A 42565-nucleotide genomic window follows, 5' to 3' on the forward strand; every position below is an offset into this window, starting at 1 on the left:
GTCTAGACTGCGCTGCATGTCACCACGCCGTCGAAGCTACGACCAGTACTGCGCCTCGGCCCGCGCCCTGGACGCGGTCGGGGACCGCTGGACCCTGCTGATCGTCCGGGAGCTGCTGGCCGGACCACGCCGGTACACCGACCTTCACGCCGATCTCCCCGGCGTCTCCACGGACGTGCTCGCCGCACGGCTCAAGGACATGGAGGCGCAGGGGCTCGCGACGCGCCGCAAGCTGCCGCCGCCCGGGGTCGCGATGGTGTACGAACTGACTCCGCACGGGGCCGGGTTGCTCCCGGTGCTCGCTGCGCTCGCCGAGTGGGGGGCGTCCGACCTCGGCGAGCGCCGGCCCACCGACGCGCTGCGTGCGCACTGGTTCGCCCTGCCCCTCATGCGCCGCCTGCCGGCGGGCGAGGTCCCGGCCGTCGTCGAAGTCGCTCTGGACGAGGGCGTGTTCCACGTCCGCCTCGGGGGTACCGGGCCGGCGTACGGCGACGGGCCCGCGGAAGCACCGGACGCCCGCCTCGCACTCGATGCCGAAACGTGCCGCGCGGTCGGCGCGGGGGTGCTCACTGTGGAGCAGGGCGTCAGGGCGGGCCTGATCGACGTACTCGGTGACGGGCCGGTCGCGACCGCGCTGCGCGGCGACTGATCCCGACGAAATGCAGCTCCGAGGGCCGCGGAACGAGCTTGCGTGCGATACCCGCCGCGGAGAGGATTTCGCGGGACCACTGCTTGCGGATCGCGAATCCGCACCCTGCAGATGAGCAACAGGCAAACCGATCGGGGCACTTCAATGGCTGCCGACCGCCCCTCTACTGCGGGCAGGCCGAGGTTATCCGTACCTGCCGTCGTCGGAGCATTTCGCACTCCGATCTGTTGTTCCGGAATATATTCCATGAATACAAATGCGGGAGATTTTACTCAACCGAGATATTGAAAGGCGTGTCCGATGGGCACGAGTTCGCGGTTATCGGGGAAAACTGGTCCGCCATCGAGAGCCAATGCACAAGTCACCGACGCAGAACCACCCGGAACTGTTTCAGCAACGCAATGCGGAGGTATCACGATTGAGCCACACCGGGACGGACAACCGAAAACCTTCCATCGGCCACCCGACGGCGCGCCGCACCGTCACATCCCTCTCGTTCTTCCTCATAATCTCCCTGGCCAGCTTCACCGGGCCCGTCGCCCAAGCCCAGGCAGCCTCGCCGTACGGTGCCAAGGCTGTCGCCATTGCCGCATCCAAACGGGGCGCGCCCTATGTCTACGGGGCAACGGGGCCGCGGGAATTCGACTGCTCCGGTCTCACCCTCTATGCCTTCCGAGCGGCCGGCCGGACACTCCCCCGCACCGCCGATGAACAATACGCACACACTCACCACATCCGACGCGTTCAACGTGCACCGGGTGACCTTGTCTTCTTCCCCGCAGGCGCAACCATAGGACATGTGGGCATCTATGCCGGTCATGACAAAATCTGGCACGCCCCACGGCCGGGCACACGGGTACGGCTCGAGCGCATCTGGAGCGGAAACGTCCGCTATACCCGCGCCACCTGAGCACCCATGACGAGGTGAAACACGGGGATTTCCCTGAGCCCCCGGCCCACAAGAACGCCCCCTCTTCCGAATTGGCCGACTTCTCGATCACGGCCGTCGGCGGCCGACTCCTGCCCGCCCTGCAGCCCGGTCGGCTCGTGGGGAGGCGCACCCGGTCGTACGGTGGAAGGAGCAGGAGGCGCACCTCCGCACGACTCGGCGGCGGTGTACGTCTCGCCACAGGCCACGAACCGCCCTGCGGCCGCCCCCGGGTGCGGCCGCCCCGGGGCGGGTGCCGTGAGTGGCTCCCCCAGCACCCTGACGAGCGGGAACTGGCGTGTACGCCAAGAACAGGCGGATGCGCCGTGCATGCGCTGCCGCCTGTACGGCCCCGCGGCTCATGCAGGCCGCCGTCGAGTTCTTCGCCGTCATGTCGAGGTAGCCGCACGGCTGCTCCGTGCCGGAACAGGGGAGAGCCCGGACCGCGCGACGATCCAGGGAAGCAGGCATATCCCATGCACACTTCAACCCGTACGGCCGCCGCCCTCACCGGCCTGGTCCTCGCCCTCGGCGGCGCAGCCCTCGCCGCCCCCGCCGCCCGGGCGGACATCCCCGCGTGCACGCAAATGGCCGCGCAGGCGGGTGCCTCCGTCACCGACGCCGTGACGTCGGCGTGCCACCGCGGCGTCTCCGGCGACCTGCAGGGCTGCGTGAGCGGGTTGACCGAGGCCGGAGTGCCGGGTGGCGCGGCGAACGGCGCCTGCCGGGCGGCGGCCCTCGAACCGCGGTAGGCCCGCACGGCTCCGATTCGCGATGGAGCGGACCCGCGGTGATCAGGAGGAATCGGCATGCCCGTGGCAGACGCCGAGGTGGCGGTATTGATCGTCGGGGGTGGGCCGGTCGGGCTCACCGCCCGGGCGCTGCTGGAACGCTGGGGCGTATCGGCCCTGCTGGTCGAGAAGCACGTCGAGCTGTCGCCCTTCCCCCGGTCCCGGCTGGTCAACATTCGCTCGATGGAGATCTTCCGCCGGCTCGGGGTGGACACCCGGATCACGGCCGCCGCGTTCGCGCCGGAGTACGGCCGCATCCGCTTCCGCGACACCCTGTGCGATCACGACTTCGCCACGGCGGCGATGGTCGGGGTCAACGCGCCCGTGCCGGAAAGCCCCGTGACCGGCGTGGTGACCTCGCAGGACCGGCTCGAACCCACCCTGCTCGCCGCAGCAGACGCACCCGTGCGGTTCGGGGTCGAGCTCATCGACCTGACGGAGGAATCCGATGGTGTCGTGGCCTTGCTCGTCGACCGCCGGCGCGGTGAAGAGACCCGCGTCCGTGCCCGCTACGTCATCGCTGCCGACGGCGCGAACTCCACGGTCCGGCAGCGGCTGGCCGTCGACACGACCGGGCCCGGGGCGCTGGGGGACTTCACCACGGTCGTGTTCGACGCCGACCTCGACCGCTGGCGCGCCCGGCAGCCGGCCGGGGTCTACTTCACGGCGCACGGAGGGTTCGGCCCGCTCTACCCCGAAGGCGGCTGGTCCTGGTTCGGCCCCACACCCGAAGACGCCGCGCGCGCCGACTGGCCCGACCTCGTCTCGCGCGCCCTCGGGCCCGGCGCCGGCGTACGGGCCGAGGTGGTGCGGGTTCAGCACTGGGCCCTGAACGCCTTCGTCGCCGAACGCTTCTGCCACGGACGGATCCTGCTCGCCGGCGATGCCGCGCACGCGGTCCCCCCGATCGGCGGCCTGGGCATGAACACCGGGATCGCCGATGTGCACAACCTGTGCTGGAAGCTGGCGGGCGTTCTCCACGGTTGGGCCGGCAGCGGCCTGTTGGCGACCTACGGGGCGGAACGGGAACCCGTCGCCCACCTGACCCTCCGCCAAGCCGTCGCCAACACCCGGCTCATGGTCGAGGTGATGAACCGGCGCCGCGACCAGCTCCGGACGGGCGAAGCAGCATCGGCCGAACTCGAACTGCCCTGGTCGGAAGGGTATTTTGCCCAACTCGGCCTCGTGCTCGGCGTCGCCTACCGCTCCGGCGCCGTCCTCACCGGCGGCGGCGCCCCGCCCGAGCCGTCCCCCGGGAGCACGGACTACGTCCCCACCACGGAGCCGGGGCACCGCATGCCGCACCTTTGGCTCACCCGCAACCGCTCCACGCTCGACGCCGTAGGCGAGTGGTTCACGCTGCTCACCCCGGACCCCGCGCACTGGGACCAGCAGGCGACCGCACCGTGGCCCGTGCGCGTCGAGACCCTGCCCGAGGAGCACACGGACTTCTGCGACCTCGGCCCGGACGGGGCGCTCCTCGTCCGGCCCGACGGCCACATCGGCGCCCGTTGGCGCGAGCGCCCCCCGAGCGGCTCCGCCCTCCGCCACGCCGTCGCCGCCGTCACGGGATCCGCATCCCCCTGATCGGCACCCTGTGCCATCCAGCCGTGGCGCCGCCGTTTCGCCATATGCCGAATGGTTGCGGAGCCTTGGACCACCGTCTCTTCTGCGCCACACGGCAGGCTTCAGCGAGAAAATTCTTGATGGCGCACTAGACTGGCTGGTTGCGTGCCGCCGGACCGGAACAACCCGGGCAGACCCGGGCTCCGCCGGCGACCCGGAGGGTTCCGGGACCGAAACGCGAGGGCCGATGGCAGCCACACCTGAGCGCGGTGAACTGACCCTGCTCGACAACGAGGACGCACGCGGGGACTCCGGCAAATCCGCCCGGTTCTCCGCCGGGCCCGCCGCCCCGACGCGCACCCTCGTGGACATCTTCGAGGCGTCCGTACGGGCGTACCCCGACGAGCCGGCCCTCGACGACGGCACCACCCGGCTGACGTACCGGGCGCTGGCCGCCGAGGTCGAGCGCCGCAGGCGCACCCTGGAGGCCGCCGGGGTGGGTCTCGGCGACCGGGTCGGCGTACGGGTCCCGTCCGGCACCAATGACCTGTACGCGGCCATCCTGGCCGTGCTCTCGGCGGGTGCCGCCTACGTGCCCGTCGACGCCGAGGACCCGGACGAGCGGGCCGAGCTGGTCTTCGGCGAGGCCGGGGTCCGGGCGGTGCTGGGCGCCGGTCAGCGCATCGACGTCAGCGGCCCGGCGGAGGTTCCCGTGTCCGCGGCGCGTCCCGGCCCCGAGCACGACGCATGGATCATCTTCACCTCCGGTTCCACCGGCAGGCCCAAGGGCGTCGCCGTCAGCCATCGCAGCGCCGCCGCGTTCGTGGACGCCGAGGCCGCGCTGTTCCTCGCCGAGGAGCCGATCGGCCCCGGGGACCGGGTCATGGCTGGGCTGTCCGTGGCCTTCGACGCCTCCTGCGAGGAGATGTGGCTGGCCTGGCGCTACGGCGCCTGCCTCGTGCCCGTCCCCCGCTCCCAGGTACGCAGCGGCGCCGACCTCGGCCCCTGGCTGGTGGAGCAGGAGATCACCGTGGTCTCCACGGTGCCGACCCTGGCCGCGCTCTGGGAGCCCGAGGCCCTCGACGAGGTCCGGCTGCTGATCTTCGGCGGCGAGGCCTGCCCGCCCGAGCTGGCCCAGCGCCTGGTCACCGAGGGGCGCGAGGTCTGGAACACGTACGGCCCTACCGAGGCCACCGTCGTGGCCTGCGCCTCGCTGCTGACCGGCGAGGAGCCGATCCGGATCGGCCTCCCGCTCAGCGGCTGGGAACTGGCCGTGGTCGACGAGGCCGGCGAGCCGGTGCCGATGGGCGGCAGCGGCCAGCTCGTCATCGGCGGCGTCGGCCTGGCCCGCTACCTCGACCCGGACAAGGACGCCGAGAAGTACGCCCCGCTGGAATCCCTCGGCTGGCAGCGCGCCTATCGCAGCGGCGACCTCGTACGAGCGGAACCCGAAGGGCTGGTCTTCCTCGGCCGCGGCGACGAGCAGATCAAGCTCGGCGGTCGCCGGATCGAGCTGGGGGAGGTGGACGCCGCGCTGCAGGCCCTGCCCGGCGTCGCCGGGGCGGCCGCGGCCGTGCGCACGGCGCGCAGCGGCAACCAGCTGCTCGTCGGCTACCTGGTCGCCCAGGAGGGCTGGGACCACGCGGCGGCCGTCGAGCGGCTGCGTGCCGAGCTGCCCGCGGCCCTCGTGCCGCTGCTCGCGCCGGTCGACGAACTGCCGACCCGTACCTCCGGCAAGGTGGACCGAGACGCGCTGCCGTGGCCTCTCCCAGCCACCGCTGGAAGGGGCCCCCAGCCCGGACTGGAGACCACGGGCCCCGCCGAACAGCTGTACGGCACCGAGGCCTGGCTCGCCGAGCAGTGGAGCGAGACCCTCGGAGTGGCCGTCACCGGAGCCGCCGACGACTTCTTCGCGATCGGCGGGAACAGCCTCGCCGCCGCCCAGCTCACCACCCGGCTGCGCACCCGCTACCCGCGAGCGGCCGTCCTCGACATCTACCAGCAGCCAGCCCTGCGCAAGCTGGCCCGGCGGCTGGAGAAGTCCGTACGCGACGACGAGGCGGCGCGGGTCGTCAAGCCCGTTCCGCTCCGGTCCAAGGTGGCGCAGTCGCTCCTGCTGCTTCCGCTGTTCACCCTGGTGGGACTGCGCTGGGCGGTGGCGCTGCTTGCGCTGGGCAACGTACTGCACCGGCTCGGGCCCTATCCGTGGGCGCCGACCGCCTCGTGGTGGCTGGTCGCCGCCGGTGCCGTGCTGCTCTTCAGCCCGCCGGGCCGCCTCGTGCTCGCGGCCGGCGGCGCGCGCCTGCTGCTGCGCGGCGTGAAGGCGGGACGCCACCCGCGCGGCGGAAGCGTGCACCTGAGGCTCTGGACGGCCGAGCGGCTGGCCGAGTACGCCGGTGCGACGTCACTGACCGGTTCCTGGCTGGAGCGGTACGCACGGGCTCTGGGAGCCAAGGTGGGCCCCGAGGTGGACCTTCACTCACTGCCTCCGGTGACGGGCATGCTGAAGCTCGGGCGCGGCTGCGCCGTGGAGTCCGAGGTGGACCTCTGCGGGCACTGGCTGGACGGCGACCGGCTGGAGATCGGCCCGGTCAAGGTCGGCGCGGGCGCGGTGGTCGGCACCCGCAGCATGCTCTTCCCCGGTGCTCGCGTCGGCAAGCGGGCCGAGGTGGCGCCCGGCTCGGCCGTGGTCGGGCAGATTCCGACCGGCCAGCGCTGGGCCGGGGCGCCCGCCGTCAAGCTCGGCAAGGCCAAGCACAACTGGCCCAAGGAACGTCCGCCGCGCGGGCTGCCCTGGCGGGCCGCGTACGGGGCGGCCGGCTTCGGGCTCACGGCGCTGCCCGTGCTCGCCACCGTGCCCGCGCTGCTCGTGCTGAGCCGGTTCGTGCCCGCCGGCGCCGGGTTCGCCGAGGCGCTGCGCGGAGCCCTGCTCGCCGTGGTGCCCGGGGCGCTCGCCTACGGGTTCGCGTACGCGCTGCTGCTGCTGGTCTCCGTACGTCTGCTCAGCCTCGGGCTGCGTACCGGAACGCATCCGACGCACAGCCGGGTCGGCTGGCAGGCCTGGACGGTCACCCAGCTGATGGACCTGTCCCGGGAGACGCTCTTCCCGCTGTACGCCGGGCTGATCACGCCGGTGTGGCTGCGGCTGCTCGGCATGAAGATCGGCCGGGGTGCGGAGGTGTCCACGGTGCTCGCGCTGCCCAGTCTCACCACTGTGGGCGAAGGCGCGTTCCTCGCCGACGACACCCTGACCGCCCCCTACGAGCTGGGCGGCGGCTGGATGCGGATCGGCCACTCCGAGATCGGCCGCCGGGCGTTCCTCGGCAACTCCGGCATGACCGCGCCCGGCCGCACCGTGCCGGACGGCGGGCTGGTCGGCGTGCTGTCGGCGACGCCGAAGAAGGCCAAGAAGGGCAGCTCGTACCTGGGCCTGCCGCCGGTCCGGCTGCCCCGGTCCGCCGAATCCTCCGACCAGAGCCGGACGTACGATCCGCCCGCGCGGCTGCTGTGGGCGCGCGGCCTGGTGGAGCTGTGCCGCCTCGTCCCGGTGTTCTGCTCGGCAGCCCTGGCCGTCCTGACGGTGGCGGCGCTCTGCGCGCTGAGCGCGGAGGACGGGTTCGGGGTCCGGGGAGCCGTGCTGCTGTCCGGAGCGGTGCTGCTCACCGCCGGGGTGGCGGCGTGTGCGGTCTCGGTGGCCGCGAAGTGGCTGCTGGTGGGCCGGCACCGGGCGGGAGAGCACCCGCTGTGGAGCGGCTTCGTGTGGCGCAACGAGCTGGCCGACACCTTCGTCGAGGTACTGGCCGTGCCGTGGCTGGCCGGATCGGTGCCCGGTACGCCGCTGCTGGCCCTGTGGCTGCGCGGGCTCGGGGGCCGGATCGGGCGGGGTGTGTGGTGCGAGAGCTACTGGCTGCCGGAGACGGACCTGGTGGTGCTGGGCGACGCGGTCAGTGTGAACCGCGGCTGCGTGTTGCAGACGCACCTCTTCCACGACCGGATCTTGAGGACGGATACTGTGGTTCTCCGCGAGGGCGCCACCCTGGGTCCGGGCGGCATCGTCCTGCCCGGGAGTACGGTCGGGGCCCACAGCACACTGGGGCCCGCCTCTCTCGTGATGGCCGGGGAATCCGTCCCCGCCGGCACCCGGTGGCTGGGCAATCCGATCGAGGCATGGCGGACCTGACAGGGCCCGAGCACAGCGCAGGGAGCGGAAGCGGCGAAATGAACGGCCAGAAGACAGCGGTATCGGACCCGTACTTTCCGGCCAACGGCGATTCCCGTTACCGCGTGCACCGGTACGAACTCGCTCTGGAGTACCGTCCCGGTCCCAACCGGCTGGCCGGGACGGCCCGGCTCAGTGCGATCGCCGGGCGGGCGCCGCTCACGGAGTTCCACCTGAACCTGGCCGAGTTCAAAATAGGCCGGGTCATGGTGAACGGCCGGGCCCCGCACTACACCCACCGGGGCGGCAAGCTCCGTATCCGGCCGGCCAAGCCGCTGCCCGCCGGCGCCGCGTTCACGGTGGAGGTGCACTGGGCGGGCAACCCCAAGCCGGTCCGCAGCCCCTGGGGCGGTCTCGGCTGGGAGGAGCTGACCGACGGCGCGCTGGTGGCCAGCCAGCCGGTCGGCGCACCCTCCTGGTACCCGTGCAACGACCGGCCCGCCGACAAGGCCTCGTACCAGATCTCGGTGAACACGCCGTCCGCCTACACGGTGGTGGCCGGCGGCCGGCTGCTCACCCGGACGACCAAGGCCAGCACGACGACCTGGGTGTACGAACAGCCGGCGCCGACGTCAAGCTACCTGGTCGGCCTGTCCATCGGCCTGTACCAGACGGTGCTGCTCGGCGACCCCGGCCTCGGCGGCGTGCCGCAGAGCGCCCACGTGCCGGCGCACCTGCTGTCGCGGTTCTCCCGTGACTTCGCCCGGCAACCCGCCATGATGCAGCTGTTCGAGGAGCTGTTCGGGCCCTATCCATTCGCGGAATACGCGGTGGTCGTCGCCGACGAGGAGCTGGACGTCCCGGTGGAGGCCCAGGGTCTCTCCCTGTTCGGCGCCAACCACGTCGACGGGGGACGCGGATCGGAGCGCCTCATCGCCCATGAGCTCGCGCACCAGTGGTTCGGCAACAGCGTGACCATCGCCGACTGGCGGCACATCTGGCTGAACGAGGGCTTCGCGAAGTACGCCGAATGGCTCTGGTCGGAGCGCTCCGGCGGCCGCACCGCACACGAGCTGGCGGCCGCCGCACACCGGCTGCTGGCCTCGCAGGCACAGGATCTGCGGCTGGTCGACCCGGGGCGCAAGCTGATGTTCGACGACCGCCTGTACCAGCGCGGGGGTCTCGCCATGCACGCGATCCGCTGCACGCTGGGCGACGACGCCTTCTTCCGCATGCTCCGCGACTGGGCCACCGTGCACCGCCACGGTGTGGTGACCACCGCGGGCTTCCTCACCCATGTGGCCCGCTACGCGGCCGAACCGGTGGACGACCTGTTCTCGGTCTGGCTGTACGAGCCGTCCCTGCCGCCGCTGCCGGTACCGCCGGCGCCGGCCCGGCCCGGATACCCGCCCACGAACGGCCGGCCCGCGGGCCAGGGCCGGACCTCCGCCTGACCGGCCGGTCGGGGTCACCCCGATTCCTCCGCGGTTTCGGCGGCACCGAGCTCGTACGAGAGGTGGTGCGGAGCCAGCGAGCCCAGGAAGCTGTGCGCGTCGAAGATCTCGCCGGGCGCGGCGACCCCGGCGGTCTTGACCTGCCCTGCGAGGACCCGGCCCACCGCCTCGACGACGAGCGGCGCGGTGACGGCGTAGATGTCCTGGCCGCGGGCCACCGCACGACGCCGGGTGCCGCCCGCGCGGACGGTGACGTCGACGAGGAAGGTCTGCGCCGACCGCCCCCGCTCGTCGACCGGCTCGGGCGGTGCGGTGTCCGGGGCCAGGACGTCCTTGACGGCCTCGGCCGTCATGAAGGTGTGGATGTCCGGGGCGGACAGGTGGCGCGGGATGGTCACGCTGTCCGCGGTGGTGAACTCGCCGACCACGGCCCGGTTTCCGACCGGAGCGGGGAAGGACCACCGGCTGGAGGGCGCTTCGTCCGTACGCAGCTCCAGCCGCCCCTTCGCGTAGACGAGCCGCCGGCCCTCACGCCGGCCCCGCGAGACCTTGCCGGACCCGCGGGTCCCGGCCGTGGGCTGCCAGCTGCTGAGGGCGTACGCGATGTGCACCTCGTCGGCCGCCACGGCGTCGCCCAGTGCGGCGGTGGCGAGCAGGTCGCCGAGGCCGCCGTAGAACGCCATCGCGGGCACGACCACGATCCCGGCGTCGCGGGCCCGGTCCGCGAAGTGGGCGAACGTGTCGGCGACGGCCTCCACTTCGGCCGCGACGTCCAGGTAGGCGATCCGTGCGCGCAGCGCCGCCTCGATGACCGGTGCCGACGTCGCGGCGAACGGCCCGGCGCAGTTGACCACGGCTGCCGCGCCGGCCAGGGCGCGGTCGAGCGAGGCCGGGTCGTCGGCCGGTGCCGGCCGGACGTCGAGTCCGGGAAAATCGCCGGCCAGCGCGCGGAGCTTGCCGGCGTCGCGGCCTGACAGGATCGGGGTCAGCCCCCGGTCCAGCAGTTCGGCCACGACGAAGCGCCCGGTGTGCCCGTAGGCGCCGAACACCGTTACCGCCGCCGCCCCTTGACTCGATCCCATGAGGTCCCCCGTTTCGCACGCGAATGATCAACGGCTGCCATCCTGCCCGCGCCGGGCGACGGCCGGGAGTGGCGGCAATGACATGCCCCGTACACTTTCGGACATGACCCTTGTCGCACTGGCCGTCACTCCGGGGGTCCTGCACTTCGAACTCGCCGCGGCGTGCGATGTGTTCGGCGTCGACCGGTCCGATCTCGTCGACCCCTGGTACGAGTTCGCGGTCTGCGGGCCGGACACCGTGCCGGTCGGCGGCCGCTTCCGGCTCGAATCCGACGCGGGACTGGACCGGCTCGTGGACGCGGACACCGTGATCGTCCCGGCGTGCGCCGATCCGGACGCGGACCCGCCCGCCGAACTGGTCGATGCCGTGCGCGCCGCACACGATGCGGGAGCCCGGGTGGCCTCCCTGTGTACGGGCGCGTTCGTGCTGGCCGCCGCGGGTCTGCTGGACGGGCGCCGCGCCACCACCCACTGGCTGCACGCCGCGGCGCTGGCCGCCAAGTACCCCCGGGTGAAGGTGGATCCGGACGTGCTCTACATCGACCACGGCAGCGTGCTCACCTCGGCCGGCAAGGCCGCCGCGATGGACCTGTGCCTTCACCTGGTCCGGATCGACCACGGCTCGGCCGTCGCCAACCAGGTGGCGCGCCGCCTGGTCGTGCCGCCCCACCGGGCCGGGGGCCAGGCCCAGTTCGTCGCCACCCCGGTTCCCGAACCCCGCGACCACCCCCTCGGGGCGCTGCTGGCCTGGGCGGTGGAGCGGCTCGACCAGCCGCTCACCGTGGAGGACCTGGCCCGGCGGGCGAACATGAGCTCACGTCACCTGGCGCGCGTGTTCACCGACATCACGGGCACCACTCCCCTGCGCTGGCTGCTCACCCAGCGCGTCCACCGTGCGCAGGAACTCCTCGAAACCACCGACAACACCATCGGCGCGATCGCCACGGCCACCGGCATGGGCAGCGACACCACGCTGCGGCGCCACTTCAACCGCGCCGTCGGCGTACCCCCGGAGGCCTACCGGCGCACCTTCCGCAGCAGCGCGGCCCACGCCGGCCGGTAACCGTCCTCATTCCGTCGCCGCCTCCCGGTACGGGCGGAAGAACGCGCGCAGCTCCTGCGCGTACAGCTCGGGCTCCTCGAACGGCGCGAAGTGACCGCCCCGCGCGGGCTCGGTCACCCGCACGACGTTCGCCGTGCGTTCGAGCCACGCCCGCGGCGGACGGAGGACGTCGCCCTGGAAGAGCGAGAAGCCGGACGGCACCTCGACCCGGCGGGCATGCTGGGCGGGCGGGATCGCGGCGTTCGCGCGGTACATGCGCATCGACGAGCCGATCGTCCCCGTGAGCCAGTAGAGCGTGACGTCCGTGAGGATCTCGTCCTTCGTGAACCGCCGTTCGACGTCTCCGTCGCAGTCGCTCCACGCCCGGAGCTTCTCGACGATCCACGCGGCGAGGCCGGCCGGCGAATCGGTGAGCCCGAACGCAGCGGTCTGGGGTTTCGTACGGTGCACGGCGGCGTAGGCGCCCTCGGCCGCACCCCAGGCCGCGGCGCGGTCGAGCCAGGCGCGTTCCTCGGGCGCGACGTCGGCCGGGTCCCCGCTGAACAGCGGCAGCCCGGCGTCGGTGCGGTGGACGGCCACCACCCGGTCGGGGTGGTCGAGTGCGAGGTAGCGGCTCACGTGGCTGCCGATGTCCCCGCCCGCCGCACCGAACCGGGCGTAGCCGAGGATCCCCATGAGCTCGGCCCACAGGCCGGCGACGGCAATGGAGTCGAGGGGCGCGCCGCCGGGGCGGTCGGAGTACCCGTAGCCCGGCAGGTCGGGCACCACGACGTCGAACGCGTCGGCGGGATCGGCGCCGTGCGCCCCGGGGTCGGTGAGGAGCGGGATGACCTTCGAGTAGCGCCAGAACGAGTCCGGCCAGCCGTGACTGAGGACCAGCGGAAGGACGGGCCCGGCCGGCGCGGCGGCCCGGGCGTGCACGAAGTGGATGCCGAGGCCGCCCAGGAGCACCCGGAAGTGGGGGAGCCGGGCGAGCGCCACCTCCTGCGCCGGCCAGTCGAACCCGTCCGCCCAGTAGGCCACGAGCTCGCGCAGGTAGCCGCGGTCGGTCCCGAGCGACCAGCCGGCGTCCTCGGGCATGTCCGGCCACCGTGTCGCGCGCAGCCGCGCGCGCAGGTCGTCGAGCGCCGCGGGGGCGGTCTGCGGGGTGAACGGCTCGGGGCGGGGGGAGACGTCCGGCATGGCACACATCCCAGGCCCTGCCGTCCGGGTGGGCCCGGTGTGTCAGCAGCGGGTCGACGGGCCGCTCTGGCGGGTGAGGTTGTCGTTGGACATCCAGCCGGAGGCGTCCGTGTCGGCGACGCGGACGAAGGTCCACTTGTTGCCGTACGCGTTGACGACGTAGCACTGGTACAGGAGTTTCGTGCCGGACTTGGCCATCGTCACGGAAGGACAGGTCTGATAGGGCCCGGTGGTGATGTGGAAGTTGCCCGACATGTAGCCGTAGGTTCCGGGGTTGCGGTCCTGATGGCTCCAACCGGTGCAGCCCGTCGACACGGGAGCGGGATCGGTCGACGGGGAGACCGAGGTCTGCGGCGCCGGGCCGCCGCCCTTGCCGCCCGGCGTCGGCGACTTGCCGGGCTTGCCGCCCTCCTTGGCCGGTTTCGGAGACCGGGAGGTTTCAGGCGCGGAAGGGTTGTGGGGGGCCTGGGAAGCAGCGGCTTGTGCCTGTTGACCGGCCTTGCCGCCGTGCTTGCCCGCCATGGCATACGTGAGACCGCCCGCGGCGAGTACGACGGCGACCGCGGCCGCGATGACGAGGGGTCCGCGAACCGTTCTTCCGGTGCCCGGGTCGTGGGAGGCGGTCGGCACGCCCCTCTGCGCGACGGCGTCCGGCCGGCCGGGGGGCGGGGTGCCGGTATGGGGCTGCGGGAAGGGCCGGGAGTACGGGACCGGAGCGGGGCCGTAGCCGGGCGGCGGCGCCGGGACGCCTGCGGGCACGGCCGCGGGTGCGGGCGCCGATGTCGCGGGTGGGCCGGGCACAGGCGCCGCCCCGATCGCACTCCGGCCCTCGGCCACCGACGCCAGCATCTCGCGTGCCCGGCCGGCGGTGGGCCGGTGCTGTGGTTCCTTGGCCATGAGCGCCTGCAGTACGGGCGCCAGTGCTCCGGCCCGGCGGGCCTCCGGCAGCGGCTCGGTGACGATCGCCGACAGCGTGGACCACGCGGACGTACGGCGGAACGGCGACGTGCCCTCCACGGCGGCGTAGAGCGTCATGCCGAGCGACCAGATGTCCGATGCGGGTCCGGGCTCCGTGCCCTGTGCGCGCTCCGGCGGGAGGTAGTCGAGGGAGCCGATGATGTCGCCGCTGCGGGTCAGCTTGGCCATGTCCTCGTCGCCCGGGGCCTGCAGCGTGGCGATGCCGAAGTCGGTGAGTACGACCCGCCCGTCGCGCTCCAGCAGTACGTTGGCCGGTTTGACGTCGCGGTGCAGGACGCCGGCCCGGTGTGCGGCGTCGAGCGCGTCCATCAGTTCGGCGCCGATCGCGGCGGCCTCGCGGGGATCGAGCGGGCCGCGCTTCTCCAGTACGTCGTCGAGGGAGGGCCCGTCGACGAGCTCCATCACGATGACCGGCAGCCCCTCCTCCTCGGTCACGTCGTGCACGGTGACCACACCGGCGTGGCGGATGCGGGCAGCGGCCTGTGCTTCCCGCTGCATCCGGGTGCGCAGATCGGCCAGTTCGGCCGCGGACGCGTCGGTGTAGGCCCGCATGACCTTGACGGCGACTTCCCTGCCGAGCAGTTCGTCGACCGCGCGGGCGACCACTCCCATGCCGCCGCGTCCGATCACCGCGGTCACCCGGTACCGCCCGCCGAGCATCCTGCCGACCAGCTCCGCGCCGTTCGCCTCCCCCGCCGCCACCACACGCTCCGTCCTTCGCCGTTCGCCAACTCACGTACTGAGCCGGGCCCCAGCGTAGTGGCACGCACATTCGGATCGGGGTCGCGACGCGGCCTCCGGCCGCGGCTGCAGCGTTGCCTGAAACACCTCGGGCGGTCCGACACGGCGGCGCCGTGCCGGACCGCCCGGGGCTGTGGCTGGCGGATGCACCGGTCAGTCGGTGCCGAACTCCATCGCGGCGCGGTCCAGCAGCTCGTCGTCGCCGGACACCTCGCCGCGGGAGGCGATGGCCTCCGCGCCGCCTTCCGGCATGGCACCGATCAGGCCGGTCGCGGCCGCCTGGGCGGCGCCGATCAGCTCGGGGTGGGCGGTGCCGACGATGCCGAGGCCGGCGTACTGCTCCAGCCGGGCGCGCGAGTCGGCGATGTCGAGGTTGCGCATGGTGAGCTGGCCGATCCGGTCCACGGGGCCGAACGCCGAGTCCTCGGTGCGCTCCATCGACAGCTTGTCCGGGTGGTAGCTGAAGGCGGGGCCGGTGGTGTTCAGGATCGAGTAGTCCTCACCGCGCCGCAGCCGCAGGGTCACCTCGCCGGTGACCGCGGAGCCGACCCAGCGCTGCAGCGACTCGCGGACCATCAGCGCCTGCGGGTCCAGCCAGCGGCCCTCGTACATCAGCCGGCCGAGGCGCCGTCCCTCGTTGTGGTAGTGCGCGAGGGTGTCCTCGTTGTGGATCGCATTGACGAGCCGCTCGTACGCGGCGTGCAGCAGCGCCATGCCGGGCGCCTCGTAGATCCCGCGGCTCTTCGCCTCGATGATCCGGTTCTCGATCTGGTCCGACATGCCCATGCCGTGGCGGCCGCCGATCGCGTTGGCCTCCATGACCAGGTCGACCGGGGAGTGGAACTGCTTGCCGTTGATCGTCACCGGGCGGCCCTGGTCGAAGCCGATCGTGACGTCCTCGGCGGCGATCTCGACCGAGGGGTCCCAGAACCGGACGCCCATGATCGGTTCCACGGTCTCCACGCCGGTGTCGAGGTGCTCCAGCGTCTTGGCCTCGTGGGTGGCGCCCCAGATGTTGGCGTCGGTGGAGTACGCCTTCTCGGTGCTGTCGCGGTACGGCAGCCCGTGGGCGACCAGCCACTCCGACATCTCCTTGCGCCCGCCCAGCTCGGAGACGAAGTCGGCGTCGAGCCACGGCTTGTAGATGCGCAGGTGGGGGTTGGCGAGCAGGCCGTAGCGGTAGAACCGCTCGATGTCATTGCCCTTGAACGTCGAGCCGTCGCCCCAGATCTGTACGTCGTCCTCAAGCATCGCGCGGACCAGCAGGGTGCCGGTGACGGCGCGGCCGAGCGGCGTCGTGTTGAAGTAGGCACGGCCGCCCGAGCGGATGTGGAACGCACCGCAGGCGAGCGCGGCCAGGCCCTCCTCGACCAGCGCCGCCCGGCAGTCGACCAGGCGCGCGATCTCGGCACCGTAGGTCTTCGCGCGGCCGGGCACCGAGGCGATGTCGGGCTCGTCGTACTGGCCGATGTCGGCGGTGTAGGTGCAGGGGACGGCCCCCTTGTCGCGCATCCACGCGACCGCGACGGAGGTGTCGAGACCGCCGGAGAAGGCGATGCCGACGCGCTCGCCGGTGGGCAGGGAGGTGAGAACCTTAGACATGGGAAGAGTATGCACTTAAATGCATGTCTATGCAAACGCACCCTCGCTTCCCGGTGAAGATGATCTCTTCCGGGCGACGGGTCGTCCCGGCGGGGTCGCAGCAGCATCGACACGGCGACTCCCACTACGGACGTCACCGTACGTGTTCAGGTGTCACTCACGGTACACAGTCGGGTGCGGCGCCGCACTCGCCCCACGCCCGAGCCCCTGCCGGGCGGGAGTGGAAAGGAGCCAACCAGGTGCGGGTTTGAGCCCGTTGTCCGGAACCGATCGGCCTATGGCCCGGATCACAGGGCCTTTCCGGGGTGCTCCCTCGAATGCGCCCGGGGCCGTGGTGGCTGACAGGTACGGTTTGGCCATGGATGCTTCCACCAGCGCTACCGATGAGAACGCCACGCGACCGGCCGCCATCAAGGCCGCCGCACGCCAACTGCTGGTGAAACTGGGCGCCGGAGGGCTCTCGCTGGAAGCCGCCGCCGAGGACAGCGGTCTTGCCGTCGCCGAGGTGGAGGGCGTCTTCCCCCATCGGGACGACCTGCTGACCGCGCTCGTCATCGACGCGTACAACGACTCCGCCGCCGCGATGGAGCAGGCCGATGCGGCGGCCGGCGCCGCCGGAGCGTCGGCCGGGACGCGACTCCTCGCGGTGACGCGCGCGCTGCGGAAGTGGTCCTTCGACAACTCCGGGGAATTCACGCTGATCTACGGCTCCCCCGTTCCCGGATACCACGCCCCGCAGGACACCGTCCCGGCCGCGTCGCGCACCCCCGCCGTACTGGCCGGCATCGTGCGCTCCGCGCTGGCGGCGGGCGAACTCACCCCGCCCCGGCGGCCGTTGACCGGTCCGACGCTGCTCCTGCCGGAGGCCGTGGAGCTCTTCGGCGGCGCGCCGGAGGCTCCGTTCTCGGACCTCATCGAGCGCGGCATCGTGCTGTGGAGCAATCTGATCGGGCTCCTGGTGTTCCAGGTCTTCAGCCGTACCCACGACAGCGTCCGGGACGAGTCCGCGTACTTCGACTTCGCCATTGCCGTGGCGGCCGAAGCCATCGGGCTGACGGTTCCTCTGGACGAGAACACCCACACCGACTAATCCGTCTGCCGCGCATGCGGCACCGGCGGGGAATCAGGCCGTGAACACCACCCGAACCCTCTGCTTCGTCATCGCGGCGCTCTCGTCGTACGCCGCACTCGTCTACCGGCTGTGCCAAGTGGGACGCAGCCGGGGGGACAGTGCCTACCGCGCCCTGGTGATCACCCTGCTGCTCCAGTGCCTCACCTTCACGATGGGCGCCGTCGCCATGGGGGGCAAGAGCTTCCTCGGCGTCGGGAACCTCGCCATCCTGGTGATGCACGTATCGGCGGTGGCGTTCTGCGTCAGCGCGCAGATCATCCTGCTGCGCTGGGCCACCGCCACCGAGGAGGCGGTACGGAAGGTCCGCTACTGGCTGGTGACGGGGGTCACCCTCAGCGCGCTCCTGACAGCACTCTTCTTCATCGCCGACGGACCCGGCCGGCCGGCAACGGACTTCAACACCGGCAGCGGCCAACCGCTGGTCCTCACCTACCTCCTGGTCTTCATCGTCTCCCAGGCGGTTCCGTGCGTGACCATCTTCCGCCAGTGCGGCCCCTACGCCCGCATGACGGGCAAGGCCTCGCTGCGGCAGGCCCTGCGGCTGCTCTCGGTGGCCGCGGTGGTCCTCTTCCTCTACTGCCTGTGCCGGACGGTCAACATCCTCACCGCCGCGTGGGGGATCGACATCGGCGTGTGGCAGGTCGCCGCCAACATCTTCAGTGCGGCGGGCATCGTCGTGCTCTCGCTGAGCCTGACCATCTCCTCCTGGGAGGCATCGGCCGCCAAACTGCTGGAATGGGTGCGCAGTTACCGTGCGTACCGGGCGCTCTACCCGCTCTGGCGGGACCTGTACGAGTCGTCCCCGGACATCGTGCTGGAGCCGCCGGGGCCGGCTGCGGTATCCGACCTCAACTACCGCCTGCACCGGCGGGTCATCGAAATACGGGACGGGTGGCGGGACTTGCGCCCGTACATCGACCGGTCCGCCTCAGGCACCGGCGAAGCGGAAGCCGACGCCGGAGGCGGCAACGAATCCCGGCAGGCGTTCGCCGAGGCGGCGCAGATCAAGCAGGCCCTGCACGCCAAGCGCACGGGCACCGTTCCCGATCACAGCAAGGACGCGGGGGACTTCGACGACCGCGACACGGACAACTTCACCGCGGAGGTCGCCTGGCTCACGCAGGTCGCATCCGTCTACCGCAAGATCGGTTGAGCGGGTCGAGAACTCCCGCCCGGTCTGCCCGCCCGTCAGGCCGGGCGGGATTCCCCGTTGCAGTCCCCGTTGCCCCCGCGGCTCCCCGCCCCGGTTCGGGCCCGGCGGGTCCGGTCCGGCCGGCCCCCATCCCCCCGAAGGCCGGCCGGGCCGGGCCGATACGACTGGCAACGCACTCAGCTACCCCCGTAAGCAAAGTTAGCTGTCAGCTATCGACGAGGTCCACGGTGGCGGACTCGGGTCAGATTGTCAACTGACCGCTAATCTGCAAAACTTGCGGATAGCTGAGAGCAATGCCAAGGAGGTGAGGAGGGGGATTCGCAATGTCCGAGACTGACGACCGGCCCGTGCTGGCAGTGCGTCTGGACAACCTCTTCAAGACGGTTCGCCCCAAGGGCAGGCACTGGACCAATGCCGAGGTGGCCGAGGAACTGAAGCGGGCCAACCCCGACATCAAGGCCGGCGGCGTGTACCTGTCGCAGCTGCGGACGGGCAAGCGCTCCAACCCCTCGCCGGACCTGCTCGCCGCCCTCGCCCGTTTCTTCGGCGTGTCGGTCGCCTACTTCTTCGACGACAAGGTCGCCGAGTCGGTACTCGGCGAAGTCGCCGCCATCGAGGCCCTGCGGCAGGCAGGCGTCCGCTCCGTGGCGATGCGCGCGGCCGGGATGAAGAAGGAGAACCTCCAGGCCATCACGGCCATCATGGACCAGTACCGGCAGATGCAGGGCCTGCCTCCCGTCACCGATCCCTCGGACCCTCCGGACCCGGAGTGAGGCTCCCCGGGAAGGGGCGGTCGGCCGACCAGGACCGCCGCAGCCAGCTCAAGAAGCTCCGGAAGGACGGAGCCCGGCGCATAGCCGCACTCGATCTTCCGGAGGGAGCCGATGTGGCCGAGCTCTGCCGCTACCTCGGGGAGATCCGCAACCGTCCGATCACCCTGGTCCCCATGCCGATGCCGGCGTCACAGCCGTGCGGCATGTGGGTGGCCGCGCGCGACGAGGACCTCATCTTCTACGACGCCAACACCACCAGCGCGCACCAGGAGCACATCATCTTGCACGAGCTGGGCCACATCATCTGCTGCCACCGCGGTGCGGGCCTGCTGGACGAGGCGAGCTCCCGCATCCTCTTCCCCAACCTCGACCCCGACCTCGTGCGCGACATGCTCCTGCGCGCAACGTACGACGATGTCCAGGAGCAGGAGGCAGAGGTCATCGCCTACCTGCTCTCCCAGCGGCTGGGCGGCGCCGAGGACCGCGGAGAGCGGCCCGCGGCCACCGACGGCGGGGCGTCCGGCAAGACCGCCATGCTCAGCCGCATCGAGCGCACTCTGTTCTGAAACGCCGTTCGGGAACGCGGTTCCGGCGCGCGTCGCTCACCCCTCGGTGGATGCCACCTCCTCGGCCAGGATCGCCACTGCCCGCCGGATGTCGTTATCGGTGTGCTCGCTGGTGATGAAGAACCGGAGCCTGGCGAGCCCTTCCTCCACGGCCGGGTGGAAGATCGGATCGGCGATGACGCCCCGGTCGAACAGCCGGTCCGCCACCCGCAGGGCCCGCGCGGAGTCTCCGAGGACGCACGGCACGATCGGGGTGTGGGCACTGGAGCCCGTCGCCAGACCGGCCGAGGCGGCCAGGCCGAGGAAGAGCCGCGCGTTCCGCTGGAGCGCACGCACCCGCTGCGGTTCCGCGGTGATCAGCTCGGTCGCGGCCAGCGCCGCGGCCGCGTTGGCCGGGGTCAGTCCGACGCTGTAGACGAAGCCGGGCAGCGTGTGCCGCAGCCAGCGCACCATCCGCGCCGAGCCGCCCAGGTAACCGCCGCAGCTGGCAAAGGCCTTGGAGAGGGTGCCCATCCACAGGTCCACGCCGGACCGGTCGACGCCGTAGAACTCGCCGACACCGCGGCCGTGTTCGCCCACGGTGCCGATGCTGTGCGCCTCGTCGACCATCAGCAGGGCGCCGTATCGCTTCTTCAACTCGATGGCCGCGGGAAGGTCGGCCATGTCGCCGTCCATGCTGTAGGCGCCTTCGACGGCGATCAGCACCCGCCGGAAACGCGACCGGTTGGCCCTGAGCATGTGTTCCAGCGCGCCCATGTCGTTGTGGGCGAACGGGCGCCTGGCCGCCCCGGACAGCGCGCAGCCCTGGAGGATGCTGTCGTGGGCGAGCGCATCGTGGATCACGAGGTCCCCCGCGCCGACGAGGTGCCCTATCGCGGTGACATTGGTGGCATGGCCGCTCACCAGCGCCAGGCAGTCCCCGACGCCCAGGAAGCCGGCGAGCGCCCTCTCCAGCCGGACGGTCAGATCCCGTTCGCCGGACAGCATCCGGCTCGCCGAGACCGAGGTCCCGTAGCGGTCCACCGCCCGGTGCGCGGCCTCGTCGACGGCAGGATGGCCGGAGAGCCCCAGGTAGTTGTAGCTGCCGAAGGACAGGTACGCCCGGCCGTCGATCAGGGTCGTGTCGCGGATGTTGCCCTGGTGGACCCGGAAGTACGGGAAGTCCGCACCGGTGGCGGCGATCGCGCTCACGCGCTCCTCGAACTGCCGCACCTCCGGGAAGTCGTCGATGCAGGCGGTCGCCGCGGCCCAGTCCGCCTCCTTCTCCGCCGGCAGGGACCCACCGGCTCGTGCCGGCTCCGTGAGGTGAGGAGCCACCAGCGCGATCAGCTGCTCGATGGTGAGACCGGGCACGTACATCTCCTCGGTGGAGAAGCCCGGTACCCGCCGGCCGAGGATGACGTCCAGTTCCTGGAGCATCAGGGAGTCGAAGCCGAGATCGGTCGTGAGCGCCATCCGCGGACTCAGGTCGGAGAGGGGGAACACGCCCGTCCGCGACACCGCTTCGAGCACGAGGGACGAGGCGGTCGCGCCGTCGGCCCGTACCGCCGGCGTGACCGCCGCGGGCCCCGCTTCGGGCGCCGCCGCGGGCGCGTCCGTCGGCCCGGGACCGTCCGCCACCTCGCGGGCCGACTCGTCCACCACCCAGTGGTGGCGCGGGGCGAGCGGGCTCGGCGGGAGGGTGCACGGGGGTGTCCGCTCCGTCACCGGACGCAGCCCCGGGCCGCTGACCACACGTACCGCGAGCCGGGCCAGGGCCGTCGTGCGTGCCTCGGCCGACAGCGGACCCGGCGCCGGTACGGCAGCCTCCGGCAGCTCGCCCGGGGGCACCGCACCGACCGTGCCGGCCGTCTGCCCGGGCCCGAGATCCCCGGTGCGGCCCGCCGCCACGGCCTCGGCCGCCGCGGTCAGCCGGGTGACGGCGTCGGCTGCGTCCTGCGCCACGACGGCCAGGCGCTCCGCCAGGTGGGCCCGGCGGGCCAGGGTGTCGGCCACCCCGGCCAGCGGCGGCCGGTCACCGGCGATGGTCTGCGCCATTTCCCGGGCGTGGCGGGCCAGCCCCGCCCGGTCCCGCGCGCTGAGCACCAGCAGCTGCGGCTCCCCGTCCGGTGCCGTGCGGGCCGGCTGCGCCTCGCACTCCTCCAGCACCAGATGGACACCTGTGCCTCCGAACCCGAAGGCACTCACCCCGGCCCGGCGCGGCTGCCCGGACCTCGGCCACGGGGTCGCCGTCGTCGGGACGGTGAGCCGCGCGGCGTCGAGCCCGGCCGTATCGGCCAGGTCGAACTCCGGCTGCGGCGGTATCACCCCCCGGTGCAGGGTCAGCACGGTCTTGATGAGGCCTGCCATCCCCGCGGCGTTCAGCGAGTGCCCCACGACCGCCTTCACGGCGCCGAGGAAGGCGGGCGCACTCCCCTCGCCGCGCAGTTCGCGCAGGACCCCGACCTCGACCGGATCGCCGACCCTCGTCCCGGTGCCGTGCGCCTCCAGGTAGCCCACCGAGTCCGGTCGCAGGTCCGCGTCCCGGTAGGCCCGGCGCAGGGCCCGCAGCTGGCCGGCCGCCTCGGGGTGCATACCGCCCTGGACGGTCCCGTCGTTGGCCGTGCCCACACCGCGGATCACCGCGTAGACCCGGTCGCCCGCCGCCAGCGCATCGGCCAGGGGCCGCAGTACGAGGACTCCGGCGCCCTCTCCCAGGACGAAGCCGTCGGCCTGGGCTCCGAACGGCAGGCACCTGCCGCTGCGCGAGATGGCGCCGATCCGGCTCAGTCCCACCAGCAGGTCGGGAGCGAGGATCAACTGGGCGCCGCCCGCGAGGGCGATGCGGCTCCGGCCCGCGCGCAGGGCGAACACCGCGTTGGCGACGGCCATGAGTCCGCCGGAACACGCCGAGTCCAGCGCGTAGCTCTCGCCGTGCAGGTCGAAGACCGAGCTGATCGTGTTCGGCCCCATGTTCAGCAGGAGCCCGGCCACGGACGTGCCGTGCAGCCCGTCCACCGCGCGGACCGTCTCCGTCCAGTCGGAGCCGGCTGCCCGCGCCCCGAATTCACCGCCGGCCAGCTGGCGCATCCGTATCCGCATGGTGCTGAGCTCGCGGTAGCCGCTCTCGGTGAGCGACGTGATGACGGAGGTCTCTTCGCGGTCGAAGCCCTCGGCCTCCCACCCCGCGTCCTGGATCGCCTCGCGCGCGAGGTCGATCAGCAGCCGGTGCTGCGGGTCCATCGACCTGGCCCGCCGGGGCGGGATGCCGTAGTGCACCGCGTCGAAGTGGCCGACGTCCGGCAGCAGGGCCATGGTGTCCGTGTACGTGGAGGACGCATCACGGAAGTCTTCGCTGAGGAAGGCGGCGGAGCGCCACCGCGAGTCGGGGATGGCGGAGAACTGGGCCTGCGCGGCCGTGAGGAGCCGCCAGTACTGGTTGACGTTCCGCGCCCCCGGAAACCGGCAGGCCATCCCCACGATCGCGACGTCGTCGCGCCGCGCTCCCGCCGGGCCCACTGCATCGTCCTGCTCCGTCACGGAGGTCACCGGCCGGTGGCCGGCCGCTCACGCCACCAGTCCACCGTCGCCCTGACCTGCTCGTCGACGGGGGTGGCCCGTACTGTGAACCCGGCTTCGTACGCGCTCGAACCGACGACGAACGGACGGTCGAACTGGTAGCGGATCTCCTTCAGTTCGCGGATCAGCGGCGAGAAGAGCGATGCCACGCCCAGAGCGGCGGACGGCAGCCTGCGCACCGCGACGGGACCCGTTCCCGACTCGGCGGCGAGCAGCCCCACCATCTCCCGCACGGACCGCGCGGGCTCCGTCGGGACGTGCCAGGCCCGTCCCCACGCCCGCTCCTCGCCCGCCACCTCGGCCAGGACCCGGGCCACGTCCGGGAGATAGGTCCAGCTGTGCGGGGCGTCCGGATCCCCGAGGGTGGAGACCGGCTTGCCGCGCAGCAGCGGCGGCATCACCCGGGCGGCCAGGTGCCCGCCGTCGGTCACCCCGGGACCGAAGAAGTCCGAGGCGCGCACTTCGACCGCCCTGATGCGGCCCTCCTCGTGCAGTTTCCGTGCCTCCTCCCAACAGGCGGCGCGGACCCGCCCCTTGGGGCCGGTCGCCGCCAGTGGCAGCTCCTCGGTCAGGGGAACGTCCACGGGACCGTAGCCGTAGAGGTTGCCCAGCATGACCAGGACGGCCCCGGTCGCCTCGGCCGCCGCGCAGACCGACGAGTTCAGTGGCGGCCATTCACTCGCCCAGCGGTGATAGGGCGGTGCGGCGCAGTTGTGGATAGCGGCCGCGCCCCGGGCGGCCTCGGTCAGCCGTCTGCTGTCCGTCGCGTCCAGCGCGACGTGCTCGATGCCGGGCTCCGCTCTGCGGCCCGACTTCGTGACGACCCGTACCGAATGGCCCTGTTCGACCAGCAGTCGGGCGGCGGCGGCCCCTGCGGGCCCGAATCCCATGACGACATGAAGGCTCACAGGCGAACATTAGCGCGGGTACCTGTCGCCCTGGCGGCGGACCGGCCACGGCCACCGTGCCCTGGGCGTACCACGCAGTGGCGGACACCCCGGACAGGAGTGACGCAGCGTCAGGCGCGCGCCTTCTCCGGGCAGCCCTCATGGCCGGGCGCAGGCGTCGCGTCGTCCGCCGCTCTGCGCGGCCGGTACCGGGACACCGCCACTCCGGTCAGGCACAGCACTCCGCCGAGCAGGGTCAGCCAGGCGGGTACCTCTCCCAGGAGGGCCCAGCTCAGCAGCACGACGATGGCCGGGACGGCATAGGTCGTCGCGCCCAGCTTCCCGGCGGGCATCCGTGCCAGGGCGTAGGTCCATGTGGTGAAGGCGAGGGCGGTCGGCACCACTCCCAGGTAGACCATGTTCAGCGTCGCGGACACCGGCGCCCGCGGCAGCTCCACGACCAGCTGCCCCGCGAAGGGCAGGCAGGCCACGGCGCCGGTCAGGCAGCTGTACGCGGTGATCTGGAGGGGCGTCCCGAAGGAGAGCGCGGGCTTCTGCGCGACGACCCCGCTCGCGTAGGCCACCGCCGCGAGCAGGCACAGTACGACCCCCAGCACCGAGGTCGAGCCGTCACCGCCGGACGACATGGACAGCCCGACGACCACGGCGCCGACGAAGGAGACGGCCATGCCCGCCAGCAGCCGCGGCGGCAGCGCCTCGCCGAGCAGGCGGGCCGCGAGCAGTGCCATGAGGATGGGACCGGTGTTCACGAGCAGGGCCGCCGTACCCGCGTCGACCAGACGCTCACCCCAGTTCAGCGCGACGGTGTAGCCGCCGAACCACACCAGCCCGGACACGAGGATCCCGCGCCGGGCTCCGCGGGGCGGCAGGCCCTGGCGGCGGATCACGAGCAGGGTGCCGAGCACCAGCAAGGCGGCCAGCAGCCTGCCGAGGGCCAGGGCCCCGGGTGAGTACGCGGCACCCGCACTGCGGATGGAGACGAAGGCGGACGCCCAGGCGAACACGGTGAAGGAGACGGCGCCGGCCGTGAGGATGCCGGGCGGGATCGAACTCAGGCGGGACTTCATACGCCCACTTTAAGAAGTTAATGCTTCGGCGTCCACCGAAATATTGAGCGATGAGGGCCGCCTAACGCTGCGCCGCCCCAGTTCAGCTCCAGGCCTCCGGGCCGAGCCCCAGCAGGTCCCCGAAGGCCCGCTCCCCCGCCTCGGTCACCAGCAGTCCCCGACCGCCTCCCGCCGGCCGCACCACCCACTTCCCGCCCAGCGCCTTCGCGCACAGCCGCGCCCCGGCCAGGCCGCCCAGGTGCCGACGCCGCTCGGTCCAGTCCAGGCAGGAGCTCGCCAGCGGCCGGCGCCCCTCGCGGGCAAGGCTGACGCCGGCCCGGTGGCACCACTCCCGCCCGGCCTCGGTCAGCTCGAAGACGCCCTCCGTGCGGAGCAGCCCGCGCCGCTCCATCGCATCGGTCACCGCCATGCCGAACCGCCCCGCGAAATGGTCGTAACAGGTCCGGGCGCGGGCCAGCGGGTCCGGCGCGCAGACCACGGGCACCGCGTGCGCCGCGTCCCGGTCCGGGATGGCGTACGAGGCCAGTCCGTCGAGGAGGCGGGCCGTCGCGGCGTCGGCGATGCGCACGTAGCTGTGGCGGCCCTGGCGCTCGGTCACGCAGATGCCCGCGTCGATCAGGCGGGTGAGATGGCCGCTGACGGTGGACGGTGCGACGGCGGTGATCCGGGCCAGCTCCCCCGCGGTCCAGGCACGCCCTTCGAGCAGGGTCATGCAGATGGCGGCCCGGGTCTCGTCGGCGAGCGCCGCGGCGAAGGCGGCCAGGCGCGCCGCGGGGGCGACATCGTCGGCAGGCGTGTCGACAGGGAGCTCGATCATGCTCCCAGGATGCCTCAAGAGTTCGGTGAACGACGAATGGTTGCATCGTCCGGTCCCGGCTGGGCGGTGATCCGTTCCGGCAGGCGGACCGTGCCGGAACTCATCGCTCATCCGCCATCGAGCCGGCGGAGGGCGTCGACTAGGGTCGGGAGGTCAGCACGCCTTGAACCACCATCGACCACGAGGAGCAGCCGTGAGCCGGCCGGCGTCCACCGTTCTGCAGCAGGAGATCGCCCGGGAACTCCAGGTGTCGGAGACCTTCGACGCGCACCGGGAGATCGAGCGCCGGGTGGCCTTCCTGGCGGAACGGCTCACCTCCACCGGTCTGCGCTCCCTGGTGCTCGGGATCAGCGGCGGAGTGGACTCCACCACGGCGGGGCGGCTTTGCCAGCTCGCCGTGGAGCGGGCCCGCGAGAAGGGCCACGAGGCGGTCTTCTACGCGATGCGGCTGCCGTACGGCGTCCAGGCCGATGAGAAGGACGCCCAGCTCGCCCTCGGTTTCATCAAGGCGGACCGGGTGCTGACGGTGGACGTCAAGCCCGCCAGTGACGCTGCACTGGAGGCCGCCCTCGCCAGCGGCACCGTCTTCCGGGACGCGCACCACCAGGACTTCGTGCAGGGCAACGTCAAGGCCCGCCAGCGCATGATCGCCCAGTACGCGGTGGCCGGTGCCCACGACGGCCTCGTCGTCGGCACCGACCACGCGGCGGAGGCGGTCTCCGGCTTCTTCACCAAGTTCGGCGACGGCGCGGCCGACCTGGTCCCGCTGACCGGCCTGACCAAGCGCCGGGTGCGCGCCGTGGCCGACGTCCTGGGCGCCCCGGCGGAGCTGGTCTGGAAGACGCCCACGGCGGACCTGGAGACCCTGGACCCCGGCAAGGCCGACGAGGACGCCCTCGGTGTCACCTACGACGACATCGACGACTTCCTGGAGGGCAAGCCGGTCGACGAGCGCGCGTTCGACACGATCGTGCGCCGTTACCGCCTGACGGAGCACAAGCGCCAGCTCCCGATCGCCCCGTAACCGGTCGGCGCTGATGGTGCAGGAGCGCGGACCCGAGGCGATCATGGTGGAGCCGGCGATGAGGACGGCCCACAGGCCAGTGCCGGTGAGCGGCTCGACGGGCCGGTACGCGAAGCCGGCGTGCCGGAAGACGCCGTGGGCGACGACGCCTCGGCGAGGAGCGCGCCTCCCGGGCCCGGCGCTGCCGGGACCTGTGGGACTCGGGCGCCACGCTCGTCCTCGGTTCCGACTGGCCCATCGCGCCGTACCCGCCGCTCGGCGTCATGGCAAGGGCCCGCCACCGCGCCCCGGGCTGTGACGCGCCCACGCGGACCCGCGCCTCCGCCACGGGACCTCGCGCGAGAGGCCCGTGCGGACCGTGTGACCATGGCCCCCTTAGCACATCCGCACTTCATGGGGGGACCATGCGCACCCGTACCACCACCGTCCCGGCCTGCGTCGCCACCGCGCTCGCGGCACTGCTCGTCCTGACGGGCTGCACCGCGTCCGGCGGGAGCCCGCACGAGAAGGGCAGCAGCGCCGCCGCTCCCGCTCCGGCCGCGCCGGGCGGCGGCTCCGGGTACGAGGGCCCCCGGCCGCAGGACCAGAACCTCCTCGCCTGGACCGGCGACCCGAACGACGCGGGGCACGTCACCGCGCAGTCCCCCGCCGGGGTCGGCGGACGGATCACCCTGGTGCGGATCGTGCTGCGCGAGCAGATCACCTGGTCCAACATCTGGCTGGGGCTGGCCGGCATCGACCCGAACGCCCAGCTCTCCCAGTGCTACCTCGGCGTCTACGACGCGGGCGGCGCCCTGCGCGCGTCCACCGCGGACATCTCGCCCCAGCTCATGACCGACGCGGTGGCCAAGCCGCTGCCGCTCTCCAAGCCCTTCACCGCAGCTCCCGGAACCTACTTCGTCGCCCTCCTCCTCAACGGCAACTGGGCCACCAACGGCCTCACCCTCAAGTCCACGGGCGCCGGGATCTCGGTGAACGCGGGCCTGAACCCGCCGAACCTCCGCTACAGCACCCTCCTGACCGGCCAGACCTCCCTGCCGGCCAGCGTGAACCTCGGCGAGCAGTCGACCAGCACGATCAACACCGGCTGGGCCAGCCAGTGGTACGGCATCTCATGACCCTCCCCGCGGCGGCGCGGCGGCGCGCCGCCGCGGCCCCGCGGCTCAGGCGCCCCTGACCGGTCGGCCCGCCGCAGCGGGTGCGGGGTATGCGCGGATGGGGGAAGCTGGGGACGGCTGTGGCACCACAGGCCGTACCGATGCCGCGAGGAGGGTTTCGTGGACGCTTCAGAAGACGGCGGGCTCGGTCCCGCACGCCGGACCAGGATCAGGACGGCCACCCTGCTGTGCGCGGTCGCAGCGCTCGTGGCAGGCACCGTACCGGCTTCCGCGCAGACCCGGGCCGTCCTGGATCCGGCTCCGGTCGTGGTCGTCGACTGCTTCTCCGAGGCCCAGGTACGCCCTGAGGAGTTCCTGCTGGCCTGCGGCGACGGAAACAACCGCCTCGTGGGACTGGGCTGGGACACCTGGGGGCAGCGGACCGCGACGGCCACGGGCACCGACATGGTGAACGACTGCAAGCCGTACTGCGCGGCAGGCCGCTTCCACGCGTACCCGGTCAAAGTGACGCTGAGCAGACCTCAGCCCTGGCCAGAACAGCCCGACGTCCAGCAGTACACCACCATCCGGCTCGTCTACCCCGGCACCGCACCGTCCCCGGTCCCCAAGGACGTGACGTACAAACTCGTGTACTGAACGGGCCCCGGCGCGGTCGGCGCCACCGTGACCTCGGGGTCTTCCGGTGAGCCGCGGCGCGGCGAGAGGAAGACCCGGGTCAGCCAGTCGGCCGGGATCTGGACCATGAGATCAGTCATATCCGGGAAACGACGGAGCGCCCACACCGTGACTCCCCCTCCCCCGACCGGCTCAGCGGCGTGTGCGCCCGCCGCTGGGGAGGTCACCTGCCCCCCGGCTCCTGGCAGGCGGCGGAGACGGCCGACATCCAGGCGAAGGCCGCCTCGCACTGCTGCGGCAGCCCGGGGAGGCCCTGACCATCATCAGGGTCGCGAACTGGGGCACGGTGAGCCCGTACTCCTCCTACACGCTGGCCTTCGCCGGCCTGATGTTCACCGGGGGCGCGCTCGGCGACCGGTTCGGGCACCGCAACACCCTGCTGGCCGGCATGGCCCTGTTCGGCACCGCCTCGGCCCTCGCCGCCTACGCCTCGCCCCCCGGCCAACTCGTCACGGCACGGGCCGTGATGGGCGCCGGGGCCGCGTTACTCGTCCCCGCGACGATGGCGGTGGTCAGCTGGACGTTCTCGCCCGTGCAACGACCGGCCGCGTTCGGCACGCTGTCGTCCTTCGCCGGGGTCGGCCTCGCCGCGGGGCCGATCCTGGCCGGGGCCCTGCTCTCGCGGTTCTGGTGGGGTTCGGTGTTCCTCGTCAACGTGCCGGTGGTCCTCCTCGGACTCGGCTGCATCGCACGCTACGTGCCGAACTCCCGTAGCCCGCAGGTCCGCCGCCTCGACCCGGCCGGGCTGCTCCTGTCGACTGGCGGCCTGGGCCTGCTCGCGTACGGCCTCATCCGTGCGGGCCAGGACGCGTCCTTCACGCAGCCGCGCGTCTGGGGCTGCACCGCCGCCGGCATCGCGCTGATCGCGGCGTTCGTCGTCGCCGAACTGCGGATCGCCCATCCCGAACCGGCACGCGATCGAGGGCTCGTTGACCGGCCTTCCGGATCCGGTACAGCGCCAGGCCAGGGTCTCGGCCGAGCTCGCCCGGCACGCGGCGGCCGCAACACACGACCCCCACCTGGCCAGAGCAGCCGACAGTGCCTTCATCCACGCCATGCACGTCGGCGCTTTCTGGACGGCGGGGTTCGTGCTGACCGGCGTGGTGGTGCTCGTCATCGGGTTCCGGCCGGAGCGCCGCGAGCGCCCGACGGACGGAGCCCGCCCGGCGCCGGCGCCGGCTTCGGCCGCTCCCTGAAACCGGAACCGGGCCGCGGCCGGTTCGCCGGCCGCGGCGGCTCGGACGGTGGCCGGAGCCGGTCGGGTCAGCTCTTCTTGATCTGGTCGATGCAGAGCACGAACTGCTTGCCCGAGTGGCGCCGGGAGCCCCTGGTCTGCTCCTTGTAGCCGATGTCCGACTTGCCCTGGCACTGGTTGGTGTCGAGGGTGTCGGGTATCACCTTGACCACCTTGAACTCGGCGTTGGCGCCACCGCACTTCACCACCTGGAGGTCAGGGCTCACGGTGGAACCCTTGTTCGTCAGGCAGTCCCCGACCTCCGCCTTGTCCGCGTCGTCCTGGCTGGCCCAGTAGCCCACCGCGCACACGATGACGGCGACGACGGCGACGATGGCCTTGAGGATCTTCTTGACGCCCAGGCCTCCGCTCCGGGCGGGCGGCGCGGGCGGGGCGGCGAACTGCTGCGGCGGGTACGGGTACTGCTGCTGCGGCGGGGCGCCGTACGGGGGCTGAGCCTGCTGCGGGTGCCCGTATCCCGGCTGGGGCGGGTACCCCTGCGGCGGCTGCTGTGCGTACGGGCCGGGCTGACCGTACGGGCCCGGGCCTTGCTGTGGCGGATAGGTCATGCGGGAAATTCCCCCGTGAGCGTGTGCGGAGTACGTCGTTTGACGTGCGCACGCTATATCAACCTGCCGTCACCGGTCGCATTCGCGCCACGCACCACGGGCCGGGCGGCCGGGTCGGGGTCAGGAGCCGGCCGCGCTGAAGGCCGTGGCGCGGACGCTGTTGCCGCAGAGCGCGAACTCGCCGCCGTCGTCGGGCCCCAGCTGGTACTTCCCGCCCCCGACCCCCACCACCACCGAGGGCGCGACGAACGGGTCGGCGCCGGAGGCGCAGTAACCCTCCCCCTCACCGAGGACCGGCGTGAACGAGAGCCACGTCCAGGCCTGGGCGCCGGGTGCCAGTCGCACCGGTCCCGCCGTGCCCCGGCGGATCACTTGGAGGGGCTTGTTCCTGTCCGGCGAGCCTTGCCCCGCGAGGGCCACGGTGGGGAAGCCGTTCAGTACGCACGACTTCGTACCCTTGTTGGTCACCGTGACCAGTACCCGGGCGGCCCCCGTTCGCTGCGCGCTGTCCGCAACCACCTGGTTGCTCGCGCACGGGGCCGCCGGGAGCCGCCGCGCGGCTTCGCCCGCGGCCGCCGTCCCGGAACACAGGCCCCCGGCCGCAAGGCCCGCCACGAGCAGTACGGACGAGACCTTGATCGCGCCACTTCTCGTTGCGCATCTCATGGATTGTGTCCTCCAACGGTTCACGGCACGGCCCACGGCGTCACGAGGGCGGATGACACCTCACCGCTCGGGGCCCGCCTCCTCCCAGCGTCCCACCGAACCGCACAGTCGGCGCGGCGCAGGCAGGAGCGCCGGTACGGCCCAGGCGGCTCATGCTCCGGCATGGAGATGCGCCGCCCACAGGAGCGGGGCTCCTGACGGTGAACGGGTCGTCCTGGTGGCCGTGGAGGAGCAGCCGGACGCAACCGGACGAGGGGGGCTGTGGCGGGGGAAGGAGTCCGGTCAGACCGCTTCCCGGCCCTTGAGGGCTTCCCACGGCCCGAAGGCCTCGGTGTCACCGCCCGCGGGGACGAACACGAGCCGGGCCCCGGATCGCACCGGGGATGCCCAGGCGGCCTCCACCTCGGCCATCGGCACGGCGACCGCCTCGGTGGTCGGCGCCAGGTCGGGCAGCCGCTCCAGCAGGTCGCGCAGGGCCGCATTGCGGCGTGCGCCGGAGATCGAGCCGAGTCCGCTCCCGAAGACGCTCACGTCGGCCTTGCGCAGCCATGCGGACGGCAGGGTCATGTCGGCGCCGGCCGCGGACCCGACCTGCACCCACCGCAGCGTGCGGGTGAGATCGGCGCGGTGGCGGAGGATGCCGTCGAGTGCCAGCTCGGCAGGGCGGTCCCACAGGTAGTCGAGCACGATGTCCGCGCCGGCGGCCGCCGCGCCGAAGGCGGCCGCGACCTCCTCGTCCGGGCCCCCGAGCACCACGGTGCGGTGGGCGCCCAGCTCCGTCGCCGCCCGCAGCGCCCGCTCGTCGCGCCCGGCCGCCACGACGGCGCCCGCTCCCTGGTCGAGGGCCAGCTGGATGGCGGCCCGCCCGGCGTTGCCGGTCGCACCGAGGACGAGTACCGTCTCGCCCCTGAGCAGCCGGGCCCGCTCGCGCAGCGCGATCCATGCGGCGGACGCGGGGTTCATGGCGGCGGCGACAGCGACCGGATCGAGTCCCTCGGGTACGGGCATGAGCGCGGCGGCCGGTACGGCGACACGCTCGGCCATCGTCCCGTGCGGGGGCTCCAGCCCCGGGATGTAGACGAGTTCACCGGCCGTGGTCCGGCCCACCCCGTCGAACCCGGGGACCAGGGGCAGCGCGTCGCCCCCCGTGTAGTGGCCGCCCGAGGCGAACGAGCGGACCAGCGGGTACAGCGCGGCGGCCAGTACCTCGACGACCACCTCGCCGGCCGCGGGCGCGGGCTCGGCTACGGACTCGTACCGAGGCTGCTGCCCCAGGGCGTGGACCACTGCTGCATACATGAACTGGCCCCCAAATGGGTCACAAGGCGGCATGACGGACAGTCCGATTGTGACGGCTGCCCGCCGGGCCCGCCGACTGCGCCACGCGGGCGGAGCGGCAGCGCGGCGCAGTGGTTCATCTGCCTGCCGTGACGAGGCGGCGGGCTCCGGCCGAGTGGACGAACTCGGTCAGGGTGACGGTGTAGTCGTCCTGGTCGGGGCGGTAGGCGGTGCAGTACTGCGTGGGGTACCAGCCGGGGATGCGCCACGCCGCCGGCTGGGGGATCGCCTCACAGGTGCGGTGGGCCGGCGCGGTGCGGTGCCGTTGCAGGAAGTCCCTGGTGAGCATGGGCTCCATGAAGATGAGGTCGCCCGCGTACGCCCCGTAGATGAAGGTCTGACCGGTGAGCGTGCCGGTGGACGGCGGGCGGCTGTCCAGGTGCGCGCCCATGGCGCCTTCCGCGGTCTGCGGGCTGCTCGCCGGGTAGCCCGCCGGCAGGTACGCGGCCGGGACGGGCCGGGCGGCCGCGGCCAGTTGGTCGCAGGCGATGAGCAGTGCGCAGCCACCGGTCTTGATCGCCGCTCGGACCTTGCGGGGGACGAGGTAGAAGTGGACGTCGAAGTGGGCGACGTCGTAGCGGCCGTGCGGGTTGTGGCCGTGCGGGTTCCAGTTGAACAGGACCCATTGGAAGGGCAGGCCTGCCGCGGCGGCCGGGACGGCCGGCAGGGCGAGTTCCAGGCTGTGGCCGCCGACGCATTCGTGGGTGCCGTCGAGCGTCCCGTCGGCGTCCGCGTCGTAGCAGTGCCTGCCGTCGGTGGCGGTGGTGGGCAGCCCGCCGACGGCCGAGGCCGTCAGGGAGATGCCCAGTGCTCTGGGAATCCCGCCCTGGTACTCGCCGTACGAGCGGACCGTGCCGCCGCCGAGCGCGGCGGCGGGGCCGTACGCCGAGCAGACCGCGCCCCCGGCGCCGTCGCCGCAGGCGGGCAGGCGCGCGGCGGAGCCGGCGGGCGCCGCCGGGGCCGGCGGCCGCCCTGCGGCGGACAGGAGCGCCGCCAGCAGCGCGGCGGAGCCGAGCGCGGCAACGGCGGTGAAACGCATGCGGGAGACGTTCATACGGCCACGCTCCAGGAGGAACGCGCATTGAGCGCTGTGGCGTCCACGCCGGTGACCTGGCGCGTACAGGACTTGATGCCGTCCAGGCTGTCCTCCGGCAGGACGTGGCGAATGTCGAGGAAGCCGTCCGGGGCAAGGGATTCCACCTGGCGCAGCACCGGGTCGGGCTCCAGCCGGCGGTGCGCCGCGAGGAGCCGGGTGGTCTGCGGCCGGCGGGCCGCCTCGTAGCGCGACAGGGCCTCGTCCACGTCGTGGTGGGCGAGCTCGTACGCCAGCACGCGGGCGTCGACGACGGCCTGTGAGGCTCCGTTGGACCCGGTCGGGTACAACGGGTGTGCGGCGTCGCCGAGGAGGACGACCCGGTCGTCCGTCCAGCCCGGCAGCGGGTCGCGGTCGATCATCGGGTACCGGCCGATGCGGGGCGCCCCGGCGATGATGCCGTGGAGGTCGAGGAAGTCGCTGCGCCAGCCCCGGAGGTGCGCGAGCACCTCCTCGGGCGGTGCGGCCCGGTCCCAGTCGGCACCGCCGCGCGCGTCCTCTTCATCGAGGCCGTCGCCGGTGCGGCTCTCCACCACCCAGTTGAGCAGGCACCGTCCGCTCCCGTCCGGTGGGGTGACCGGATAGGCCACGGCCTTCACCCTCGCGTTGCAGCCGACGATGACCATCGTGCGCCCGTCGAGGAACGCAGAGCCCTCGGTCACCCCGCGCCACATGCATATCCCGTTGCCGAGGGGCGGCCCTTCGTGCGGGTACATGGTCGCCCGCACGGCCGAGTTGATTCCGTCCGCGCCGATGAGCAGGTCGCAGGAGAACGGGCCGGGTCGGCCCGCCACGTACGCCCGTACGGTGGGCCGGCCCTGCCCGCGGTCCTGCTCGTACCGTACGAGGCGGCCGCCGGTGACGAGCGCCTCGGGGCCGAGCCGCTCCCGGACGGCCGACAGCAGGATGTCCTGAAGGTGTGCCCGGTGCACCGAGTACTGCGGCCAGTTGTAGCCGGCGGCGCGCCCGCGCGGCTCCGACCAGATCAGACCGCCGTAGCGGTGGTGGTATTCCAGCCGGGCGGTCGCCACGGCCACTTTCTCCAGCGCCTCGGCCAGTCCGAGTTCGGTCAGCTCCCGCACGGCGGCGGGCTGCAGATTGATTCCCGCGCCGACGGCACGCAGGTTGGGGCACGCTTCCACGAGGAGCACATCGTCCAGCCCTGCCGCATGAAGACTCAATGCCGTGGTCAATCCGCCAATTCCGGCACCGGCTATCAGGATGCTCGGAGATTTCTTTCGGCCGTACGGAGACATGCCCACTACCTCCTGGGAAAGACGCCTTCCGTTGAAAGTGCGGTACTTCACCGATGAGTACAACCACGGTCGCAAGGAGTCAAGATGCGCAGGTCAAGACCGGCTGTTCACCCGATCAGGCTACGGCCAAGTGCCGCCTGATGGGTGACATGGCTTTAATCAGGTGTCGGCAACAGAAAGGCTGCGACATGCATCCAGTGACGTTCGAACCGTGCGACGTCCAGCGCCTCCAGCATGCTGTTGACTACGCCCTCCACGCCTCCAAAAAGCCACTGGACGCTCTCCTGCCGCCGTGGATACCGGGCGATCTCAAACGGGAAATAAAGAGCGGATGCGTTGTATCGCATTGCGCAACGCTACTGTTCCCGGAAACAGTGGATTCCGCTCTCGCATACTTCGAGGAAAACGGCTGGCCCGCCTCGTCCACCATACCGAGCGTGCTGGTCAAGCGCCGTCTGGTGGAGCGTCACTGGCTCCCGGAGGATGCGGACATACGGGTGACGCGGCTGCGCGTCACGGCCGGGCTGGCTCCGGAGGTCGAGGTCTTCCTCTTCCCGCGGTGCAGCCCCGGGTACACGGAGGTCGTGGGTGCGCAGGAGCGCGTCCACGGTTTCGAGAACCACGTCGGCCTGTTCATGGACAGGCCGGACGCGAGCACCCTCGCCCGTCTGGCGGACCGCCTGGAGACCACCGGCCGGATGGTCTACGAGGGCTCGGCACACAACCCCCACGAGAACACGACGATGCTGTACTTCGCCCCCAGCGCCGCCGTGGCCACGTCCCGCCGCCGCTTCCCCCGCTGGGAGCTGCAGTGCACGGGTGACCTGACGGCCTTCGCGGACCGGCGCCCGGTCCGGACGGAGGCATTGTGCAGGGCGTACGCGGCGCTCAAGGCGAACCACACGGACGGCGCTCTGGTGCAGTCCGCCGATCGGCCTGTCCCGGTGGCGGTGACGGAAGGCTGACCACCGGCTCCGGACTCCCCGCCTCCGTCCGCCGCCGCGGACGGGGCGGGGAGTCCTTTCGCGATAGATGCATGGGGCACTGATCTGGAGCCCGGGCCCTTCTGATACCTCTTCAGGCCATGAAAAAGATCAACCGCAGACAGGCCCTGGGCACGGCTGCCGGCGCGGTCGCCGCTGCCGGACTGACCGCCTGCGCCGCCAAGAACTCCGGCTCGTCCTCGTCGGCCGGCGACCCCAAGGGCGGCGCGGCGTCCTCCTCTCCCGCCCCCATACCCACCGGCACCGTCGACGAGGTCTTCGAGGGCCGCCGCATCCAGATCACGTTCGACGGGGGCGGGAACCACGACGGCCACCACACCCCCGGGCTGCCCACGGTCCGCATAGACGGCAACGAGCTGCACGTGATGCGCAACGCCGACGGCAGCTGGGTCAGCGTCGTCAACCACTACCAGACGTTCCCCGACCCCGTCGCGGTCGTCCGCGCCGCCGTACGGGACCTCCAGGGCGCCGCCCTCGCCCAGTTCGGCCCCACGGGAGGCACGTCGTGACCGTCCGCAAGAACCAGGCGAAGCTCACCCCGGAGGAGAAGCGCGCCTTCGTCAACGCGCTCCTCGAACTCAAGCGGACCGGCGTCTACGACCGCTTCGTCTCCGCCCACAACACGTTCCTCATGACCGACAGCGACTTCGGCGACCGGGTCGGCCACCGCGCTCCCTCCTTCCTGCCCTGGCACCGCCGCTTCCTGCTGGACTTCGAGGCCGAACTGCAGAAGGTGGACCCGAAGGTCTCGCTCCCCTACTGGGACTGGACGGCGGACCGCACGGCAGCCTCCTCGATCTGGGCCGCGGACTTCATGGGCGGTACCGGCCGGGACCGCGACGGCCAGGTCCTCGACGGCCCGTTCGCGTACGGGGCGGGGAAGTGGCCCATCACCGTGGGGGTGGACAAGCGCCCGTACCTGCGGCGCACCCTCGGCGCCGCGGTGCCGGAACTGCCCACGAAGGCCGAGGTGAACGCCGTGCTCGCGATGTCCGTGTACGACGCGGCCCCCTGGAACAGCGCCTCGGACGGCTTCCGCAACCACCTGGAGGGCTGGCGCGGCGCCGGCGTGCACAACAAGGTCCACGTGTGGATCGGCGGCCAGATGGCCAGCGCGGCCTCTCCCAACGACCCGGTGTTCTGGATGCACCACGCCTTCATCGACATGCTGTGGGCCGAGTGGCAGCACCGGAACCCGAAGTCCGCCTACCTGCCCGGCGCGGGCACGCCGCAGGTCGTGGACCTGCACCGCCCGATGCGGCCGTGGAACAACGTGACCCCGGCCGATCTGCTGGACCACCGGAAGTTCTACGCGTTCGACACCGAGTAGGCCCCGGCGCCTGCCCCCACCAGGCGGTGGTGCGGCCCGGGGCGGCCGACCCGGCCGCAGCGGCGCGCCGGCCCCGGCCGGGACCGGCGCGCCGAGCCTTCCGGGAGGCTTCCCGGGGAGTCACGGGACGGCCGTCAGGGGATCCGCCACTGCTGGGCCTTGTTCCCGGAGACGCATGCGACCACGGTCAGCTGGTTGCCCGCACCGTTGTCCGTCAGGCAGCCGCCCTGGAACTGGATGTCCTTGATGTAGTAGGCGCCTGCCGCGGGGGCCTTCTCCAGGTTCCACCACACGTCCGCGGCGAAGGGGCCGGCGAGCTCGACGCGCACGGTGTCCCCGAACTGCGTCAACGCCCGGCTCATCGCGGAACCGGACGGTCCGCACGCCGTGAAGGAGTCGTAGTTGCCCTTCGCGTGGACCCAGCCGTATGCGGTGGTGCCTCCCATGATCACCTTGGCTCCGCCCTGCGGGCCGGCGGTGTTCAGACCGATCTTGAGCCCGTCGCCGACATTGGTGACGGCGCCCCAGCCGGTTCCGCCGCAGCCTTGCGGCGGTGTGGACCCGCCACCGTTGCCCGACCCGCCGTTGCCCGACCCGCCGGGAGCCGGACCACCGGGGGCCGGACCACCGCCGGGAGCGCTGCCGCCTCCGGCGCCGCCGCCCGGGGCCGAACCCGGGCTGCTCCCGCCGTTGCCGGACCCGTTCGCGGCCGGCTGGGGGTCCGGCGCCGGCGCCGCGCCGACGGCGCCGCCCTGCGCAGCCGGGTTCTCGCCCGGAGGAGGGGCCGATCCGTTCGGCGTACCCGCTGCCGCGCTCCCCGAGGGGGTCGCGCCCGGGCTCTGGCCGGCGCCTGCGGACGCCGGCGCGGACACGGATGCGGACGGCCGTTGCCCCGGCCCGGCCGCATCGGTCTGCCGCGCCCTGGGGTCGATGTAGAAGACGGTGACGGCCACCGAGACCGTGATCGTCACCGTGACGCCGATCGCGAGCGGCGCGGAGACGGTCGCGGGGATGCGCAGCCGGTTCCACCACCTGCGCAACGGCTCGGCGCTCCCCGCCGGATCCGGGGCGGTCTCCGCCGCGACCGGCCCCGCCGGCGCGTCGAGCTCACCGAGGGGCCGGCCGGCCGCCGCGCGCCGCGCCGCCGCAGCCATGACCGAGGCGTCGGCGTACCGCTCCTCGGGCCTCTTGGCCAGCGCCCGTGCAACGAACGCGCGCACCGGCGCCGGGAATTCGGCAGGCAGGACCGGCACCGGTTCCCTGATGTGCTTGAGCGCGATCTCGACGACCGACTCACCGGTGAACGGCGGTTCTCCGGTGAGCAGTTCGTAACAGACGACACCCATGGAGTACAGGTCGGACGCCGCGATGGCGCCGAGCCCCTCCGCCTGCTCGGGAGCCATGTAGAGCGCCGTGCCGAGTACCGCGTGCGAGTCGGTGATCCCGGTGCTCGCCGCGCTGGAGCGGGCGATGCCGAAGTCGGTGACCGTCACCCGGCCGTCGTCGCCCAGCATCAGGTTCGACGGCTTGATGTCGCGGTGCGTGACCCCCTGGAGGTGCGCGGCGTGCAGCGCGTCCAGGGCCTGCCCAGCGATGTCCAGCGCCTGCTCGACGGAGAGGGGTCCGGCCTGCACCCGCACCTCGTTCAGCGTCCGCCCCTCGACGAGGTCCATGACGATGTACGCGACCTGCTCACCGGACTCGATCCGGCTCTCGCCGTAGTCGTGCACGTCGACGATGCCCGGGTGGCTGAGCGACGCGAGGACCGTGGCCTCCCGGCGGAAGCGCGCGGCGAACGACAGGTCGTCGAGCAGCGCGGGCAGCAGGACCTTCACGGCGACCTGCCGCCTGAGCACGTCATCGTCGGCCCGCCAGACTTCGCCCATGCCGCCACCGCCGATCCGCTCTGCCAGTGTGTATCGGTCCCCGAGGACCGTCCCCCGCCCCCACATAGCTGCCCCCGCCGTCCCGGTGTTCTGATGATCGGTCACATTGCGTCCGGACGAGGATACTTGGGCGATCGCGACCGTTCACGAGCGGCGGCTTGCACCGCGGGTCAGGCGAGATCCGGAACGGGCCGGGGTGAGCCGGTCAGGGGGTCCGTGGCGCGGAGTGCGGCCAGGGCGGCCGCGGCCAGGGCCGCCTCGGGGAGGCCGAGGGCTCCGAGTTGCTCTACGGCCTGCTCCAGCCGGGCCCCGGCCCGGTCGTGGTCGCCCGCCGCCGCCAGCGCGGTGCCCAGCAGACGCAGGGCCCGTGCCTGCGCGGCGCGCCATCCGAGCCGCCTGGCCGCGGCCAGGGCGCGCTCGCCGCACGCCACGGCCTCCCGGGGGGCGGCGCCCGCGAGATGGGCGGCGGTCTCCGAGATCAGGTTCATCACCTCGAAGGCCGGGTAGCCGCCCCGTACGCCCAGCCCGGTGCTCTCCCGGTGCCGGGCGACGGCCTCGGCCACGCGGCCGGCGTGCCGTGCGACGATCCCGAGGCTGTACAGCGCGTGGGCTTCGCCGTAGCGGTCCCCGCTGTCGCGGGCGGCGCCCAGGCTGAGGCGGCAGGCCTCGGCGGCCTCGTCGAACCGGTGCAGGTTCAGGAGCGTGCTGACGCTGTTCGAGCGCGCATGCGCCGTACCCCACGCGTTGCCGCAGGCCGTACCCAGGGCGATCGCCTCCCGGTAGAGCGCTTCGGCCCCGTGCCAGTCGGCGCATCCCTGCCGGACCACGGCCCGGCAGGTCAGGATCTCGGTGCGCACCGTGTCGTCGGCGACCGCGCCCGCCGCCTGCTCCGCGGCACGGAGGGCGGCTTCCGCCTCCTCCCAGTGCCCCTGGCGCTGGAGGGCCGCCCCCAGCATGTAGCCGATCCGGCCGGCCGCGCGTACGTCCTCCTGCTCCTCGGCGGTACGCAGGATGCGGCGGGCCGGGGCGACGAGCGCAGCCCACAGGAACGAGCCGTCGAGCGGCGGGGCGAGTGCCAGGACCGTGTCGGCGAGCAGGGCGACGGCCGACGGTCTCGCCTCCAGCGTCTGGACGGCGACCGCCAAGGCCGCCTCGATGTCCGGGGCGGCCGCCCGGCCCCCGCCGCCCCGGGGGGCAAGGGGTACCCCGTCGGCGGCCGTCGGGGTCAGCAGACCCGCGAGGGGGTGGCCGGGGCGTTCGAGGGCGTACGCGTGGCGGGCGCAGGCCAGGAGGTGGTCGGCCAGTCGGAAGAGGGCCGCCGTCCGCTCCTGCGGCCCGTCGCACTCCTCGGACCGCGCGGCGGCGAACTCCTTGAGCAGGTCGTGGAACCGGTAGCCGAACGGGGCCGGGGACTCCAGGAGTCCGAGCGCCGTCAGCCGTTCCAGGTACTGCTCCGCCTCCGCATGCCCCAGCCCGGCCAGCGCAGCCGCGGCGGCGAGGTCCACCGTCTGCGCGTGGGGAACGGCCATGAGCCGGAACAGCCGCGCCTCCTGCGCGCCGAGCAGGTCGTAACTGAGGCGGAAGCAGGCTTCCACGCTGCCTTCGCCCGCAGCCCGGCCGGGGAACGCGGGGCGGCGCCCGTCGAGGAGCCGGACGAAGTCCGCCAGCCGCCAGGCCGGCCGGGTCGCCAGCCTGGACCCCGCGATGCGCAGCGCCAGCGGCAGCCCGCCGCACCGCTCGACGAGGGTCGCGGCCGCGGCGGGCTCGGCGGCGATGCGCCCCTCCCCGACGATGCGGCCGAGGAGGGCCAGCGCTTCGGCGGCGGCCAGGACGTCCAGCCGCACGCGCAGGGCGGCGGGCAGTTCGGCCAGGGTGTTGCGGCTGGTGACCAGTACGGCGCAGGTGGGTGACCCCGGGAGGAGGGGCGCTATCTGGGCGGTGTCCCGTGCGTCGTCAAGGACGAGCAGGATCTGCTTTCCCGCGAGGCGGGTCCGGTAGAGGGCGGCGCGTTCCTCCGGCGCCTCGGGGAGGGAGGGGTCGGTCACGCCGAGCGCGCGCAGGAAGCCGGCCAGCACCGCTCCGGGATCCGCCGGGTCCGCCTGCACGCCGCGGAGGTTCGCGTACAGCTGGCCGTCGGTGAAGTGCTTCCTCAGCCGCTGGGCCGCGTGCACGGCGAGGGTGGTCTTGCCGACCCCGCCCATGCCGCCGACGGCCGAGACGACCACCGTCCGCGAGGCCGTCGGCCAGGGTGTCAGGGTGTCCAGGAGCGCCTGCACCTCGTCGCCGCGTCCGATGAAATCACCGGGTACGTAAGGCAGTTGGGCAGGAGGGGGCAGCGGTGAGCCTGTCGTGGCGGACGCAGGCGCCGGGCGGCGCGGGGCGTCGGCGCCGGCCGGCCTCGCCCGCGCCTGACTCCCCCGGCCGCCGCGCTCCAGTACGGCGTCCCGGAGCATGCGGATCCGGTCGTTGCGGGGATACTCCAGACACAGGCCGGTCAGTTCGGCGGCGAGCTGTGCCCGGCGTCCCAGCCTCAGATCGAGCTCGACCCGCTCCACCAGCACCGACAGGCGCAGCTCGGCCAGCCGCTCGCGCTGGATGCGGGCCTGCGGACCCGGCAGCCCCGCCAGAGCGGTCCCCCGCCACATCCCCAGGGCCTGCGCCAGCAACTCCCGCGCCCCGAGCGGATCGTCGGCGGAGCCGGCCGCGCGGGCCCGGGTGACCAGGGCCTCGAAGCGGGACAGGTCGAGTCCGTCGTGGCCGACCTGAAGGCTGTAGCCCTGCCCCTGGGTGGCGAGCGCGCGGCCCAGTGTGCGCCGCAGCCGGTACACGTACGACCTGACGGTGCCCACGGCCGCGCGTGGCGGCTCCTCGCCCCACAGGCCGTCGATCAGCTCGTCCAGGCCCACCACCGCGTTGCGCCGGCACAGGAGCATGGCGAGCAGGGCGCGCTGCTGTGGAGGGCCCAGCGGAAGCGGTGAGTCACCCCGGTGCGCGTGAACGGGCCCGAGCAGGCAGAAGTACGGTTCGGGCCGCGTTCCGCTCATGGTCTCCGCTTCCAACCGTTCCTAATCAGTGGGCAGGAGTGGGTCTTGGACCCGTTCCTGGTCGCTGCGGGCATCCCGAACGGTTTTGGATGTCCTGGTCGCCCGCGTTCGCTCCGCGTCCGGTGACACGCCTCGTGTGCGTGGTCCGGGGATGCGGGG

At 72.6% G+C, this 42565-nt stretch carries 34 protein-coding genes; 18 read left to right on the forward strand and 16 right to left on the reverse strand.

Features of this window, described 5'->3' with window-relative positions; all coding sequences use genetic code 11:
* The first annotated feature begins 16 nt into the window (after positions 1-16).
* From ABTY04_RS27940 to ABTY04_RS27965, 6 genes are all read left to right on the forward strand, one after another.
* Entirely contained in the window at positions 17-649 is a 633-nt protein-coding gene (locus tag ABTY04_RS27940) for a winged helix-turn-helix transcriptional regulator (RefSeq protein WP_352216157.1), read from the forward strand.
* A 352-nt stretch (positions 650-1001) separates the two neighbouring features.
* The gene (locus ABTY04_RS27945) at positions 1002-1559 is read left to right on the forward strand and encodes a C40 family peptidase (RefSeq protein WP_352216158.1); all 558 of its coding nucleotides are present in this window, start codon (positions 1002-1004) and stop codon (positions 1557-1559) included.
* A gap of 494 nt (positions 1560-2053) precedes the next feature.
* A complete protein-coding gene (locus tag ABTY04_RS27950) occupies positions 2054-2329 on the forward strand; it encodes a hypothetical protein (RefSeq protein ID WP_352216159.1) in 276 nt (91 codons plus the stop codon).
* A 57-nt stretch (positions 2330-2386) separates the two neighbouring features.
* Entirely contained in the window at positions 2387-3955 is a 1569-nt protein-coding gene (locus tag ABTY04_RS27955) for an FAD-dependent monooxygenase (protein WP_352216160.1), read from the forward strand.
* Positions 3956-4181: 226 nt separating this feature from the next.
* Entirely contained in the window at positions 4182-8114 is a 3933-nt protein-coding gene (locus tag ABTY04_RS27960; RefSeq protein WP_352216161.1) for a Pls/PosA family non-ribosomal peptide synthetase, read from the forward strand.
* 38 nt (positions 8115-8152) lie between these two features.
* A complete protein-coding gene (locus ABTY04_RS27965; protein ID WP_352216194.1) occupies positions 8153-9547 on the forward strand; it encodes a M1 family metallopeptidase in 1395 nt (464 codons plus the stop codon).
* A gap of 14 nt (positions 9548-9561) precedes the next feature.
* On the opposite strand, the gene ABTY04_RS27970 is transcribed toward ABTY04_RS27965, so the two are convergent.
* Positions 9562-10629 carry a saccharopine dehydrogenase family protein gene (locus ABTY04_RS27970; RefSeq protein WP_352216162.1) on the reverse strand — a complete coding sequence of 356 codons (1068 nt, stop codon included), beginning with the start codon at positions 10627-10629 and terminating at the stop codon, positions 9562-9564.
* A 103-nt stretch (positions 10630-10732) separates the two neighbouring features.
* Here ABTY04_RS27970 and ABTY04_RS27975 point away from each other — a divergent pair, with 103 nt between their 5' ends.
* The gene (locus ABTY04_RS27975; protein WP_352216163.1) at positions 10733-11692 is read left to right on the forward strand and encodes a helix-turn-helix domain-containing protein; all 960 of its coding nucleotides are present in this window, start codon (positions 10733-10735) and stop codon (positions 11690-11692) included.
* Between the two features lie 6 nt (positions 11693-11698).
* Here the strand turns inward: ABTY04_RS27975 and ABTY04_RS27980 are convergent, their stop codons facing one another.
* From ABTY04_RS27980 to argG, 3 genes are all read right to left on the reverse strand, one after another.
* Complete coding sequence (locus ABTY04_RS27980; RefSeq protein ID WP_352216164.1) at positions 11699-12874, reverse strand: epoxide hydrolase family protein; 1176 nt, start codon at positions 12872-12874, stop codon at positions 11699-11701.
* A 42-nt stretch (positions 12875-12916) separates the two neighbouring features.
* On the reverse strand, positions 12917-14557 hold the full coding sequence (locus tag ABTY04_RS27985; RefSeq protein ID WP_502996734.1) for a serine/threonine-protein kinase: 1641 nt from the start codon (positions 14555-14557) through the stop codon (positions 12917-12919).
* Positions 14558-14746: 189 nt separating this feature from the next.
* Positions 14747-16195, reverse strand: coding sequence for an argininosuccinate synthase (argG, locus tag ABTY04_RS27990; RefSeq protein WP_352216165.1), 1449 nt, complete (start codon positions 16193-16195; stop codon positions 14747-14749).
* Positions 16196-16553: 358 nt separating this feature from the next.
* Here argG and ABTY04_RS27995 point away from each other — a divergent pair, with 358 nt between their 5' ends.
* The 4 genes from ABTY04_RS27995 (at position 16554) to ABTY04_RS28010 (ending at position 19819) form a co-directional block, all read left to right on the forward strand.
* Positions 16554-17285: a TetR-like C-terminal domain-containing protein gene (locus tag ABTY04_RS27995; RefSeq protein ID WP_352216166.1), complete on the forward strand. Its 732-nt coding sequence runs from the start codon at positions 16554-16556 to the stop codon at positions 17283-17285.
* 40 nt (positions 17286-17325) lie between these two features.
* Positions 17326-18480: an MAB_1171c family putative transporter gene (locus tag ABTY04_RS28000; protein WP_352216167.1), complete on the forward strand. Its 1155-nt coding sequence runs from the start codon at positions 17326-17328 to the stop codon at positions 18478-18480.
* Between the two features lie 323 nt (positions 18481-18803).
* Positions 18804-19253, forward strand: a complete 450-nt coding sequence (locus ABTY04_RS28005) for a helix-turn-helix domain-containing protein (RefSeq protein ID WP_352216168.1) — start codon at positions 18804-18806, stop codon at positions 19251-19253.
* Positions 19250-19819, forward strand: coding sequence for a toxin (locus ABTY04_RS28010; protein ID WP_352216169.1), 570 nt, complete (start codon positions 19250-19252; stop codon positions 19817-19819). The genes ABTY04_RS28005 and ABTY04_RS28010 overlap by 4 nt, the downstream gene beginning before the upstream one ends.
* A gap of 36 nt (positions 19820-19855) precedes the next feature.
* Here ABTY04_RS28010 and ABTY04_RS28015 read toward each other — a convergent pair whose 3' ends face one another.
* The 4 genes from ABTY04_RS28015 to ABTY04_RS28030 form a co-directional block, all read right to left on the reverse strand.
* The gene (locus ABTY04_RS28015; RefSeq protein ID WP_502996737.1) at positions 19856-23272 is read right to left on the reverse strand and encodes an aminotransferase class I/II-fold pyridoxal phosphate-dependent enzyme; all 3417 of its coding nucleotides are present in this window, start codon (positions 23270-23272) and stop codon (positions 19856-19858) included.
* A 71-nt stretch (positions 23273-23343) separates the two neighbouring features.
* Complete coding sequence (locus ABTY04_RS28020; RefSeq protein WP_352216171.1) at positions 23344-24285, reverse strand: NAD-dependent epimerase/dehydratase family protein; 942 nt, start codon at positions 24283-24285, stop codon at positions 23344-23346.
* A 110-nt stretch (positions 24286-24395) separates the two neighbouring features.
* A complete protein-coding gene (locus ABTY04_RS28025; protein ID WP_352216172.1) occupies positions 24396-25352 on the reverse strand; it encodes a DMT family transporter in 957 nt (318 codons plus the stop codon).
* 82 nt (positions 25353-25434) lie between these two features.
* Positions 25435-26169, reverse strand: coding sequence for an ArsR/SmtB family transcription factor (locus tag ABTY04_RS28030; protein WP_352216173.1), 735 nt, complete (start codon positions 26167-26169; stop codon positions 25435-25437).
* Between the two features lie 193 nt (positions 26170-26362).
* Between ABTY04_RS28030 and nadE the strand changes: the two genes are divergently transcribed.
* The 4 genes from nadE (at position 26363) to ABTY04_RS28050 (ending at position 30331) form a co-directional block, all read left to right on the forward strand.
* Positions 26363-27193, forward strand: coding sequence for an NAD(+) synthase (nadE, locus tag ABTY04_RS28035; RefSeq protein ID WP_352216174.1), 831 nt, complete (start codon positions 26363-26365; stop codon positions 27191-27193).
* A gap of 404 nt (positions 27194-27597) precedes the next feature.
* Positions 27598-28311 (forward strand): hypothetical protein, encoded by a 714-nt coding sequence (locus tag ABTY04_RS28040; RefSeq protein WP_352216175.1) that lies wholly within the window; start codon positions 27598-27600, stop codon positions 28309-28311.
* Positions 28312-28470: 159 nt separating this feature from the next.
* The gene (locus ABTY04_RS28045) at positions 28471-28947 is read left to right on the forward strand and encodes a hypothetical protein (protein ID WP_352216176.1); all 477 of its coding nucleotides are present in this window, start codon (positions 28471-28473) and stop codon (positions 28945-28947) included.
* Positions 28948-29272: 325 nt separating this feature from the next.
* Entirely contained in the window at positions 29273-30331 is a 1059-nt protein-coding gene (locus tag ABTY04_RS28050) for an MFS transporter (protein WP_352216177.1), read from the forward strand.
* Here the strand turns inward: ABTY04_RS28050 and ABTY04_RS28055 are convergent.
* From ABTY04_RS28055 to ABTY04_RS28080, 6 genes are all read right to left on the reverse strand, one after another.
* The gene (locus ABTY04_RS28055; protein WP_352216178.1) at positions 30250-30789 is read right to left on the reverse strand and encodes an LppU/SCO3897 family protein; all 540 of its coding nucleotides are present in this window, start codon (positions 30787-30789) and stop codon (positions 30250-30252) included. The genes ABTY04_RS28050 and ABTY04_RS28055 overlap by 82 nt on opposite strands.
* A gap of 120 nt (positions 30790-30909) precedes the next feature.
* The gene (locus ABTY04_RS28060; RefSeq protein ID WP_352216179.1) at positions 30910-31455 is read right to left on the reverse strand and encodes a DUF4232 domain-containing protein; all 546 of its coding nucleotides are present in this window, start codon (positions 31453-31455) and stop codon (positions 30910-30912) included.
* A gap of 282 nt (positions 31456-31737) precedes the next feature.
* A complete protein-coding gene (locus ABTY04_RS28065) occupies positions 31738-32754 on the reverse strand; it encodes a zinc-binding alcohol dehydrogenase family protein (RefSeq protein WP_352216180.1) in 1017 nt (338 codons plus the stop codon).
* A gap of 115 nt (positions 32755-32869) precedes the next feature.
* Positions 32870-33847, reverse strand: a complete 978-nt coding sequence (locus ABTY04_RS28070) for a hypothetical protein (protein WP_352216181.1) — start codon at positions 33845-33847, stop codon at positions 32870-32872.
* The gene (locus ABTY04_RS28075; protein ID WP_352216182.1) at positions 33844-35142 is read right to left on the reverse strand and encodes a flavin-dependent oxidoreductase; all 1299 of its coding nucleotides are present in this window, start codon (positions 35140-35142) and stop codon (positions 33844-33846) included. Before ABTY04_RS28075 ends, ABTY04_RS28070 begins: the two co-directional genes overlap by 4 nt.
* 155 nt (positions 35143-35297) lie before the next feature.
* Positions 35298-35489 carry a hypothetical protein gene (locus ABTY04_RS28080; protein WP_352216183.1) on the reverse strand — a complete coding sequence of 64 codons (192 nt, stop codon included), beginning with the start codon at positions 35487-35489 and terminating at the stop codon, positions 35298-35300.
* Between the two features lie 90 nt (positions 35490-35579).
* Between ABTY04_RS28080 and ABTY04_RS28085 the strand changes: the two genes are divergently transcribed.
* The 3 genes from ABTY04_RS28085 to melC2 all read left to right on the forward strand — a co-directional run bounded on the left by ABTY04_RS28085 (position 35580) and on the right by melC2 (position 37476).
* Positions 35580-36107 (forward strand): hypothetical protein, encoded by a 528-nt coding sequence (locus tag ABTY04_RS28085; protein ID WP_352216184.1) that lies wholly within the window; start codon positions 35580-35582, stop codon positions 36105-36107.
* A gap of 119 nt (positions 36108-36226) precedes the next feature.
* On the forward strand, positions 36227-36655 hold the full coding sequence (gene melC1 / locus ABTY04_RS28090) for an apotyrosinase chaperone MelC1 (protein WP_352216185.1): 429 nt from the start codon (positions 36227-36229) through the stop codon (positions 36653-36655).
* Positions 36652-37476 carry a tyrosinase MelC2 gene (gene melC2 / locus ABTY04_RS28095; protein WP_352216186.1) on the forward strand — a complete coding sequence of 275 codons (825 nt, stop codon included), beginning with the start codon at positions 36652-36654 and terminating at the stop codon, positions 37474-37476. Before melC1 ends, melC2 begins: the two co-directional genes overlap by 4 nt.
* A gap of 134 nt (positions 37477-37610) precedes the next feature.
* On the opposite strand, the gene ABTY04_RS28100 is transcribed toward melC2, so the two are convergent.
* Both ABTY04_RS28100 and ABTY04_RS28105 read right to left on the reverse strand, forming a co-directional pair.
* Entirely contained in the window at positions 37611-39428 is a 1818-nt protein-coding gene (locus ABTY04_RS28100; RefSeq protein WP_352216187.1) for a protein kinase domain-containing protein, read from the reverse strand.
* A gap of 104 nt (positions 39429-39532) precedes the next feature.
* Positions 39533-42406, reverse strand: a complete 2874-nt coding sequence (locus ABTY04_RS28105) for an AfsR/SARP family transcriptional regulator (RefSeq protein ID WP_352216188.1) — start codon at positions 42404-42406, stop codon at positions 39533-39535.
* Between the last annotated feature and the right edge of the window lie 159 nt (positions 42407-42565).

Source organism: Streptomyces sp. NPDC097981 (assembly GCF_040302565.1).
In the GTDB taxonomy this organism is placed as follows: Bacteria; Actinomycetota; Actinomycetes; order Streptomycetales; family Streptomycetaceae; genus Streptomyces.

Excerpts from the sequence above, each read along its gene's own strand:
- ABTY04_RS27965 (WP_352216194.1), top strand. The coding sequence starts at position 8,153 with ATGAACGGCCAGAAGACAGCGGTATCGGACCCGTACTTTCCGGCCAAC.
- melC1 (WP_352216185.1), top strand. The coding sequence starts at position 36,227 with ATGAAAAAGATCAACCGCAGACAGGCCCTGGGCACGGCTGCCGGCGCG.
- ABTY04_RS27945 (WP_352216158.1), top strand. The coding sequence starts at position 1,002 with ATGCACAAGTCACCGACGCAGAACCACCCGGAACTGTTTCAGCAACGC.
- ABTY04_RS28080 (WP_352216183.1), bottom strand. The coding sequence starts at position 35,489 with ATGCGATACAACGCATCCGCTCTTTATTTCCCGTTTGAGATCGCCCGG.
- ABTY04_RS28030 (WP_352216173.1), bottom strand. The coding sequence starts at position 26,169 with ATGATCGAGCTCCCTGTCGACACGCCTGCCGACGATGTCGCCCCCGCG.
- ABTY04_RS27995 (WP_352216166.1), top strand. The coding sequence starts at position 16,554 with ATGGATGCTTCCACCAGCGCTACCGATGAGAACGCCACGCGACCGGCC.
- ABTY04_RS28060 (WP_352216179.1), bottom strand. The coding sequence starts at position 31,455 with ATGAGATGCGCAACGAGAAGTGGCGCGATCAAGGTCTCGTCCGTACTG.
- ABTY04_RS27975 (WP_352216163.1), top strand. The coding sequence starts at position 10,733 with ATGACCCTTGTCGCACTGGCCGTCACTCCGGGGGTCCTGCACTTCGAA.
- ABTY04_RS28100 (WP_352216187.1), bottom strand. The coding sequence starts at position 39,428 with ATGTGGGGGCGGGGGACGGTCCTCGGGGACCGATACACACTGGCAGAG.
- ABTY04_RS27950 (WP_352216159.1), top strand. The coding sequence starts at position 2,054 with ATGCACACTTCAACCCGTACGGCCGCCGCCCTCACCGGCCTGGTCCTC.
- ABTY04_RS27955 (WP_352216160.1), top strand. The coding sequence starts at position 2,387 with ATGCCCGTGGCAGACGCCGAGGTGGCGGTATTGATCGTCGGGGGTGGG.
- ABTY04_RS28105 (WP_352216188.1), bottom strand. The coding sequence starts at position 42,406 with ATGAGCGGAACGCGGCCCGAACCGTACTTCTGCCTGCTCGGGCCCGTT.
- ABTY04_RS27970 (WP_352216162.1), bottom strand. The coding sequence starts at position 10,629 with ATGGGATCGAGTCAAGGGGCGGCGGCGGTAACGGTGTTCGGCGCCTAC.
- ABTY04_RS27980 (WP_352216164.1), bottom strand. The coding sequence starts at position 12,874 with ATGCCGGACGTCTCCCCCCGCCCCGAGCCGTTCACCCCGCAGACCGCC.
- ABTY04_RS28065 (WP_352216180.1), bottom strand. The coding sequence starts at position 32,754 with ATGTATGCAGCAGTGGTCCACGCCCTGGGGCAGCAGCCTCGGTACGAG.
- ABTY04_RS28055 (WP_352216178.1), bottom strand. The coding sequence starts at position 30,789 with ATGACCTATCCGCCACAGCAAGGCCCGGGCCCGTACGGTCAGCCCGGC.
- ABTY04_RS28025 (WP_352216172.1), bottom strand. The coding sequence starts at position 25,352 with ATGAAGTCCCGCCTGAGTTCGATCCCGCCCGGCATCCTCACGGCCGGC.
- ABTY04_RS27940 (WP_352216157.1), top strand. The coding sequence starts at position 17 with ATGTCACCACGCCGTCGAAGCTACGACCAGTACTGCGCCTCGGCCCGC.
- ABTY04_RS27960 (WP_352216161.1), top strand. The coding sequence starts at position 4,182 with ATGGCAGCCACACCTGAGCGCGGTGAACTGACCCTGCTCGACAACGAG.
- ABTY04_RS28040 (WP_352216175.1), top strand. The coding sequence starts at position 27,598 with ATGCGCACCCGTACCACCACCGTCCCGGCCTGCGTCGCCACCGCGCTC.
- ABTY04_RS28070 (WP_352216181.1), bottom strand. The coding sequence starts at position 33,847 with ATGAACGTCTCCCGCATGCGTTTCACCGCCGTTGCCGCGCTCGGCTCC.
- ABTY04_RS28075 (WP_352216182.1), bottom strand. The coding sequence starts at position 35,142 with ATGTCTCCGTACGGCCGAAAGAAATCTCCGAGCATCCTGATAGCCGGT.
- argG (WP_352216165.1), bottom strand. The coding sequence starts at position 16,195 with ATGTCTAAGGTTCTCACCTCCCTGCCCACCGGCGAGCGCGTCGGCATC.
- ABTY04_RS28015 (WP_502996737.1), bottom strand. The coding sequence starts at position 23,272 with ATGGCCTGCCGGTTTCCGGGGGCGCGGAACGTCAACCAGTACTGGCGG.
- ABTY04_RS28005 (WP_352216168.1), top strand. The coding sequence starts at position 18,804 with ATGTCCGAGACTGACGACCGGCCCGTGCTGGCAGTGCGTCTGGACAAC.